The organism is Enterocloster citroniae (assembly GCF_040545455.1).
In the GTDB taxonomy this organism is placed as follows: Bacteria; Bacillota; Clostridia; order Lachnospirales; family Lachnospiraceae; genus Enterocloster; species Enterocloster citroniae.
This window is the reverse complement of the sequence record NZ_JBEPLZ010000003.1, coordinates 230687-288357: the sequence shown is the minus strand read 5'-3', so window position 1 is coordinate 288357 and position 57671 is coordinate 230687. Positions and strand designations below refer to the sequence as shown.

The window sequence follows — 57671 nt, the reverse complement described above, 5'->3', positions numbered from 1 at the left end:
CGGGGAAAGGATCCAGTGTTTTACGCTGTCCCACACATGGCGCCCCTGATCCAGGATGCGGATCATCAGTTCGCCTCCCATACCGGCTATGATCACCGTATCCGCATCTTCCGGCGTGAGTTCTTTAAGACCATCGCTGAGACGGGCCTCAATGGGGCATCCCGTTCCAGGGGACCGCGTTTCATATTCCTCAATGTGCTCCCTTGCCCGTTCCAGGGGACCTTTTCCCACATCCATGGCAATAGCGGACCGGATTCTGCCGGTCTGTGCCAGATAAACCGGCACATATCCGTGGTCTGTTCCCACATCCGCAATGCGGCTGCCCTGCCTTACAAAGCCGGCAACGGTCTGAAGGCGCAGGGACAGCTTTACTGTGCCTTTTGGTATGGTCCTGTCATTTGTTTCCAAGTTCATCTTTTCCTCCGGTTGAGATTCCTGCCTTTTCAGGCAGGGAGTAATAACTAATTTAAGATCATTCATCCAAATAATCCTTTAATTTTTTACTTCTGCTGGGATGGCGCAGCTTGCGCAGGGCCTTTGCCTCAATCTGGCGGATCCGCTCCCTTGTCACACTAAACTGCCTGCCCACCTCTTCCAGGGTCCTGGGACGGCCATCGTCCAGGCCGAAGCGCAGCCGCAGCACCTTCTGCTCCCGTTCCGTAAGAGTCAGGAGCACCTCCATCAGCTGTTCGTGCAAAAGAGTGAATGCGGCGGCATCCTGTGGGACCAGCACATTGTCGTCCTGGATAAAATCCACCAAATGGCTGTCCTCCTCCTCGCCGATGGGGGTTTCCAGGGACACCGGTTCCTGGGACATCTTAAGGATTTCAGACACCCGCTCCACTGGAAGGTCCACCCTGGCCGCAATCTCCTCCGTGGTGGGCTCGCGGCCCAGTTCCTGAAGCAGCTGGCGGGATGTCCGCACCAGACGGTTGATGGTTTCCACCATATGGACCGGAATCCGGATGGTCCTGGCCTGGTCTGCGATGGACCTGGTAATGGCCTGGCGGATCCACCAGGTGGCATAGGTGCTGAACTTATATCCCTTGGTGTAGTCAAACTTTTCCACTGCCTTGATCAGTCCCAGGTTGCCCTCCTGGATCAGGTCCAGAAACTGCATTCCACGGCCCACATAACGCTTTGCAATGCTGACCACCAGCCGCAGGTTGGACTCGGCCAGACGTTTCCTGGCCTCCCCGTTGCCCAGCTCCATGCTCTTGGCCAGTTCAATCTCTTCTTCCATGGAAAGGAGGGGAATCTTGCCGATCTCCTTCAGGTACATGCGCACCGGGTCCTCCAGGCTGACGCCCTCGGGTACGGAGAGGTCCAGATGTTCCATGTCGATCTCTTCCTCTTCCTCCAGGTCCATCTCCTCTTCAATAAACAGGTCCGGGTCCAGATCCCCATCCGAGTTCATCCGTATCACATCCACCTTGTTCTGATCCAGAAACTCAAAGAGCTGGTCCATCTGGTCACTGGCCGGCTGTTCCGAACCAAAGTAGTTCATAATCTCCTGGTACTCCAGAACATTTTTCTTCTTCTTTGCTTCCTCCAGCAATCCTGCCAGTTTTTCCTCAAACACGTTCGTCCCTTCCATAACCGGTCCATCCTTCCTAAGAAATGCGTTAATCCAGTGAGATATGCAGCTGCTTTAAGGCTGCCTGCTGCTTTATGATTTCCTGTAACTGGGTTATATCCTTTGCATTGCGGCTGGCCGCATCCAGGCTGTTCTTCCGGACCTTTACAACCGTCTCCGAGAATGCCTTCTTTTGTTCTTCGTTGCTGAGGGACTCTTTTAAGCTGGCATTAAAAAGCGCAGCCACTTCCTTATACTGATCCTCGTCATTGATAAAGCGGCTGAGTATGGCGGCCGGGTTTAAATTGCCGGACGCCTGTCCTTCAAATACCATCTGTGCCACCTGATGATACAAATCCTCCACAAAATCATCTGCTGTAATAATTCCCCTGATCTTGTCAAACAGTTCAGGGGTCTCTATAAGCCATGTGAGCAGCAGCCTCTGGGACCGGCGGATCCCATCCTCCTTGTCCGGCCTTTTAGGGCGCTTTGCCTGGCCTGCTCCCCTTTCCCCGTAGGGACTGTTTCTCCCATCCTGTGCGCTGTCTTCACCTTGGTAGGGATCATTTTCAAAGTAAGCTTCCTCCTGGGCCGGGGCGCTGTGGCGGATCTGGCCGGAGTGGTTCATATGGTCCCCGGCTTTCATGCCAAAGCTCATGCCCATGCGGTTTACCAGGCCGCGCAGCTCATCCGCGGGTATCATCTGCTCCCTGGCGACTGCCTGAAGATAGTTCTCCCGCTCCAGGGCCTCCCCAAACTGAAGGAGCTTCCTTGCAGTCTCCTGGTAAAACTTCGTCTTCTGCTCCGGATCGTCCATCTGGTAACTCTGCCTCAGCACGTCCACCTCAAACAGGAAACTGTTCTTGGCTTCCTTGATCCTCTGCCTGAATGCTTCCGGCCCCAGGTTCTTGATGAACTCATCCGGGTCCTTATGGGGCTTCATGTTCAGGACCTTGATGGATATCCCCACCTCCTTGAGGATGGGAATGGCCCTGAGAGCCGCCTTGATGCCCGCACCATCGCTGTCATATGTCAGTATGACCTGATCCGTGTAACGCTTCAGCACATTGGCATGCTGGCTGGTAAATGCGGTTCCCAGGGAGGCCACCGCATTGGTAAAGCCTGCCTGGTGCAGGGATATGACATCCAGGTAGCCTTCGCATATTAATAGATATCCTTCCCTGGAAGTCCTGGCATAATTCAGGCCGTAAAGATTGCGGCTCTTGTCAAAGAGCTTGGTCTCCGGGGAATTGAGATATTTGGGTTCTCCGTCCCCCATCACGCGTCCTCCAAAACCAATGACGCGGTTATTCACATCCATGATAGGGAACATGACGCGGTTCCAGAACTTGTCCCTTCCCCCGCGCTCTTCCAGTGTCACCAGGCCGGTGTCCTTTAAAAAGCTGTCCTCATATCCCTTACCCTTTAGGAAACGGTAGAGGTCATCGCTGGTCTTGTTGGAATATCCCAGCCCGAAACGCACAATGGTGTCGTCCGACAGATCCCTTTTATCATGGAAATATTCATACCCCATCCTGCCCTGGGGCGCTTTAAGCTGGTAATAAAAATAGTTGGCGGCCAGCTTGTTCACTTCCAAAAGCCTGGCCCTGTGTTCCGCCTGCTCCCTGGCCTCCTTGCTGTATTCCATCTTGGGAAGGTTGACTCCCGCCCGGTCCGCCAGGTGCGACAACGCTTCCTGAAAGGTATAGTTCTCATATTCCATCACAAAAGTGAGCACGTTCCCCCCTGCGCCGCAGCCAAAGCAATAGTACATCTGTTTGCCTGGCGACACGGAAAAGGAGGGGGATTTCTCGTTGTGGAAGGGGCAGAGCCCAAAATAGTTGGCGCCCTTTTTCTGCAGCTTCACATATCCTGAAATCACATCTACGATGTCGTTCTTCATTCTCACTTCTTCTATGACTTCATCGGGATAGTACATGAAATGATCTCCCTTCTATATTTATAAACTCAATACACGTTCCACCGCTTTGGAACAAATAATTCCTCAAACTGGTCAATGGCATAGATGTCGCTCATGCCCGCAATGTAATCGCAGACCACCCTCGACTTCTTTTCCCCTCCATTGACGATCAAAAGCACATATTCCATAGGCAGTTTGTCAACATGGCCCATGTAATATTCATAGAGCTGGCGGATCATGTTCTGGGCCTTGCCCTCTTCCGCCTTGGGGATCTCATTCTTATACACATTCTCAAACATCCATCTGCGCAGCCCCTGCATGGCCTCCTCCATGCCCTCGGACATGATGATGGCAGGCTTATCCATACTGTTTAATATGATATCATGTATCATATTGTTCAGGCGCTCCCGGACGCTGTGTCCCAGTATGTCCGTGTACTCTCCGGGAAGCTCGTCTTCCACAAACATCCTGGCCCGGATGGCATCGTCAATATCGTGATTGATATAGGCGATCTTGTCGGAAAGACGGACAATGGCCCCTTCCAGGGTAGAAGGATGGCCCGAGGTCCTGTGGTTTAAGATCCCGTCCCTCACCTCCCAGGTAAGGTTTAATCCCCTTCCATCCTTTTCCAGGATCTCCACAATGCGTACACTCTGCTGGTAGTGGGCAAAACCATCCTCGCATATCTTGTTTAATATGTATTCACCGGAGTGGCCGAATGGGGTGTGCCCCAGGTCATGGCCCAGGGCAATGGCCTCTGTGAGGCTTTCATTCAGCCTCAGGGTCTTGGCAATGGTGCGGGCGATCTGGGACACCTCCAGGGTATGGGTCAGCCTGGTCCTGTAATGGTCTCCCTCAGGAGCCAGGAATACCTGGGTCTTATGCTTCAGACGCCGGAATGCCTTGGAATGCAGGATGCGGTCCCTGTCCCTCTGGTATTCCGGCCGCATGTCGCAAAGAGGCTCCGGCTTGTCCCGTCCCCGCGTCCTGCTGCTAAAGGACGCATAGGGACTCATATATGATTCCTCCAATGCTTCCAATGACTCCCTGATATTCATCCGTCCACTCCCTATCTCTACTATTATATTGCCCGGTTCCTCTTTTTACTACAAAAAATTCTATTATCACGGTTACAAAAGAGCATTAAGCCTGTAAAACAATGCCTAATGCTCACATTATATCATAAATTCCAACAATTTCATAGAGCATGTGCTGATAGTCTGACTTCATTGTTTCATTCGTGTAACTGTTCAGGGCGGCTTTTCTTCTTGACCGGAAAAACCGGTCAAGAAGCATCAGATGGGCAGGCTGTCCCTGACACACAGGGCGCCGTATCCCAGCTGCGGGTTGGGCCAAACCTCATATCCCGGCAAATGCCTGGCCCCCCGGGCCAGAAACGCCTTTACCTTTTCACCGTACAGGAAGGGGTCATTTCCCTCCACGATCCCCCATTGCATGAGAAGGGCCGCGCTTCCCGTGACAAAGGGCGCCGCAAAGGAAGTTCCGGTCACCGCCTCATACCCTCCCCCGCTTCTGGCCGTTATAATATCCACGCCCGGCGCCACCAGGTCCGGTTTCACCTGCCTGGTCTGTCTTGTAAAACCTCGCCCGGAAAAGTCGGCATATGCCTGGTAGGAATCATCATAAGCCCCCACGGATATCACCTTGGCCGCAGTGGAGGGAATGGTCAGGGTGGTCTCCGGCACTGCCCTGAGAAACCGGGTGGAGGGATTTAAGATGCCCCTGGAGGGAAGCCACATATTGTACTGCCCTGTGACGATCCGTTCCGGGGTCAAGCGAAAGGTCCATATGCCGCTGTCCAGGTAATCCCTGATGGGTATGAAATCAAAATAGATCTCCTGGGCCGGGCTGTAGGGGCTGGGCTTGCCGTAATAGAGCAAGATCCTGGTCCCCCCGTAATTCAGCGTCTGAGGCCCCAGCCGGCTGTCAATAGGGCCTATGATGTCGCCGGAGGGAGTGATCAGGCGGATGGCAAACTGGTCCACATAGGAGGACCAAAGCTGCACTCCCATCCCTGTCTCAAAGGGTGCGATGGAAAGCTCCACATTGGTATCATTTCCCATGACCAGCTGTCCCGATGTATGGCCTGCACCCGCCCCCTCATTCCCTGTGCCTGCAACCAGAACGCTCCTGCCGTAATTGGATATGTCGTTCATAAATGTCTCCAGCAGGCTGGTGCCGTCATGGGAACCGTAGGTGTTTCCAAAGCTCAGGTTGACAGCCACGGGCCGCCCCAGTTCCTGGGCCTGGCGGATGACAAAATCCAGCCCTCTCATCAGCTGGGTGGTCCTGGGAAAACTGTCCGCCATAGGCGCCCCCAGTTTCACCACCAGAAGGTCGCTTTCATAGGCAACTCCCCGGTAGATCCCCCTGTCTCCCCTGCCGTTTCCCGCCGCAATGGCCGCCACCGCTGTCCCGTGCCCGCTTAGATCCACGGACGGGACAATTGCCAGGGAGGCCGCACGGTTCGGGGCGTTGAGGGCCTGGTTGATCTCCTCCCTTGTGTAGATCCGGTCCCGGTCCTGGTCCATGAGCATGAGGATCCTGGTGCTTCCGTCCGCATTTTTAAAATCTTCATGAAAATAGTCGATTCCGGAATCAATGACAGCCACCAGGACTCCCTTTCCCGTAAGGCCGGAGGCCAGTCCGCTGATCACGCCGCCTCCCCCTCCTCCAATGGAGGATTGTACCACGGACAGGCAAGAGGCCGCCCTTGCCATATTGCTGGCAAAAAACAGCCTCTTTGGTTTCTCAATATATTCAATCTGGTTCAGGTCGCTTACCTGGTCCATGAGATGTTCCGGGACCACCAGGACCGCGTAGCCGTTCAGCAGTTCGTTTACCTGGATGCCCTCCTGTGTAAGGCCTGCCAGGCTTCCGGAATGCCTGACGATCAGTTCCCAGGTGCGCTCCAAAGGATCGTAGCCCACATCCAGGTTCTCGGACCGCTCACGTTCTTCAGGGGTGGCGTCCAGGGCCAGGTTCAGGAGATTTTCGCGTTTTTGGTTTTGCATGGTGTCACCTCTGTGTGAATCGATCATGTACCGTTATCATATGATTCAGTGTATTCATGCAAAACTTATATTATGTCAGCCGGTTCTCATCCCCTGACCGTCATATAAATGTTGTAAAAGCCGGTGATGGTGACTGCCAGCACCATGATCGGGGTCAGGAAGCGGATACAGAGGATCCAGAGCTTTTTCAGTTTAAAGGGGATCCCGTCCTTCTCAATCTCCTCCACCAGGTACTGGGGGTCCCATTTCCATCCTATATAGTAACACATGGTCACGCCTCCCAGGGGCAGAAGTATATTGTCGGTTATCATTCCAATGAAATCAAATACACTGTAATTCAGTATGGTCACATGGCTCAGGGTCCCGAAGGAAAGCGCGCTGGGAATGCCCACCAGGAAACAGGCAGTTCCCAGAAGGATGGTACCGGTGCGGCGGCTCAGGCGCAGGGTATCCAGGGCAAAGGATACGGTGACCTCCAACAGGGCAATGGCGCTGGTGACCGCTGCGAAGAACACCAGTGTGAAGAAAACAAGCGCAAAAAACGGGCCGCCCTTGATTGCGGAAAACACCTTGGGCAGGGTTCCGAAAATAAGGCCCGGGCCCTGTCCCGGTTCCAGGCCAAAGGAGAACACGGCCGGGAAAATAGCGATCCCTGCCATCAGGGCGATGACGGTGTCCAGCCCCGCTACACTGAGGCAGCTCCTGGGAATATTCTCCTGGTCGCTGAGGTAGCTGCCATAGGTAATGGTGATTCCCATGCACAGGCTGAGGGAGTAGAACACCTGCCCAAGGGCAGCGCTGACCGCCGTCATGTTAAAGGCCGAACGGTTGGGAATAAAGACGAATTTAAACCCTTCCCCAGCGCCGGGAAGGGTGATTCCCCTTCCGATAATGACCAGAAGAAGCACAAACAGCAGGGGCATCATGATCTTACTCACCTTCTCGATCCCGCCGATTCCAAAGCAGCAGATGGTGGTGGTCACAAGCAGAAACAGGAAATGCCAGACCACAGGCTCAAAGGGAGCGCTTATAAATGCCTCAAAATCCACAGGCGCCTGGAAGGTGCTTGCATAGCTGACAATATACTTGATGATCCAGCCGCCGATCACACTGTAATAGGACAGGATGAGAAATGCCGCCGCCACCCCGAACACACCCACGATCCGCGCGTTGGAGGTGATATCCCCGTATGCCTGGATGGGGTCGTGGCGCGTCCTTCTGCCCAGGGACATCTCTATCATCATAACAGGAACGCCCAGTATGCAGATAAAGAACAGGTATACCGCAAGGAAGGATGCGCCTCCGTTGCGTCCCATAAGGTAGGGAAATTTCCAAAGGTTTCCCAGTCCGATGGCTGCTCCTGCCGTGGCCATGATAAATCCCAGTTTACTGGCCCATTGATTCTTTGTCTTCATATTATCTTCATCCTATTCTCTTGTTCGTTTTTTTATAAAAATAAATGCAAGGCCGCTGACTCCCATGAGAATGGGATAAAAGCAGTAAGGTATGATTTCAAAGGGTGTAAGCCCTGTAATGGTTGCAGCCGCAAGAAGCTGGGCCCCATAGGGGATCAGCCCCTGTCCCATGGAACTGAACATATCCAAAAGGGATGCGCTGCGCCTGGGAGTCACCCCAAAGTCATCGCTGATCTCCTTTGCAATGGGACCGGACATGACAATGGCCACCGTGTTGTTGGCCGTGCACATGTCCACCAGAAGGGCCAGGGCCGCGATGCCCAGCTCACCGCCCCGTTCGCCGCTGATCCTTTTCCTGATAAATGCCAGGATAAAATCAATGCCGCCGTACTCCCTGACCAGGGCCACAATACAGGCCACGACCACGGAGATGACCGTAATGTCGTACATGCCCGTGATCCCCGCTCCCACATGGTTAAACATCTCCCCCAGGGGAAATGCGCCTGTGGCCACGCCTGTGATCAGGGACAGCACCGTGCCTGCGATAAGTACCGCAAACACGTTCACCCCGGCCAGGGCACCTGCCAGGACCACCACATAGGGAAGCACCCGGAACAGGTTGTAGGACAGATTCCCGGTCAGCCTAAAGGCGGCGTCCCTTCCTAACACCAGGAACAGGATAATGGTTGCAATGGCTGCCGGAAGCACAATAAGGAAATTTTCCTTAAACTTGTCCTTCATCTCACATCCCTGGGTCTTGACAGCGGCAATGGTGGTATCGCTTATCATGGACAGGTTATCACCGAACATGGCGCCTCCCACCACCGCCCCTGCGCAGACAGCCATGGAAAAACCGGTTTTTTCACTGATTCCCACCGCAATGGGGGCCAGGGCCGTGATGGTTCCCACGGAAGTTCCCATGGAGATGGATATGAAACAGCCTATGAGAAACAGGCCTGCCACCGCCACATTGGAGGGCAGAATGGACAAGCCCAGGTTCACGGTGCTGTCCACGCCTCCCGCTGCTTTCACCGCTCCTGTAAATGCTCCTGCAGCTAAAAATATAAGGCACATGGTGATAATATTCTCATCACCAACGCCCTCTGCCGCCAGCCTGATCTTTTCTGAAAATGAGAGTTCTCTGTTCTGCACAAACGCTACCAGCAGTGCAATAAGAAATGCCGCAATGGCCGGCATGCTGTAAAAGTTCCCGGTGATAAAACCGGAACCTAAGAATATCAACAGAAACACCAGAATCGGGAGAAGGGCAGACGCCCTTCCCTCTTTTGTATTCCCCTTCATCTTTTCCCCCCGCGCCTGCTTTTATTTCAGGAATCCGTTAACGATCTGGGCCTCTGCTTCTTCCTCGGTCAGTCCCAGGGTCATCAGCTTCACGATCTGTTCTCCTGCGATCTTGCCAATGGCAGCCTCATGGATCAGGGCCGCGTCAATGTTATTGGCAATAAGACCCGGTATGGCGAAAATCTTGGCATCGTCCATGATAATGGCATCACACTCCGTGTGGCCGCTGCACTTTGCATTGCCCACGATCTTAGAGTTAAAGGTCTGCTTGGAGTTGTCCTTTGCAACGGAGCGGGAAACCACGTCCGCGCTGGAATCATCCCCGTTCAGGTTTACGATATAGGTGCTCTCAGCCTCCTGTGTACCATGGGTGAGAAGGCGCTCACGCACGATCAGCTTGGCCCCGGACGCCAGTTCCGCGGTGTTGGTCCTGTTGGTGGAGTCCACACCCTTGATCTGGACCATCTCCATCTCCATAAAGCTGTTCTCTTCCATATACACTTCCGTACCCGGATTCAATATGCGCTTGCCATGGCCGTCCCCTTCCCCGTAATGCTTTTCCACGTATTTGACCTTTGCATTTTTCCCTACAAAGAAGCGGTGGATGCCGTCATGCTCGGAATCCTGGTCCCCGCAGTTATGGATGCCGCAGCCGGCCACGATCACCACATCAGAGTCATCTCCGATAAAAAAGTCATTGTATACCATTTCCTTTAAACCGCTGGCGCTTACTACTACGGGAATGTGTACGCTCTCATTCCTGGTCCCGGGCTTGATCCTGATATCGATGCCTGGTTTGTCTGTCTTTGTGACAATATCAATATTAGCCGTTGTGCTGCGGCTTGCTGTCTTTCCATTGGCACGGATGTTATACGCGCCCTCGGGCACGCCGTGAAGGCCTGCCACTTCCTCTAAGATTCTCTCCTGTATTGCATCTGTCATGTCGCTCACTCCTCCTCTGGCTATGCTGTCTCATAGAACTTGCTGCACGCGTCTACCGCGGAAGCAGTTCCCATGATCTGAGGCATGATTTCATCTCTTGTACCCTGGTTTACCACCCGTCCGTCTGCAATTACCACGATCTCGTCCGCAATATTCAGGATGCGCTCCTGATGGGAAATGATCAGGATGGATCCATTGGTATTCTGGCGCATGCGCTCAAATACCTGGATCAGGTTCTGGAAGCTCCACAGATCGATCCCCGCCTCCGGCTCATCAAACACGGAAAGCCTGGATCCCCTGGCAATGACAGTGGCAATCTCGATCCTCTTAAGTTCTCCTCCTGACAGGCTGGCATTTACCTCGCGGTTGATATAATCCTTTGCGCAAAGTCCTACCTCTGCCAGATATTGACAGGCTTCAGCTACTGTCAGCGTCTTTCCCGAAGCCAGCCGGAGAAGATCCAGTACCTGCACTCCCTTAAAACGGACCGGCTGCTGAAAGGCAAAGCTGATTCCCAGATTGGCCCTGTCTGTGATGCTCATATCCGTGATATCCTGTCCGTCAAACAGGATGCGCCCTCCTGTGGGCCGCTCTATCCCCATGATCAGTTTCGCTGTTGTAGATTTTCCTCCCCCGTTGGGACCGGTGATCACAACGAACTTTCCGTCATTGACCGTAAAGCTTATGTCCTTAATGATCCCCTTTTCTCCTTTTTCATCATTCACATCAAAGGAGAGATTCTCTAATGTAAGCATCTTGTTTCCTACCTCTCTTTTATCTCTTCTTTTTATTTCAGGGCGCGCAAAATACACGACCCATACCCTTCGTCTACAAGGGAACACGCTTTTTAAGCCACAACTTACAGTATATACTATTTCCTAGTAAATTACTATCAAAACTTTACCTCTTATGGCAGAAAATGTCTGTTGCAATTGCAACATTTATAGTTTTCCCTTAAATCCTGATTTTTATTATAACATTCACTTTTGTTTTCAGGATTCACCGTCTGCGGCGGGCTGTTTCAGCGAAAACTTCCCTTCCGCCGCGGCGCGGTCTTTGCGGAGCGTTTTTCGTATCATAGGGATTTCATATGATACAAAAAAAAGGAAGCATATTCTGCTTCCTGCTCTTTAAATGACTGCAGAAGAAGGGAGTCGAACCCTCAAGGTATTACTACCACACGGACCTGAACCGTGCGCGTCTGCCAATTCCGCCACTTCTGCGTTACGCTGCTCTCGCAAGCAACGTAGGTTATTATAATGGATGAATCAGTTTTTGTCAATGGATTTTTTACAAAATCTTTCAAAAAATTCATCCATAGGCATGGGCCTTGCAAAATAGAAGCCCTGTCCAATGGAACAGCCCATCTCCGACACCATCTGCAGCTTCTCTTTTGTCTCGATTCCCTCGCACAGGGATGTAAATCCCATCTTGTTGGTCATCTGGATCAGCTGTCTTAGAAATTCCCTGCCCCGGTCCGTCTTCTGACAGGACTGCACAAACCCGCAGTCCAGCTTGATCACGTCACAGGGGATATCCGCCATCATATTCATGATGGAGTAACCGGAACCAAAATCATCAATGGACGTGGTGAACCCGCTGTCCCTCAGCACCTTCATCACATGATAGGTCCGCTCCGTATCCTCCAAAAAGGCAGTCTCTGTCAGTTCAAACTCCAGATACCTGTGGTCGATCCCGTATTTCTTTGTTCCCTCCAGGATCTCCTCCAGGATTCCCTTTACACAGATATCCACACTGGAAAGGTTCAGGGAAATGCAGACCGGACTTCCGCCCTCATCCTGCCACTCCCTCAGCTTCCTGCACACCTGTATAAAAAGGCAGTAATCCACCTGGGAGATAAAACCGTTTTTTTCAAACAGAGGGATGAATGTACCCGGCCCCATGATCCGCCCGTCTTCCCGCTGCCATCTCACAAGGGCCTCCGCCCCAACAAGAGTATAATCCACAAGGGAAAACTTGGGCTGAAGATAGACTTTAAATTCCTCATGCTTCAGGGCATACTCCATCCTGTTGATGATCTCATTTTCGCGGAAACTGCTGTCAAAGGGACCATCGTTAAACACCACCTCAGTGGATTTCATAATGTAGTCCACGGACTTTCTGGCAATGGCAGCCCGGTCAATGGCTGTCTCGATCTCCCGGCATTCATCTTCGATAAAATAAATGCCGGAGCGTATCATGATATTGATCTTGGCAAAGATCCCGTTCTGTATCCTGCAGAATTCCTCGTTAAGGTGCCGGACCATCCGCACAAACCCATCCCGTTCCATCCTGCAGATACCAAAGGTCAGGAACTGGTCCGCGCTGACCCTGGTGTAGAAATTTTCCTCCCGCCCATTCTGGATCAGCATGTCGGCAAACATACGCAGGATATTATCCCCCTGGGTATATCCCACCTCCTCATTGATGAATTTGAATCCTTTGATATCGCTGGATATGATCACATAGCTTTCTTTCCTGTCATCCAGCACCTTTTGACAGTCTTCCTTGAACCGGTCATAGTTCATAAGACCTGTGAGGATGTCCCTGTTCTTGTAGTATTCGGCCTCCCGCCTGGCCTCCTTCAGGCGCAGGGATGACTTGGCGTTGATCCCCACCACGCGGGCGATCTCAGATATGGCTCCCCGCTCCGCCACAGGCCAGTCCCGTTCCTCCTCCGTATTGACCAGCACCAGCATACCTGTGTATTGGTTGTCTATGGTTACGCTTGCAAACAGCATGGTCTTTGCCTTTGCCCTGTCCATGAGCCGCAGCAGTCCGGTATTGTAATGCTTCAGGCCGCTTCTTTTTAAAACCGCGATTCCATCGCTGTCATAGAGATTATAACTGAGATAAAACTCTTCCTTGCGGAAACTGTCCGATGGGTCAAATAACATGGCGGTCCTGTCATCCACCCATTGGTAAGCCAGCCCCTGCTCATTTTCCCCATTCATATAGAGGACAATGCGGTTCAGGCAAAACCGGTTGCCCATGAATCCCATGAGGATGTGCAGCGCCTCCTCAAAGGAGGAGGTCTTTTCAAACACCTCCAGGGCAACCGTTGTGCTGGTCTTGTCCTGCAGGCTGCTCTGCTCCCTGCGCTTCTCATCATTGGAACGCTTCAGCCGTTCATAGGTAAACTCCTCATCCCTCTTGTCCTCAACAGACTCGTAAAACCGGATGCCGCCCTTGCCCTCTTTCTTTGCCTCGTGCATGGCCTGATCCGCCTTCACCATGACATCGTAGAATCCTTTTTCGTCTCTCGCAACCATCCGTATGCCAATGCTGCAGCTGACCTTCATAAGGCCGCCCTGGCTGTCCGCCAGAATGCATCCGATATCCCCGGATATGGAGGAAGCGATCCTGATCGCCTCCTCCTTGTCCGTGTTCTTGAGAAGCACCAGGAACTCATCCCCGCCAAAACGGCCGATCAGGTCCCCCTCCCTGCATGCCCGTTTCAGACAACTGGCAACATTCATCAGCACCACATTGCCAAACAGCTTTCCCCTGGCCTTGTTAATGTCCTGGAAATGGTCCATGTCCAAAAGCAATGCCGCCGGGGTGCCTTCCCTCGGTTCTGTTTTCAGATACTCCTCCATCCTCCGCTCAAACGCCCCGGCGGTAAGCAGGTTGGTAAGGCCGTCAATGTCCTCCTCCCCCTGTTCCCTGCAGCTGATCTGTTCCGTCACGCCGTCCAGCACGTTCTGAAGACTGGAAAGTTCCTGCTTCAGCACATTCTGGGCACGGTCCTTGAGAAGAAAGGTTCCCACGATCCGGGCCACGTAGGTGAGCGCCTCCACCTGTGCACCTGTCCACTGCCGGTTCTCCTTGCACTCGTCAAAGCCGATAAATCCAACCAGCTTTCCGTTGTCATAGATACCGCACTGGAGAATGGCCTTGATATCCTGGGAGGTGAGCACCCTTTTCTGCACAGGAGGGAGCACATCCACATCCATGCACAAAAAGACGCCGTTCTCATCAAAATTGTCCCGGTAACCGGGGGCATCCGTCTCATAGGACATATTCTGCAGGTTGTCGATCTGGGGGCTGATCCCCTGATTGCACCATTCAAAAGTATTGCTCATAAGCCGCCCGTCCGGGCTGTCCTCAAATATATAAACGCGGCTTACATTAAACTGAATTCCCACGATCTTAAGTATGGAGTCGATCGCTTCCCTGGTATTCCCTGATTCATACAGGGCCTTAAATACATAGTGGATGATCCTGTCCCCGCTGTAGATCCGCTCGTCCTCGGAATCAATCCTTGGGACCCGGGCGGAAAAGGACTCCCACCTGGCAGCATCCACGGAGGGCAGTGAGGACTGATAAAAGACACATTTCCCCTTCCCGCTTTTCTTTCCCGAATAAAGCGCAATGTCCGCCTTGGCAAAGAGCTGGTCAAATTCCGTTGCATGCTCCGGATACATGGCCACACCGATGCAGCATTTGAGGCGGAAGGATTCCGCCGCCGGGGCGGAGATGCCGGCCAGGCCTTCCATGATCCTGCCGCCATAGGCCATGACCTCCTCCTGTCCGCTGACCCCGATCAAAAACACCAGGAATTCATCGCCGCCGATCCGGCTCACCACATCACTTCTCCTCGAAACACCGCTGATGCACTTGGCCACTTCCGTCAGAACACTATCCCCAAAAAGATGCCCCTTTGTATCATTGATATCTTTAAAATTATCTATGTCTATGATCATCAGGGCCGCGGTGCCCTCTGTCCCAACAGCTTCCAGATACTGGGTTATCTGTTCTTTGGACGCCTCCCTGTTCAGCAGGCCGGTAAGGGAATCCCGCCTGGACTTTTCCCTGTAGGTATGGATCTGCTTCTTGTCCTCCGTGTCATCCAGCATAATGGTGTAAACCCATCTCTGTCCCTTCTCCCCCTCAATGATACGGCCTCTGCAGTCCACCCACCGGGTGCTTTTGTCCTTTCTCACAATGCGGAACTCTGTCTTAAGGATATCCTTTCCCTGGCACAACTGATTCCGTGATTCCATGATCGCATGCTCATAATCCTTGTCAAGGATCATCCCCTCCAGCGTCCCCCCTGTAAGGTCCTCAAACTCGGCCGTGTCCCTGCATCCAAAAAGATCCAGCATCGTCCGGTTTGCCATGTCCACTTTTCTCACTGCATCCATTGAGCATCGAAAAAAACCGGCCGGCATAAAGTCCATGAGAAAATGGGCTCCATATTCCGACCGTATTCCGCTTATCATTTGCTCATATTTACTCATATCCCTGATTCCTCCGCCAATGTCCGCCCCATGCATAATTTGATTATACTGAATATTCCAAAGTTTTACAAGCACAAAGGATGTTTGCCTGAAAGCCTTCCTCCGTTCCCCGGGACATTTCCCCCAAAACCCACATATAATAATGCAAACCTTACAGTGGAGCCCCCATGCAGACCATCATCCACCATTCCCTGGAACATACGTTTTACAGCCGCGATATACCGGTCTTAAAATATACCATTGAATTCCCCACCTTTCTCTCCACCTGCAGCCAGACCGCTGCGCAGACAGCCAACGCACATTACGCATCCGTTGCAAAGGAAAAGGAGCAGTACTGCCGCACCGTGCTCTACCCCCAGGCCGCAGAAGATGCCCGGTATATCGAGGACAACATCCCTCCCTTCCACACCTACGAGTTCAACATCGCCTACACGGTCCCCCTTAACTACGGCTGTATCACCAGTCTGTACTTTGACCAGTATACATTTATGGGCGGAGCCCACGGTTCCACTGTCCGCACCTCCGATACCTGGAATTTTTCAAATGGCAGGCAGATGCAGCTGGGAGAATTTTTCCAGTCGGATCCCCATTATGCTGATAACATACAAAACTATATCGAACAACGGATCACAGAACATCTGCGCACGGAACCAGGCGCCTTTTTTGAGGATTATGCCGCCCTTATAAGGAAAACATTTAAGGAGGAAAACTATTACCTGACAACGGACGGCCTGGTCCTGTACTTCCAGGAATACGACATCGCGCCCTATGCTGCCGGACGGCCGCAGTTCCTGCTGCCCTTTGGGCCCGGCTGACCGGCAACTCCGCCTCATTTTCAATCCGCCCCGGCTTGTCCGCGCCCCATAAACGGACTGCCGCGGACAGCATGCTCCCATGCGCCGCGGCAGTCCTTGCACCGTTTACCATACAAGTTGTACAGGCTAAGCTCTCAGTTCGATTCCAAGATCTCCCAGCCCATTGAGTATTTTATTCATGATCGCAGTTACTTCCTTATCCTCCAGGGTATGGTCCTTTGCCCTGAAGGTGATGGAATATGCCACGGACTTATGCCCGGACAGCACCTGGGCACCCTCATACACATCAAACAGCTTATAGCTTTCCAGGAATTTTCCTCCCCTCTGTTCGATCACATCCTCAATCTGTCCCACAAGGATATCCTTTGGAACCACCATGCTGATGTCGCGGGTTACGGCAGGGAATCTGGCAATTCCTGAATATTTCCTGTCAAATGTGGTGAACTCCATGATGGACGGCATGTCGATCACTGCAATATACGCCCTGTCCCCGATTTTGTAGTTGTCGGCCACATCCGGGTGGACCTCGCCTAAAAAGCCCACAACCCTTCCGTCATATACAATGTCGGCCTTTCTTCCCGGATGAAGGTAAGGATGGTCTCCATTTGGGTCGTAATGGGGTTTTTTATGCATTCCTGCCTTTTCAAAAAACTCCTCCACAACGCCCTTCATGGTAAAGAAATCCCCGTCCCCGTACATACCCAGGGTAAACTGCATGCGCTCATCAGGAAGCTCCGTAAGGGGAACTGCCTTTGGACGGTATACATTAGCCAGCTCGTACAGGCGCACGTCCTTGTTCCGGCGGTTATAGTTGGTTGACAGGGAGGTGAGCATTCCGTTCAGGGAACTGGTGCGCATCACGCTGAAATCCTCTCCCAGGGGATTGGAAATGTTCACGGTCATGCGCAGACGGCTGTCTGCCGGTATCAGCATTTTGTCAAATACCCTGGGGCTTTCAAAGGAATAGGTCATTCCCTGTGAAAATCCGCAGAACTGGGCGATTTCCCTGGCTATCTCCTCAATGCGCAGCTTATAGGAAAGTTTTCCCGTGGTTGCCTCCCCTGATGGAAGGGTTGTTGGGATCTTGTCATAGCCGTAAAATCTGGCCACTTCCTCAGCCAGGTCCGCCATGCGCTCCAGGTCCTGACGCCAGGTAGGAGCGATCACCTCCCTTGTCTCAGGGTCATATTTTAATTCAATGGTTTTAAAATACCCCAGCATGGTCTCTTCCGGCAGATCGGTGCCCAGGAGCTTGTTGATCTTATCAGCGTTAAAAGGTATTCTCTTTTCCACCTTTTTAACCGGGTAAATGTCAATGATACCTCCCACAACCTCTCCTGCTCCCAGCTCCTCGATCAGCTGGCACGCGCGGTTTACAGCCTCCTCAGCCGTGTTGGGATCCAGTCCCTTTTCATACTTGCCTGATGCATCGGTGCGCAGTCCCACCTTTTTAGCGGAAAGGCGGATATTGGTGCCGTTAAAGCAGGCTGACTCAAATACCATGGTCTTTACATCATCCGTGATCTTGGAGTTCTCACCGCCCATGATACCGGCAATTCCCACTTCCTTTTCCCCGTCATTGATCATCAGGATGGTGGAGTCCAGCTTTCTCTCCTGACCGTCCAGGGTCTGGAACACATCTCCATCCTTTGCGCATTTTACAATGATCTCATGTCCTGCCAGCTGGTCGTAATCAAAGGCGTGCATGGGCTGTCCGTACTCTTCCATCACATAATTGGTTATATCCACAATGTTGTTGATGGGACGGATCCCGCTGGCTGCCAGACGGCGCTGCATCCACCTGGGAGAGGGGGCAAGCTTTATATTCTTTACCATCCTTGCGCAGTAACGCGGACAAAGCTGTGTATTCTCCACCCGCACTTTCAGATAGTCGTTGATATCCTCCCCATTGCCTGTGGCAGTGACCACCGGAGGGATGAAGGGCTTTCTGAAGGTTGCCGCCGCCTCCCGTGCGATCCCCTGCACGCTGTAGCAGTCCACACGGTTGGAGGTGATCTCATATTCAAACACCACATCCCGCATACCCAGAATCACCAGGGCGTCACTGCCCGGTTCGCTGTCCTTTGGAAGGATATAGATGCCGCTCTCCGGGGCGTCCGGGTACATCTCCCGCTCAGCTCCCAGCTCCTCCACGGAACACATCATACCCCAGGACTCCACGCCTCTTAACTTGCCCTTTTTGATCTTGATCCCTTCCTCGGGAAGGGGGCCTCCGTCATGGCCTCCCGCCACACGTCCTCCGTCCAAGACCACAGGCACCTTTTCCCCAACGGAATCCAGAGTGATATTGGGGGCTCCTGTGACGATCTGTACCGGCCCGGCCTGGCCCACATTGACCTGGCACACCACCAGCTTGTCGGCATCCGGGTGGCGCTCCACTGAGAGGATCTCTCCCACCACGATCTTCTCCAGGTTTTTATCCAGACAGGTAAAGCCCTCCACCTTTGTCCCTGTCAACGTCATGGCATCGGTGTACTCTTGAGCAGTCACATCCAGGTCCGGCACATATGCTTTAATCCATGATAATGCTGTATTCATATCGGTTCTCCTTTATTATTCACTAAACTCACGCTATACAGTCTATACAGTACTGGTCTTCTTGCCTCAACAGCCCTTATCAGAACTGCTTCAGGAAACGGATATCGTTCTCATACAGAAGGCGCATGTCGTCAATCTCATACTTAAGCAGAGCAATTCGCTCAAGGCCAACGCCAAAGGCAAAGCCGGAGTACTCATCCGGGTCGATATCACACATCTCCAGCACATGAGGGTGAACCATGCCGCAGCCCAGGATCTCGATCCAGCCGGAGCCCTTGCAGAACCGGCAGCCCTTGCCGCCGCACTTAAAGCAGGTCACATCCACCTCGGCGCTTGGCTCCGTGAACGGGAAATGATGGGGGCGGAATTTAACCTTTGTCTCAGGTCCGAACAGTTCCCTGGCAAACTCGGCCAGGGTTCCCTTTAAATCCGCAAAGGTAATATTCTTGTCAATGACCAGTCCCTCGATCTGATGAAAGGAAGGGGAATGGGTGGCATCCACCTCATCGGAGCGGAATACCCTGCCAGGCGCGATCATACGGATGGGCAGATGCCCCTTTTCCATGGTACGGACCTGTACCGGAGAAGTCTGGCTTCTCAGGAGAATGGTGTCATTTATATAAAATGTATCCTGCTCATCCCTGGCCGGGTGTCCCTTGGGGATGTTCAGTTTTTCAAAGTTATACCTGTCGTACTCCACCTCAGGTCCCTCTACCACTTCATATCCCATTCCCACAAAGATGCGCTCCACCTCTTCCAGGGCAATGGTATTGGGGTGGCTGTGCCCCACGCTGTTTTTGTTTGCAGGAAGGGTTACGTCAATGACTTCCTTTTTCAGCTGCTCCTCCCTGGCTTTTCTGGCCAGGACATTCTTTGTCTCCTCCAGCTTGCCCTCAATGACGGCTCTGGCATCGTTTACCATCTGTCCCACCTTTGGACGTTCCTCAGGTGCAACATCCTTCATGCTTTTTAAAAGGTTGGTCAGTTCTCCCTTTTTACCCAGATAAGACACACGGATGTCATTCAGTTTTTCCAGCGCATCGGAAGCTTCAATTTTTTTCAAGGCTTCTTCTTTGATTTTCTCTAACTGCTCTTTCATGGCTTCTCCTTTTTTGTTCTTTGTTCATACAACCGGCTTCTTCCCTTCCGCCGCAGTGCGGTCTTTGCGGAGCGCTTTTTGTATCACAGGGAATTCCAGTGGAATTCCCTGTGATACAAAAAAGTCCCGTCCCTTCATGAAGAAGGGACGGGACGATAAGCCCGCGGTACCACCCTGGTTCCTGCAAAGACCTGACGGTCCTGAATGCAGACACTCAAATGCACGTAACGTGTGCCAGCGTCACGGACTACGGGAATAGGATCATCCTTTCATCCATGCGGCTCCAGTGGGAATTTCAACTGTTTATCTGAACCCGGGCAGGCTTTCAGCCGGTGGCCGTCCCTCTCTGATGGAAGATAAATGTCTACTATACACTTTCACTGCCTTTTCATAACTTCTAAATCTAATGTACATTCTAGCCAGGTTGTCCGGAAATGTCAAGTGTTTTTTCATCCTTTGTGAGATGGCAGGAAATCTCATTTGACGAAATGCCTCTTTGCGTTTACACTATACCATATGGAAAAACTTGATTAGAAAGCGGGATGGATTATGACCAGTTGTGTGATACCCTGCCTTGACCTAAGGCAGATTGCTGAATCCGGACAGTGTTTCCGGATGACTCCCCTGGCGGCCGGGACCCTGACCGGACATGGGGACTGCGGTTACAGGATCATCAGCCGGGGAAGGGTTCTGAGGATCTGGCAAAGGGGATTGGAACTCTCCTTTGACTGCGGTGAGGAGGACATGGGGTTTTGGCTGACTTATTTTGATGTGGACACGGATTATCAGGCCGTCATTGACTCGGTGGCGCCGGAGGACTCCTATCTTGCGGCCGCGGCCGCGGCGGGAAGGGGGATACGGATCCTGCGCCAGGATCCCTGGGAAATGATCATCACCTTTGTTATCTCCCAGCAAAAGACGATCCCTAAGATCAGGGAGCTGGTGGAAGCGCTGAGCGCCGCCTACGGAAAGGCCCTTGAAGGGGATCCGGGCTGCGGGGACATGGAAACAGTACATGCCTTTCCTACGCCCCGGGAATTATCCAGGGCCACCCTGGAGGAGCTTCAGGCATTAAAGCTGGGATACCGTGCAAAATACATACACAGGCTGTGCCAGGACGCGGTTTCAGGCGCCTTAGACCTAAAAGGGCTGGCGCAGATGGGATATGAGGAGGCCATGGAGTACCTGACCGGATTTTACGGGATCGGGAAAAAGGTGGCCAACTGCGTCTGTCTGTTTGGACTCCACCATATCAGCGCATTTCCCGTGGATACCTGGATTGAAAAAATTCTCATGAGCCAGTATTATGACCAACGGAAATACCGCCGCACTCCCAAAGGCAGACTGTTGGATTGCATTGTAACGGATTGCTTTGGACAATACCAGGGGTGTGCCGGTGTAATGCAGCAGTATATCTTCTATTATGAACGCTTAAGGAGCAGCAAGCTTTCCTGACATCCAACTCTCCAGCCGGTGTCGGGAGAGCGTGCTGCTCCTCCTTTTTGCTTTAACACATATTACATCATTCCCAGTTCAAATATCTTCCATTTGCTCTTAAGTCCTGTCTCTTTTCCCACTGCAAAATCCCTGGTAAACTCACCGTCCCCCCACTGGGGCGCTCTTTCAAGAGCCTTGTCAGACCATTTCTGTGAAAAATGCACGCGCACCACCTGGTATTCCTTGTATCCGCAGCTCCGGGCTTTCTCATCATAGTACGTCTTCCGGTCCCCGTATTCCACGGTTGGCAGGGTCTCAAAGCTGTGTACGATATATTCCCTGATATAGCGGCCTTCCTCATAATCCTGACGGTTCTGTTCAAAATTAAGGCTGTCCGGCTGGTCCTGGGGAAACAGCCTTGGGCACATGTCAAACTGGGCCAGACCCATATATTTGAAATACCAGGCCGCCGCCAGCTGGGCTTCATCCGAGGGCATGTTTTCATACTTCACATGCCTTGGGAGGCCCTGGGTAACTGTATATTCCCGGACCAGGCGCTCTCCTCCCCTGGCCTTGTTGACAGCTGACACGCCCAACATAATGGCCATGCACACAATGGTGACCGCCAGTATCTTTACTGCCTGGGGGGAGAATTTCTGTTTGCTCATTGGTTTCCCGTCCTTTCATCTTGTGTCATTGCCGGTGTATAAAGATCCATGCCCAAGCGTCATCTGCCCCTATAATCGGACAGACAGGTCCTGATCCCGGCTGCCGTGTCCTCAAACCCGATCCCATGGCTGTTGACCCGGCTGATGTCAATGGTAAGATTGCGCGGCGAGGCAGCAAAGCGTTCCCTGTCCGGCTCTGCCCAGGCAGACACATCCTCCCTGCCTGTGAGGGCCTGTAAAAACAAAACTGCCGTGTCATAGGTATTCATGGTGTTTTCACTGCCGAAATTATAGATCCCACCCGGGAGCATCAGGGCCCGGGTCATGCTGCGCACCGCATTCCATACATAAGTAATGCCCCTGTAATCGTAAACCGGCAGCTTCATCCTGCGGTTCTCCTCAAGGGCGCTTACAAGATTTCCCAAAAGTCCGGTGCCGCCTGTCCGCTCCCTGACCGGATAATCATACATCCATGTAAGGCGCAGGGCCACTGCGTCACTCAGACAGGCAAACATGGCTTCCTCAGCCCGCTTTTTATCCCGTCCATACACGGTGCAGGGCCTCTGCACCCGCTCTTCCCTGTTGGGTTCCATGGAACAGGAGGCATTATAGATCTGGTCCGAACTCATAAATATCATCTTTGTATTGGACTGCCTGCAGGCCTTGGCCATGTTGGCGGTTCCCCTTACATTGATCTGCTCGGAAAGCTCCGGCTCCGCCTCACATATCCCTGTATCAGAGACACCTGCACAGTGGAGGACGTAATCCGGACGGATGGCATTTATAAAGGCGGTCACTGCCAGGGAATCACTGACTTCCAGTTCCCTGTGGGTTACCCCCAGTACGTCATACCCCTCCTGTTCTTTAAAATATTCAAAAAGCCGGGAGCCTAAAAAGCCGTTGACTCCGGTGATCAAAATTCGTTTTTCCATTATACTGCTCATACCTTTCTTCAGATATGTTAACATTATAGCCCAGGAAGCCCTTATATACTTTGCGATTCTCTTAATATTTTCCAGGACACTTTTTTAAAAAGGAAAAAGAATCAGCCCGCTAAAATAGCGCCGCAAAACATCAAACCAGCCGGAAACAAAGCATATGCCGCCGGTTAACCGCGGCATATAACTTTGTTTCCGGCTGATCCAAAACCCAAATTTACTTAAATATACCTTTTTTCTTGGGCTTTTCTTCCTCCGAAGGAGTGATTCCATTCATTGCATCATCAAACCGCCTTAAGGCTTCCTTCTGCGCCTGGTTCATACGCTCCGGCACCTGCACCACCAGGGTCACATAGTGATCTCCGCGGACATTGCGGCTGCGCAGGGAGGGAACGCCTTTTCCCTTAAGGCGCACCTTGGTATCGGTCTGTGTCCCCGGCCTCACCTCATATTCCACCTCTCCGTCCACGGTCTTGATGCGGATCGGGCCTCCCAGGGCCGCGCGGGCAAAGGAAATGGGTACAGTGGAATAAATGCTGGTGTCCTGACGCTTAAAGATCGGATGCTGGGAGACAACCGCCTCCACCAGAAGATCGCCGCGCTCTCCGCCATTGATGCCGGGTTCGCCTCGGCCTGCCTGGCGCACGCACTGGCCGTTGTCAATACCGGCCGGAATGGGCACTGCAAATTTCTTGCGCACGGTCTTATAGCCTGTGCCGTAGCAGTCCGGACATTTTTCCTTGATGATTTGGCCGGTCCCGTTACAGTCCGGGCAGGTCTGCACATTCTGCACCTGGCCGAAGAAGGACTGCTGGGTGTACATGATCTTACCTTTTCCGTTACACTTGGAACATGTCTGGGGAGAGGTGCCCGCCTTTGCCCCGGTTCCGTGGCAGCTGGCACATGTCTCCTTGAAATTGATCTCTATCTCTTTTTCGCAGCCAAAAACAGCTTCCTCAAAGGATATCCTGATGGAAGTCTTTATGTTAGCGCCCCGCATGGGCCCGCTTCTTGCCCTGGAAGAACGGCCTCCGCCAAAGATATCCCCGAAAATATCCCCAAAGATATCTCCCATATCCCCGTTAAAATCAAAGCCGCCGAAACCGCCAAAGCCGCCGGCGCCTCCGCCGCCCTGGTCAAACGCAGCATGGCCGAACTGGTCGTACTGCTGACGTTTCTGGGGGTCACTGAGAACGCTGTACGCCTCAGAAGCCTCCTTAAACTTAGCCTCTGCCTCCTTGTCGCCTGGATTGGCATCCGGATGGTATTTCTTGGCAAGTTTCCTGTATGCTTTTTTCAGTGCATCATCGTCCGCATCCTTGGGAACGCCCAGAACTTCATAGTAATCTCTCTTGCTCTCTGCCATGTTGTTTACCTCTTAATCTATTAAAACGCCCTGAAACCGCCTTGTTGCAAACCGCTTTCAACGCACTCTTTATCAGCCACAAAGGGGTTAGGAACCGTATGTCCGGCTCCTAATCCCCATTATAATTATCTTACATTATACTTCCTTAAAATCTGCATCCACTACATCATCGTTTGGTGCGGAGGACGCGCCTGCGCCGCCCATGTCAGGACCTGCACCGGCTGCTCCGGCTGCCTGGGCCTGCTCATAAACCTTTGCAAACAGCTTCTGTGCGCTGTTCATCAGCTTCTCTTTGCCTGACTTGATGTCCTCAACCTGGGCATCCGTCATCTCTTCCACGGGTGCGCGGTTGATGGCTTCCTTCAGGGAATTAAGGTCTGCTTCCACCTCTGCCTTGTCATTGGGAGAAATCTTGTCGCCAACTTCCTCCAGGGCCTTCTCGGTCTGGAACACCATGGAATCAGCATCATTTCTGGCGTCAATTGCCTCTTTGCGCTTCTTATCCTGTGCCTCGTACTCGGCAGCTTCCTTCACTGCCTTATCGATATCGTCATCGGACATGTTGGAGCCTGAGGTGATGGTTATGTGCTGCTCTTTTCCTGTTCCAAGGTCCTTAGCAGATACATTTACAATACCGTTGGCATCAATATCAAAGGTAACCTCGATCTGGGGGATTCCTCTTCTTGCAGGCGGGATCCCGTCCAGACGGAACTGTCCCAGCGTCTTATTATCCCTTGCAAACTGACGCTCACCCTGTACCACGTGGATATCCACAGCAGTCTGGTTGTCTGCAGCGGTTGAGAAGATCTGGCTCTTCTTTGTTGGGATGGTGGTATTGCGCTCGATTAGCCTGGTGGCAACGCCGCCCATGGTCTCGATGGACAGGGAAAGAGGTGTAACATCCAGAAGAAGGATATCTCCTGCACCGGCATCGCCTGCCAGCTTGCCGCCCTGGATCGCTGCACCAATGGCAACACACTCATCCGGGTTCAATGATTTGCTGGGTTCCTTGCCTGTAAGCTGTTTTACCTTTTCCTGAGCAGCGATCATACGGGTGGAGCCGCCTACCAGCAGCACCTTGCCAAGTTCGGAAGCCGTAATGCCCGCATCCTTTAAAGCATTCTGTACCGGGATGGCTGTGCGCTCAATAAGGTCATGTGTCAGTTCGTCAAATTTAGCTCTGGTCAGGTTCATATCCAGATGCTTTGGTCCCTCTGAGGTAGCTGTGATAAACGGAAGGTTGATGTTGGTGGTGGTAGCTGTTGACACTTCCTTCTTTGCCTTCTCAGCAGCTTCCTTCAGTCTCTGAAGGGCCATCTTATCCCCTGAAAGGTCAACGCCCTCCGCCTTCTTAAACTCAGCGATCATCCAGTTGGTGATCGCATTATCAAAGTCATCGCCGCCCAGACGGGTATCGCCGTTGGTGGAGAGAACCTCGATCACGCCATCGCCGATCTCGATGATGGAAACATCAAATGTACCGCCGCCCAGGTCGTATACCATGATCTTCTGCTCTTTTTCATTATCAAGGCCGTAAGCCAGCGCCGCGGCTGTGGGCTCGTTGATGATACGCTTTACATCCAGGCCGGCAATCTTGCCCGCATCCTTGGTGGCCTGGCGCTGTGCGTCATTAAAGTAAGCAGGAACAGTGATAACCGCCTCCGTCACGGTCTCACCCAGATAAGCTTCCGCGTCTGCTTTCAGCTTCTGCAGGATCATAGCGGAGATTTCCTGTGGCGTGTACTTCTTGCCGTCAATATCCACCCTGTAATCTGTTCCCATGTGGCGCTTAATGGAGGAGATGGTCTTATCCGCATTGGTAACTGCCTGACGCTTTGCCGGCTCACCGATCAGCCTCTCTCCTGTCTTAGTAAATGCAACCACTGACGGTGTGGTCCTTACTCCCTCTGCATTGGCAATAACAGTTGGTTTTCCGCCTTCCATAACAGCAACGCAGCTATTTGTTGTACCTAAGTCAATACCAATAATCTTGCTCATAGTTTTTTCCTCCTGATATTTTTATATGAATTTAGTTAATGGCCAATATTAGTTGGCTACCTTTACCATACTGTGCCTTACCACACTGTCCCTGTACAGATAACCCTTCTGCAATTCCTCAACCACCACATTCTCCCCAAGGTTTTCGTCATCCACATGCATGACCGCGTTGTGGAAATTGGGGTCAAACTCCTGGCCCGCGGCTTCGATCGCCTTAACGCCGGCTTCTTCCAATGTCTTCCGGAACTGCTTATATATCTTCTCCATACCCTCGGCAAGGGGGCTTCCCTTTTCTTCCTCCGGTATGGTAGCTAAACCTCGCTCAAAATTGTCGATCACGGGAAGCATCCGCTCAATGATGTCCCTGGCGCCCATCTCATACATGGTGGACTTTTCTTTCTCAGTTCTCTTACGGAAATTCTCAAACTCAGCCATCTGGCGCTTCACCCGGTCCGTAAGTTCTTCTATCTTCTCATCTCTGGGATCTTTTTTCTTTTTAAAGAATCCCTTCTTTTCTTCCTTGCCCGCGCCTTCCTCGGGTGCTTCCGGGGATTCCTGGGTGTCCTCCGCCCCGCCCTGTGCTTCCTTGGCCTGGCATTCCTCACCTGCAGCCTGTTGGTCTTCCCCGTTCACTTCTGCCTGCGCCGCTGTTTCCGCTTCTTTTTTTAACTCTTCATCCTTCATATCTTCACTCACAGCCTATCACCTTTCATCTTTTTTAAATGCCGCATCCAGCTGGTTCATTAGATTCCGCAGGGTTCCCAGCACCTTCTCATAATCCATCCGCTTGGGACCAATGATACCAATGGTTCCCCTAAGTCCTCCTCCCAGATCATAATTGGCAGTCACCACACTGCAGTCCTTCATGGACTGCACCGGGCTCTCATCCCCAATATAGACCTGGATGTCTGAATTGTTCTCTGACTCCGCATTGACCCCTGATACGAATTCCTGGAGCACTTCCTTGTGCTCCAGAGTACCGATCAGACGGCTGGCCTTGTCGCCTTCCGAAAGCTCCGGATACTTAAAAATGTTGGTCGCTCCACTGGTATATATCTGCAGATCCTCTTCCCCTGCCCGGATGGCTTCCGCCACCTCGTTCAGCACCAGGTCCACTACCTGGCTGTGGATGCCTGCATCATCTTTCAGCTTGCTGATGATGTCCAGATTAATCTCTTCAATTGTCAGTCCGTTGAGACTGCTGTTCAACAGGATGTTCAGGTTCAGGATTTCATCATCACTCAGATCCTCGGTGATATCCACCATAGTGTTCTTAATGATGTTTCCCTCCACCACCACAACCACCAGCAGCTTGTTTTTCTCCATCTTTGAAAGCTGGATGAACTTAAGCTTTGTCTTGTGATAGCTGGGACCGCTGATCATGGCCGCATAGTTGGTATTGGAGGCAAGGACCTGAGCCATCTTCTTAAGGACCAGTTCCAGCTTATCAACCTTCTGGACCATCATGTCCTTGAACTCAGTTACCTCATTCTCCTTATCCTGCATGATCTGATCCACATAGAACCGGTATCCCTTATCAGAAGGGATACGGCCCGCGGATGTATGGGGCTGTACAATGTATCCCATATCCTCCAGGTCTGACATCTCATTGCGGATAGTGGCAGAGCTTAATTTCAGGTCCGAATACTTGGAGATGGTTCTGGAACCAACGGGTTCCCCTGTCTCCAGGTAGGTCTTGATAATCGCCTTTAATATGGTTATCTTCCTGTCGTCCAGGAATGCATCAACCGGCATCTGCTCACCTTCCTTTCCGAATTATTAGCACTCAGTCTCAAAGAGTGCTAACATCTACATTCCATAATATATTCCTTCTGAGAGGATTTGTCAAGAGATAATTCTAAATTCTTTCATTATAATTTATTTGTTCCCCCGCCCCACCACATATATCCTGTATGCGTCCCCCACCGGAACCCATATATATTTGATTTCACCTCCCACTTTTGCCAAAAATATTCCAAATTTATGCGTTTTATTCCCCACTTTTCACGATTATGTAACACTTGTTTCATCATTTCAACTTGACAATTAACAATTTTGTAATATAATAGATATACATATTTAAGATGTCATATAAGACCATAACAACGGATAAAGACTGCGAGGTAATTGTATGCACCATATAAGAAAGGTCCTGCTGGCTGCCGCCATGGCTTTCCTGTGTCTGGGTTCTGCTTTTCCTGCGTTTGCAGATGAACCCGTGGGAACAGACGTCACTGTTATAGAAGAAACAGAGGATGACACTCCGGAGAACACGGAGAATACCCAGGCCGCGGACACGAAAAAGGATCATGTTTCGCATAAGGCCAAGGTTAGCCAGTCCTCAGAGGATGAATATGTGGATGCGGGCCCCGGAGCCGGGAAAAAGGAGGATCCCCCTAAGCAGGAGGAGATTTCCATGGGCCGTTTTTCCATCACCGGATACTGTAACTGTGAAAAGTGCTCCGGCGGACACGGACTGACCTATTCAGGCACTACTCCCACACCGAACCATACTGTAAGCGCTGATCTGGATGTATTTCCTCTGGGTACCAAATTAAAGATCGATGGGATCATCTACACGGTTGAGGATAAGGGATCCTCTGTAAACGGCAACATCCTTGATATCTTTTACGGCTCTCATGCCGAAGCCCTTGCCAAGGGTACATACACCGCAGAAGTATTTCTGATCGAAGAATAATTTTACAAATGAGCCGTCCTGAACAATAACACACATATTATAAAAGCACTACAAGCCTCCTGGATCCGGTCCGGAGGCTTTACTTTTTGTATTTTTGAAGAAACTTTGATATAATTCCTGCGAAAAACCACGTATTTCCATTTATTTCCTTGACATAAGGTGGAAATTATGGTAAAACCTTGTTTATTGCTCATATATTACAAAAGTATTACATATTATTTATTAATATGTTAAAAAAATGTTTTGAATATTAAGCGGGCAATAGGAGGTAACAAATACATGAAATTCAGACACTTATTAACCGGGACCATTCTTACCATCAGCATACTTGCAGCCACGGCAGTCACAGCATTTGCAGCTGTATCCAAGGGACGTTTTGAGACAGTTGACAGCAATGTCATCAGCGGATGGGCCTACAACAGTGATTCCCCTGACCATGCGCTGAACGTTTTAATAACCATTACAAACAAAAATACAGGAGAGGAAGTATTTTCCCGCAGAATGTCTGCCGGCGAATACAGGGAAGATCTCTACAAGGATAATAAAGGAAACGGATGCCATGGCTTTACCATTGACATTGACTGGGACGCATATCCGGAAGGCGTGTACCTGGTAGAGGGCGCCGTGGGTGACCGGAGCTTTTCCAATCCCAGGACCTACGCCAACGGAAACAGCCAGACGGGCACATCTGCCCCAGGAAGCCAGGCTTTGATCCCCCTGGGCGTCTTTAAGACCACCGCCTACTGCCCCTGCAGGGCCTGCTCCGAGGGCTGGGGACGCCACACATGCACCGGGGCCATTGCCACGGCCGGACACACCATTGCAGTGGATCCCAGGGTGATCCCTTATGGCTCCAAGGTCATGATCAACGGCGTGGTGTACACGGCCGAGGACCGCGGCGGAGCTGTGAAGGGCAACCACATTGATATATTTTTTAACACCCATGCTGAAACCAGACAGCACGGCACTCAGAACGCCGAGGTGTATCTGGTACAGTCATAAGAACGGAGCAGCATAAAAACAGGACCCCAGGCATGATAGGATCTTCCTTCATTGCCTGGGGTCCTGTTTTTTAGTTTCCGATCTCCCTTAATTCTGTCCCGTTATAAAAGAATGACAGGATCGCGGTATAATCCTTTCCTTCCTTTGCCATACCCTGGGCCCCGTTCTGGCTCATGCCCACGCCGTGTCCAAAACCGCCGCCGTACACATGGAAGGATATGCTGCCGTCCTCGCCGCTTCTCTTTTCAATGGAAATGAATGCGCTGGGGAGGGTCTGGCTGCCCTCCATGGTCTTGCCGTCCTGTTTGGTGATTACAAGGCTGCTGCTGCCCAGTGCCGAGCGGATGGCGCTCTGTCCCTTCACTGTGACCGTACCGTCACTTCCTGTCACCTGAAGCTCACTGGCGATCCCTCCCGGGCCTCTTGAAACAACGGTCATATCCGTCACCTTGCCTGCCCCGCTGACCTGGGCGGAAATAATGTCGCTGCTGATATCCGTCTCCCACCGGAACATGGCAAAGGACGAATCATAGGCAGATGCGTCACTGTTTCTGATATAGGAATCAAACTTGTCATTATCCCCCTGGCCCAGTGTTCTGCGCCCTGACTTTACCTCCACTGCCTGAAGGTAGGGCAGCTTATCCGCATCCGTTCCCCAGACGCTGACATCCGCCGTATGGCCGCAGGAAGTGGAAAAATAGAATGCGTCAATGGGATTATCCTCATAGAACAGCATCTTGCCATATGTTTCCTTGACCGCCTGCGTGGTCCTCTCATCCGGGTTGGTATTATTGTACACCTGGAAGTTGGTGCTGTCATCCACGTGGGCACCGTACTGGCTGTATGAGTTTCCCTGGATCTGGCGGTAAGCGTAGGTTCTGGCACACACTGCCTGGGCCTTCAGAGCTTCCTTTTCATAGGAGGGCGGCATCTCGCTGGGAACTACCCTGGTAAGATAATCCTCCAGAAACAGGTCATTGACCAGGACCAGCCCCTCCTCACAAGCTTTGATCTCCATTTTTCCGCTGTACACAGGGGTGCCCTGGCTGCGCTCAATGGTTGGCACCGCGATCCCCTCGTCACCCTCCGGCGTTATGATGATCCGGCCATATTTTAAACGTTCATCATCCGGGGCGACCGTAAGCTGCGTCCCTGCTTCCAGGCGCTCTTTCTCCGTCTTGCCCTTGGAGTTCTCATATTCCATCTGGGCTGCGCCGCCCAGGACAAGGGTGGCCGATGGGTGGTACAGGCTCTTAAAGCCTGTGTCCATCAGCAGTACGCGGATGGTCTTTGCATCAAATTCCCGCTCCAGCAATGCTGCGCACAATTTCCCCTCCGCCGCCACAAACTCCTGCAGGTCATATCCCACCAGGATATCCTTTGCTCCCAGCACTTTAAAATCCCCATATACTTTGTATACATGGAAATTCTCAGATAAGGGGATCTCGCCGTACCCTTCGATCTCAATGGCATTATCAGTGACCGAGAGCACCTTGCCGCTGATACGTTCCCGCTTCATGGTGATCTTTCTCAGCTTTCCGCCTTCCATATGGAGATCAGCCAGGTTGCCGGCCATATCCGTCACATCCCCCATCTTATCACTCACCGGGAACTCCCTGTAAGCAGTGCCCAGATAGGCCTTGAAATGCCTGCCGTCAGACTCAGCCAGCCATATGTTTTCATAGACCACATCCTCTGAGATCAGCTGTCTCATGGCGATCATCTCACCGTCCCTGGCAAGAAACTGTATCTCGCAGTCCAGATACGCATCCAGTGCAAGGCCCTGGAAACCAAAATTACCTTCCGTGGTGTACGCGGTCCAGCTTTCAGCCTGGGGCAGGTTGGAGGGTGTTCCGTAAAGCACGGCATCCACTGTCTTTACCGCACCATCCGGATCCGTCTGGGAAAGGATCCCTTCATAAAGGCGCCACCACTCCTCCTCAGGAAAGGCCCTGTCCCTGTTATGTTTGGTCGCACCTGCCTGAAGCTTCAATTTATTGGAAACCTGCCCTGCCATAAAGGCGGCTTCCTGATATGTAAGATACCCCTGCGCCGTGGAAAGGGAAGGAGTGGTCATCTCCTCATCCAGGTATCCCTCATCGTACAGGTAATCCATATATTTCACAAACCAGTTGTCCTTTTCCTTGGCAGAAAAACGGGAGCTTCCCCGCTCCTTTTCCCGCCTGGAACATTCATCCTTGGTGGTAACAGCCAGCGCCATGGCTTTGAATGCCTGTGCCCTTGTAATACCATCCTTGGGAGGTTCCATGGTAACTATGATCACCATTAAGATAACGACTATGGACACAACGCCGGCCACCCATGCTATCATTTTATTTCTCATATAGATCCGCTCCTGTATCATGGGGTAAATAAATGAAAGCAGCGGCGAACCGCTGCTTTTATCATCTGTAACCCCAAAATGCCGTCTCTTACTTATTGACGCCTAGCAATGCTAGGTGGGCAACCTCACTTAAGCATCTGCCTTCCACTCGAAGGAGGCTTGACATCCGCTTAAAAATATTGGAATCCCTTGAGTCTAATGTAGGTTCAAAATTGGTAAGAGTGTCGAACATTCCAGGTAGTTACAGATCAACATCATTTATCTTGGTGTTATTATACCCCAAACATCTGCGTTTTTCAAGCTGATTTTTCTGAACATTTATGGAAGTTTTTCCATTAACTAAATCTTTCCACTCCATAGTCAGAAACTCTGGCATATATGAGGGGTTCTTTGGCCGGTGCCAAATCTCCTATGGCGCAGGATGAAAGGAATTTATCCGCTCCTGCCCTGATCCGGTCCTGATCAGATCCATGGAGCACGGCCAGCACATCCCCGGCCTCCACTCTCTGCCCGTATTTCTTTTTTAATTGTATACCGGCGGAATAGTCGATGCAGTCATCCTTGGTATTGCGCCCTGCTCCCAGAAGGACGGAAGCAATGCCGATCCCCTCCGTGTCCATATGGGTAATGTATCCTGATACAGGCGCCTTTACCTCATAGAGCATTTTTGCCTCCTCAAACCGCTCTGGCTCCCAGATATAGTTCTCATCGCCTCCCTGGGCCTTTACCATGGCCGCCAGGCATTGCAAGGCACTGCCGTCCTCTATGGCCTTCCCGGCCTGCTCCCGGCATTCCTGCACACTTCCCTTGTCTGCCATATGGAGCATGTTGGCTGCCAGTTCCAGGCACACCTGCGTCAGGTCCTCAGGTCCGTTCCCTCTCAGCGTGCGGATGGCCTCTGTCATCTCCAGGGAGTTGCCCACCGCATATCCCAGAGGGATATCCATATTGGTGATCAGAGCGCAGCATCTGCGGCCTGCCAGGATGCCGATGGAGACCATCTTTTCAGCCAGGCTGATGGAATCGTCCAGGGACTTCATAAACGCGCCGCTTCCTGTCTTTACATCCAGCACAATGCTGTCGCTTCCCGCAGCCAGCTTCTTGCTCATAATGGAGGAGGCGATCAGCGGAATGCTGTCAACCGTGGCTGTCACATCCCTGAGGGCATACAGCTTTTTATCTGCCGGCACCATGTTCCCGGACTGCCCGATTACAGCGATCCCCTGTTCACGCACAATATCAAAGAATTCATCCCTGGGAATGGCGGTCCGAAATCCGGGTATACTCTCCAGTTTATCCACGGTCCCGCCGGTGTGGCCCAGACCGCGGCCGCTCATCTTGGCCACCTTGACGCCCAGGGAAGCCACCACCGGTCCCACCACCAGCGTGGTCTTATCTCCCACGCCTCCGGTGCTGTGCTTATCCACCTTGATCCCCTCAATGGGCGACAAGTCCACTGTGTCGCCTGAATGCGCCATCTCTAATGTAAGATATGTGATCTCCTGGTCATTCATTCCCTGAAAATAAATTGCCATCAGCATGGCGGACATCTGGTAATCAGGGATTTCTCCGTTTACAAACCCCTTTACCATATAGGAAATCTCTTCCTTTGTGAGTGCCATCCCCTTTTTCTTGTTCTCGATCAGATCATACATCCTCACAACCATCCACCACCTTTCATCTTTCCCCTGACCCTGTCAGGTGATCCGGCCCAAAGCCGTCCGGCAAAAGCTGTTCCAGGGTATATTCCCTGTAGTCCTCCGCTGTCTTAGCCACCAGGACACGAAAAGACGAGGGATCGCAGAACTCCCGCATCACCTGCCTGCAGACACCGCAGGGAGGACAGTAGTCCTCAATCACTCCATCCGGTCCCCCGCACACCGCAATGGCTTCAAACTCCCTCCTGCCGTCTCCCACTGCCTTGAATATGGCGCACCGCTCCGCACACACGCTGGGCGTGTAGGCCGCGTTCTCAATATTATTCCCCGTATACACGGTCCCGTCCGCACACAAAAGCGCTGCTGAGACATGGAAATGGGAATAGGGGGCATAGGATCTGCCAAGGCCGTCAACCGCCATCTGTATCAGTTTCTGTTTATCCATGTTCGTTATCTCCTTTTCCATCTGCTGCCCATGCTTTGACCGGCTTCTGATCTTATTATAATACAAGGAAGCTGCCTATACAAGGGAAACAAAGGTCCCCTCCACATAGTCCCTCAGGTCCTGGGGTGACAGGGTGACCTGGACTCCCCTCTGTCCCGCGCTGACCATGATGGTGTCAAAAGCCTGGGCCATCTCTTCTATATAAGTTGGGAAATGCTTCTTCATTCCAATGGGGGAGCAGCCGCCTCTGATATATCCTGTAATCCCCAGCATGTCCTTTACATGGATCATCTCCACCTTTTTCTCCCCAGCCGCCCGGGCCGCCTTTTTCAGGTCCAGCTCCTCGTCCACCGGGATGCAGCACACCATATATCCCTTTTTTTCCCCTTTTAACACCAGGGTTTTATACATCCTGTCATGGTCCGCACCCATCAGGTCCGCCGCATGGCTGCCTGAAAGGTCATGTTCATCCACCTCATAAGTGCCTGTCTCGTATGTGATCCCGGCTGCATCTAAAAGTCTCATTACATTCGTCTTAACCATACACTCTGCTCCTGTACTTCATTTCTTTTCCAACACATCATACCCCTATTTGGGCATATCCGTCAATGGCAGTCTTAAATCCTATTCACAAAATCCGGATTTGCATTTATAATAGGGAATGATATGGATTTACCACATCCGGAGGAAAGGGGTACTTTTAGAATGGAAAAAAATGATATCATCATCATTCATGGAACAGATTACAAGAATATGGCAAAACGGGTGCTGGAGCAGGCAGATGTAGCCTCAGACATCGGGGACAGGGACAAGCTGGTGGCCTTAAAGCCAAACCTGGTAACGGCCAGGGATCCATCCAGCGGAGCTACCACCCACGCAGAGCTGCTGGCGGGAGTGATCGAATATTTGCAGGAGCACGGCTTTACCCATGTCACGGTCATGGAAGGGTCATGGGTGGGTGACCACACCGGGGAAGCGTTTCGCGCCGCTGGATATGACCGGGTATGCAGCCGCTACCACGTTCCCTTTGAGGACCTTCAAAAAGACACATGGAAGGAATATGATGCTGCCGGCATGAAGATCAAACTCTGTGACAAGGCTGCCGCCGTGGACTACATGATCAACATGCCCGTACTGAAGGGGCATTGCCAGACCACGGTCACATGCGCCTTAAAGAACAATAAAGGCGTTATCCCCAATTCGGAAAAACGCCGGTTCCACACCCTGGGCCTGCACACCCCCATTGCCCACCTGAACACCATTGCCCGCAATGACTTTATCCTGGTGGACAATATATGCGGGGACCTGGATTTTGAGGAAGGCGGCAATCCCGTGGTCATGAACCGGGTGCTGGGATTTAAGGATCCGGTGCTCTGTGATTCATTTGTATGTGACTGCATGGGGTATTCGCCTGAGGATGTGCCCTATATTACCATAGCCGAACGCCTGGGCGTAGGGAGTACGGACACCGCCCATGCCAATATGATCTACCTGAACCAGGCATCCGAGGCCAACAGCCGTTTTAAGATGACCAGAAGGGTACAGAACCTGGCCGCCTACACCTCCCCTGAGGACGCCTGCAGCGCCTGTTACGGCTCCCTGATCTACGCTCTGGACCGTTTAAACGACAGCGGCTTCCTTCACAAAAAGCTGCCCCACATCTGTATCGGACAGGGCTATAAAGGAAAGGAAGGGGAAATCGGCGTGGGCCAGTGCACCTCCTGTTTTGCAAAGACCTTAAAGGGCTGTCCGCCCAAGGCTGCCGATATTGTGGAGTTCCTGTCTGAGAACTGGAAATAAAGAAAGGGAACCGTATTACAGCCCCTTTTCCCTTAACCACGCAACAATGTGGCTGGCATATGCCTTTTCCTTTTTCAGAAGGGTAAAGTGATCCGCCCCCTTTACAAACACCACCTTTGCGTCCATGATCTGCTCCCCCATCCACAGGGAATGGCGGGGGCGTATCAGGTCGTGGCGTCCTGTAAGGATCAGTACCGGCGCCTGGATCCGGGACAGCTGGGTTTTAGTAAGCCTTGGCCAGTGGGCCATCAGGCCGTTTAACTGGCGGCCTGCCACTGCCCGTTCCTTCATGGGGCCGGTCAGGGGTATCTTCTCCATCACATGCCAGAGCGCGTATTTTGCCCTGACCTGAACATAGAAAAAGGCATTCATTCCCCTGGGCAGGGCATTGCCGCTGACAGCCACCACTGCCAGCACCTTGTCCGGATACTGGCTGGCCGTCTCCAGGGCCACGTTAGCCCCATCGCTGAAGCCCAGGATCACGGCCTGGGGCACATGGAGCACTTCCATGACCTGCACCACATCCTCGGCCATTCCTGATGTGGTCAGTTCCTGGGCACGGGCTTCTTCCTTTAGATGGGATGCGCCATGGCCCCGGCTGTCCATCAGGATCACGCGGTAATAACGGCTCATCAGGCCGGCCAGACGGCTGAAGATCTCATGGCTTTCACCATTGCCGTGAAGCATGATCAATGGAATGCCCTGTCCCAGTTCTTTATAATATAATGAAGCAAAACGATTGTCCACATATCCTTCGCTCATAAACATCTGCCTCCCGTCTTCCATTTAAACGATTTCTATTGCAGTTCTTTTAAACATGCCGTCAGGCCAGCCGCTAAAAGACGGCGGCCGGAGCGTATGCGTCCTTGTACACTGATGGTAACATACCCTGAGTATATTGTAAATATTCAAAGGCCCGGCAGTTTATCTTCTGCCGGGCCGCTACTTTATCTTCTGAATTAATTTTCTTATCTTCTGTTGTTGGCTTTTTCCACGTGGACATTCTTTCCTTTGATCTTGGCGTGGGACATTGCCTTCAGCACTTCATCCGCATACTGTCCCGGCACATCCACAAACGTATAGCCATCGTACATGTCAATGCTTCCCACCATACGGCCGGGAATCCCTGACTCGCCTGCCACAGCTCCCAGGATATCTCCCGGTGTGACCCTCTGGGCTTTTCCTATATTGATGAAAAGCCTTGCCATCTTCTCATCCCCGTCACCCAACACATAATCCACAGCCGCCCTGTCCGTAGCGCCTCTGCGTCCCCTTCCAAAGGAGGCGCCTCTCTCACGGCCGCGTCCCCGGCCTGCGTTGCGTCCAAAGCTGTCCAGTTCATCCAGGGAACGGGCCGGCATGGTACAGTCTATAACATCTTCATTGTCATCACCCATGTTCATCTTAAGAAGGGCTGCCGCCAGATCCAGGGACGTATAATCCTCCTCCATCAGCTTCTTCTCAATGATGTTTACCATCTTGGTCAGGTCACTGTCATTTAGGATATCCATAACCTGATCCAGCACCTTCTCCACCTTGATCTCCGTAATATCATTCAGGGACGGGATGGCCTGGGGAATGATCTTGGTCTTACAATAGCGCTGGATGTCACGCAGCTTATACACTTCCTTGCCCACAACCAGGCTGAACGCCTTGCCCTCGCGTCCTGCTCTTCCTGTACGGCCGATCCTGTGTACATAGTACTCGTCATCCTGAGGCACGTCATAGTTGAAAACAGCTTCCACATCCCCTACATCTATGCCCCGGGCCGCCACGTCCGTGGCCACCAGGATCTCTGTACGGCCGTTACGGAAACTGTCCATAACACGGTCACGCTGTATCTGCTTTAAATCTCCGTGAAGGCCTTCCGCAAAATATCCTCTGCCCTGAAGCGCCTGCACCAGATCGTCCACCTGTCTCTTGGTATTGCAGAATACGATGGAAAGTTTTGGCGCGTACATGTCCAGCAGTCTGCACATTACCTCCACCTTGTTCTTTGGTTTCACCTCATAGTAATACTGGGTAACCTTGGGAACGGTCAGTTCCTTTTTGATAACCCGGACTGTCACAGGGTTATCCTGGAACTTCTTTGCAATATCGGCAATCGCCTGAGGCATGGTTGCTGAGAACATCAGTGTCTGCCTCTCTTCCGGAAGCTGGCTTAAGATGGTCTCCATATCCTCTAAAAATCCCATATTCAGCATCTCGTCCGCTTCATCCAGCACAACGGTGTGTACATGGTCCATCTTTACGGTCTTGCGGCGCATATGGTCCATCACACGTCCCGGGGTACCCACCACGACCTGTGTGCCGTCCTTTAAGGAACGTATCTGCTTTACAATATCCTGCCCTCCGTAAATGGGAAGCACCTTTGTGCCGTGCATAAACTTGGCCAGACGGCGCATCTCCTCGGCCACCTGAATCGCCAGCTCCCTTGTAGGAAGCAGTATAACGGCCTGAAGCTTTTTCACCTTTGGGTCCACCTTCTGAAGAAGGGGGATTCCGAACGCCGCTGTCTTGCCCGTACCTGTCTGGGCCTGGCCGATCATGTCCCTGCCTTCCATGGCAACCGGAATTGCCTGGGCCTGGATCGGTGATGCCTCCTCAAATCCCATTTCCGTAATAGCACGGATAATTCTTTCATCTAACTGTAACTCGTCAAACTTAACTGTCTCCATATAACTGATTATGTCCTTTCTTCCTCTGCCGTTCCCTGATCTGAGGGCCGGCAGGCCGCCTTGTGCATTTCCCCTACATTACCGCAATGCGTGTCTGAAACCCATTTTCAGGCACACGTCTATTCATCTTGCACCGCAAATTTAACGTTTTTCACAAAAACGAATATCCTTTTCACACAAAAAGCGAGAGGCTTTACAGGCACGTCTCGGGCCTTTCATCCTCTCGCTTCCCACGGTAATTAACTATAGCAGATATTGGGGCGGCTGTCAATACGGCAATCTATATTTTTGGTAACAGATCAGACGGCGGGAAAATTGTCGGGGATATGGACGTTAAGCTCGCTTATAAAGCGCCCTCTTTTGTACAGAGCCGGTATATATCTATCATCTGTGATTTTCCTATCTTGACAAAGTTGCCCACCGGTATGGTGTCGCCGTATGTGGCTTTGTCCGCCATCTCCTCAAAAGCGTCCGCCGGAAGTCCCGCGTCCTCAAAGGTAATGGGCATGTCCAGCTGCTTGAAAAACTCCCTCATCCTCCGGATTCCCTCCAGGCAGATGGCGTCCTCCTCCCCGTATGCCAGGTCCACATCCCAGACCCGGACCGCAAACTGCATAAAACGTTTTTTGTCATGACTGTATACATACTCCATCCATGCCGGATATACGATGGACAGGCTGGCCCCATGGGCAATATCATACTTGCCGCTCATTTCCAGGGCGATCCTGTGGGACGCCCAGTCCTGGACCCGTCCCGTGTTCAGCAGTCCATTGTGGGCCAGAGTACCTGCCCATACGATCTCTGCCCTTGTATCGTAATTATACGGTTCCTTCAAAGTCCTGACCCCATTGGCGATAATGCTTCTCAGCGCAGCTTCACAGAGCCTGTCCGTAAGGTCCACATGGGTGGTATTGGTAAAATACCGCTCCATGATATGGGTCATCATGTCCACCACACCGCATCCAACCTGATATGCCGGAAGGGTAAAGGTCAGTTCCGGGTTGATGATTGAAAATACGGGCCGGATCAGATCCAGGTTAATGCTCTTTTTATACCATCCGTCCTCATTGGTTAAAACGGAGCTGAGACTGGCCTCGCTTCCGGCCGCCGGTATGGTGCAGACAGCAGCTGTCTTAAGGGTTTTTTCCGGCACCTTTTTTCCCAGATAAAAGTCCCACACATCCCCCTCATAGGGCACTCCCACTCCTATTGCCTTTGCGGTGTCAATGGCGCTGCCTCCGCCCACGGCCAGAATGAAGGAAATGTTTTCCTTTCTGCAAATGTCGATCCCCTGACGTACAAGCCCCAGCCTTGGGTTGGGTTTCACGCCTCCCAGTTCCAGGACACCGATTCCCTGCTCCTCCAGTGATCCGCGCACCGCGTCAAACAAGCCGTCCCTTTTGATCCGGTCAGAACCGTATACCAGCAGCACTTTGGTACAGTCGCTGTATTTCCTTATCTTTTCTCCCACCTGTTTTTGTGTATCCCTGCCAAAGATGATCTCAGTCGTATTTGAAAATTCAAAATTGATCATTTCCCTTTTCCTCCCTGTATAATCCGCCCTTTCCCAGAGAGCCGAACAGCTCCATTTTTTCCCGGATGACCTTCCTGGCTTCACAGATTCCAGGGGTCAGCACTTTGGCCGGGATAAATCCTCCTGTCTCCTCAATTACCTGGTTTACCTTTTTAAAAAACGCATATTTAAAGTCACTGGAAATGTTCACCTTGCGGATCCCGATCCGGCACGCCCTTCTGATCTCCTCATCCGGGTTGTTGCTGCCGCCATGGAGCACCAGCGGAACTGAGGAAACCTTTTTGATCTCCTCCAGCAGCTCCAGCTGCAGCTTTGGTACAAATCCCTTGGGATAAATGCCGTGGGCCGTGCCGATGGCAATGGCAAGACAGTCCACTCCGGTCCTATTCACAAAATCTACCACGTCACCGGGATCCGTATAGGTTACGTGCTCCACTCCCCCCTCCTCAGAATTGCTCATAACCCCGATGGTTCCCACTTCCCCTTCCACGGAAACTCCCACCATGTGAGCCAGGTCTGCAACTTCCCTGGTGACCCGGACATTTTCCTCATAGGGCAGCTCCGACCCATCCAGCATCACAGAGGTAAAACCGGCCTGAATGGCCTTCATGCACTGCTCCATATTTTTTCCGTGATCCAGGTGGAGCACAAATGGCACCCTGCTGCCTGCCAGGCGTTCCCGCACATAGGTATAAAACTCCCTGGTGGCAAAGTCAAATTCTCCGGGCGCCACCTGCACAATGGTCGGAGCATCCTGCGCTTCCGCTTCCTCCACCACTGAGCGGAACAGTGAGCTTTCCGTGGCATTAAATGCTCCCACGGCAAAATGGTTTTGTTCCGCAACCTCAAGCATTTCCTTCATATTGATCAGCATAAGCTTCTTCCTCCCTTTTTTAATAGTACTCTAAGAATCTCCTGGTACTCAGATTTACAAAATCCCAATGATTAAAATGTCTCAATCTTAATATCACCGCCATCACCGTTCCCGGCTGTGTCCATAACATTGCCCAAATCCTCAAAGCTCTCATCATCTTCTGTCACCGGCTTTTTGATCAGAGACAGGATGACGCCTGTTATCACACTTCCGATGGCAAGGGCAAGGCAGAATTTTACCGGGTTTGTGAACAGGGGAACAGAAAGCATGCCTCCGTGGGGTACAGGCGAACCGCAGCCCCAGATCATGGACAGTCCGCCGGCCACCGCGGAACCGCACACGCAGGAGAATACCACACGGATCAGGTCCCTGGCCGCTATGGGGATCACGCCTTCCGTGATCATACAAAATCCCATGGGAACAGCTGCCTTTAACGCCTCCTTCTCCGCCCTGGTGTATTTATTCCTGGTGAGCAGGCAGGAGATGGCAATGCCGAAGGGCGGGATCATGGAACCCACAAACTTCACTGCCTCCGGTTCTATGACCCCATCGATCATAAGTCCGTTGACAAATGTTGACATGGTCTTGTTCACAGGGCCTCCGAAATCAAAGCACGCCATTCCCCCAAGTACGGCCCCAAACACAAACTTTGACCCGCTCTGCAGGCTGGAGATCGCCTCTGTCAGGGTTACCTGAAGCCATGCAAAGGGCTGCCCCACCACTGTAAACATGAGGACGGATGCAGCTGCCGTTACCAGCACGGGAATTACCATGACCGGCATAAGTCCCTGCATTGCTTTGGGAAGCTTTACATATTTCTTTACTGCCAGAACCAGATACCCTACCAGGAAGCCTGCGACAATGCCGCCGATAAAGCCTGCCTTGATCTCGGTGCAGATAAATCCAAGGATCAGGCCAGGTGCAATTCCCGGACGGTCCGCTATGGAGTAGGCAACGCCTGCTGTGATCACAGGCACCACTGCCGACATTCCAAAGCCGCCTGCTTTGTAAAGGTAATATCCGATCCCTGATACAGAGTTTCTCACATCCCCGTCTATGAACTGTCCTAAGGCCATGCAAAGCCCGGCCGCTACCACCAGCGGAATCATATAGCCAATTGCCGTAAGCACATGTTTTTTGATCAATGCAATAACACCGCGTTCTTTCATATCGTTCCCTCTCCTTTATCCTTTGTTTTCCATTGCCTTTTCTACCTTTTCAATAAACCCGATGGCGTTTTTGATAACAGCCGCCGTGCCAACGCGTATCACCGGCTTCCCCTTAAACCGCTCCTCGCCGGATATCTTTACATCCACTGCCAGGATCACCACGTCCGCCTCTGCAATCTCCTGTTCCGTCAGTTTGTACTCCGTGCCAATGGTCCCCTGAGTCTCTACCCTGCACTCATGGCCTCTGGCCTTTGCCCCCTTGATCAGCTTTTCCCTGGCCATGTAAGTGTGGGCAATCCCTGCGGTACAGGCTGCAATGCCGACAATCTTCATTTACGTTTCCCCCTTTCTGTTAAACAGAGTGAATATCTCCTCCTCACTCTCAGTTGTTAATAGTGTTTCTATTACATCATCGTCACAAAGCGCAACTGCAACCTGAGACAACAGTGAAACCAGTTCTGATTTATCCCCGCTATTGACGGCAAACATAACAAATGCCCTTGTATCCCCTTCTCCCAGGGTCTCCCACTCCACTCCCTGGTCCACTCTGCCAACAGCCATTGCTGTTTTCAGCACCGCATCCGATTTGCCGTGGGGAATGGCCACCTGGTTCCCGATCCCTGTCGGCCCCTCCCCCTCCCTCTCATACACGGCCCGTATAAACAGGTTCCTGGAAGCCAGAACGCCGGCCCGGTCAAACATGTCGGCCATCTCCTCAATGATCTCTTTTTTATTCCTGCCTTTCATATGCAGGTTGATGCATGACCGTTTGATCACATTTTCTATGGTCATAGATGTCACCATTTTCCCATCCTCCCCTTTTCATCCAAATTATGTCATGATCTGTCCTCACAATTTACCGCCTCCCTGATCCTCTGATTCATAAGTTCAGCCAGATCCCTCCCATGCTCCATCTTCCTGATTGCTTCCACTTCCTCCTGACAATCCAGCAGGTCCAGGAACACACTGTAAAACTTAATGGTTTCCTCCTTCATCCCGGCAGCCTCATCCAGATTAAATGCCAATAGGAAGATCACATCCGCATCCACATCCTCCTGCCACCTGACCGGCTGCTTTAAAACAGCCACTGCCACGGTGGGGCGGATCACATATTTGGCGTATCCATGGGGAATGGCCACTCCCTCCCCCAGTGCTGTAGGCGCTGTGACTTCGTGCTCCAGCACGGACCTCTCAAACCCATCCGTTACATATCCGGCATCTGTAAGCTGTTTACAGAGAACCTTTATCAGCTGTCCTTTGTCTTCTGCTTCCATCTGCAGGTGTATAAACTCTTCATAAAACAGGTTTTTCTGTATGCAAAGCTGGTTACAGGGCTGTTTTGTCTTCAGTTTTCTCCGCCTGACCTGCTTCATCTTATTTTCTACATTCCTGACGTCATACTGAGTCATGAGATGGTCCACCACCACTACCTCTCTCCCAAAGTAAGGGCTTTTGATCTGTACGGTTGTAATGATCAGGTCGCAGGGAATACTGCCGACTTTTTTCAGATCCCTGACAGAGAGCACGTCCGCAATCCTGATATCACTGACGGTCCGTTCCAGCTGCTCCCGCAAAAGCTGGGATATGCCGATCCCGTAATCGCAGACCACACAAGCTGTCACAGCAGACAGGCTCCGCTCAATGGCTCCCCCAAGAAGCAGGGCCAGGCTGCACATTTCATGTTCATTCAGCTCCAGGTTTAATTCTTTTTCAAAATAAACCCCCACCGCGTAGATGGCTGCAAATATATTGGGGTATTTCTGCTTTACCTGTTTTAAAAGGGGATTTACAGTCTTTACATTGTATCTGAGCCTGGCGATCATGGAGCGCAGCTGAAGGAACAGGCCTTCGGAAAAGAACAGATCAGGCCTGAGATCCACATTCACAATATCGCTTACCAGGGAGATCAGCCGTATACTGAAATAACACAATTCCATATGATCCGCCTGGCACTCCAGCATCCGGTCCATGTCCTGAAAATTCTGTATATCCGAGATATCGATGATAAATTCAATAAACTCCTGTTCGCAGGGCGGAAGCTTGATCCTGTATCCGCGCTCCAGGGCCTCAATCAGCCTTCCCTTGATCCGGGCGGAAAACCTGCCCTCCACCTTGCACCGTTGCGGCTTTGGCATGGTCACAAACTGCTTTTTCCTGGACCTGACAATACACAGTGACAGCAAAAAGAACATTTGGATATGTGCCTCATATGCAAAGGAGAAGCCGTAATACTCTTCCAGGGAATAAATTTCCTTATTGATCCCGCTGGTGTCAAAGCCCTTGAGGAAATCTTCAATTAATATGTATTCCCCCGATTGTCCGGCTCCCTGCCCCCTGTTAAACAGTTCTTTCCTGCTCTTTCGCTTCATCATCAGGAACAGGTTCCACATGGCCATACGCCACTGGTATTCCCCGTATTCGATCTGAAACCCCTTTCCCCGCTTTTTTTCAAACAGGATTCCAAATCCCCCAAACCAGTTCTGCAGTTCGGGTATCAGCCTCTCCACCGATGAGCGGCCCGTATACAATTCCTTTTGTATTTCTCCCAGTCCCAGGCTTCCTCTGGTTAAAAGAAAATATATGATCTGGCTTTTGACATCCAGCTGGTCCGTAACAGGGCTCCTGTCCTCCAGCAGCCGCTTCAGCTTTTCCCAGTCCCTGTCCTCCACCAAAAGCCGGACCCCCTCATGGGGCTTTTTTTCTAACCGTCCAAGATTCTCCTGCTCTATCGCCTCCTGTATCACGATCAACTCATTGCGTATTGTTTTTACAGACACCTGAATCACACCGGAGATATCCGAGACAGTCACAAATCCGTCCTGCTCGTGAAGATAATATAAGATATCCATCTGTCTGCTGGTCACATATATCTTCTCCTTTCTCCCATGAATTCTCTGTTTCATATCCACATTATAGCAGTCTGCCATTTTTCCTCCGTTCATCTTTTTGACACATTCCTTTTAAATATTTCTGTTTTTTTGACACATTTCCTAATCCTGATTCACAGGGAGAGCACCACTCCTTATATATCAGGGACAGATGTGAGTATCATACAGGAATCAAGAAATCCGTGCAATGCGGGGGGTCTTGCCAGGAATGGTATATACTGGTAATAGGAAAAAAAGAAGCAGATGTGTGCTGATCCAATCACTGGATCAACCTACATCTGCCTCTTTCGGTTATTGTATTATATCAATGTCTCCCGCTTCAGGGTACGGGGCACTGAACTGCCTAGAATTGTACTACATCCTTTATCTCGTCCGCCGGTTCCACACTCTCAGCATACAAGACCGGTCCCTCGCCGCGGTAATCTTTCTGGTATTCCACACCGATCCTGGCCCGGACCCGGACCCACTGTTTTGTCTTGAAATTTTCGGCATCCTTCCACTTGCACATAAATCCCAGAAAGGTCATATCCGCCTCACAGCACGTCATGGCCATACGCCCGGGCACAAACTGCTCCTTGGGGAACTTGGGTGACTTTAGCACCATGGCTGTGAATTCCACCACCTTGTCCTTATACCGCTCCGGCTGGTCCATACAGTCAATGTACCAGATACCATAATCCTCGGGTTTGATCCGGATCACACTGCTGTTGATATCATAGGGAAGGTCTTCCTCCAGCGTGGCCTGCTCGATCTCGCCTTCCTTGTCCTCCAGCACGATCTCACTTTCACGGCTCATGGCGCGGATGGTTCTTCGGTATGCGGTGAGTTTCTCGTCAGGGATATCATCGCACCGGTTCATGATGACCAGCTCGGAACCGCGGAGCATGGCGCCCAACAGCGGCTTCATGTTCTGCACATACAGTTCAAAGGTGGAACCGTCAATGATAGTGATCTGCTGATAAATAGTCCAGTCGGCAGGGAGTTTAAGCTCGTCCTGGTTCCACATGCCGTTCCACTCCATCAGCACCCGCTCCGGCTGGTAGATCACCTCCAGTTCATTCAGGTACTGAGGGGTCAGCTGCTCCAGGGAATCCACGTATACCAATGCTGTCTTATTCTTTTTCAGCTTTTTCTCATCATATTCCGTATCCCCTTCCTCGCACACGATAAGAAGGGTCTTTCCCTCTGCCTTAAAATAGTCCTGCTGCATGGTAAAATCCAAAAACTGGGTTTTACCTGCCTCCAGAAATCCGTTGATCAGAAACAACGGCATGATATCGTCTTCAATCTCATATGCCATAATCTTATCCTCAGCCTCTTCCAAACACGATGTTTAGTGCTTCTTCCTCCAGGCTTGCTCCGATCACGCAGACCTTGCCTGTGTAATCCGGCCTTCCTTCCCGGATCTCATACTGCTCCGGAACCAGGTCAAAGTATAGCCATTCCCCGGGATTCTCAGTGGGCAGCATACCTTTGGCCCTGAGCACATCACCAAACTCCTTGGTTGTGGACAGTCTCTTTAATACATCCTCCAGCTGGTCGTATGTCACCGGTACAATGGTCTCCATTCCCCAGCTTGTAAACACCTCGTCTGCATGGTGGTGATGATCGTGGCCGTGATGATCATGGTGATCGTGGTCATGGTGGTGATGGCCTTCGCATTCCTCATGGTCATGATGGTGGTGATGGCCCTCGCACTCCTCATCATCATGATGGCGTTCCGCTCTCACTTCAGCCAAAAGGTCATCCAACATGGTGTCGTGCTTTCCAATGATCTCCAGCAGCTGGTCCCCGCTCAGATCAGACAGAGGTGTGGTAATGATCACAGCTGCGCCATTCTTCTCCCTAAGCATGTCCACATCCTTCTGGACCTTTGCGGCATCTGTGATATCCGTACGGCTGAGCACAATGGTGCCTGCATTTTCTATCTGGTTATTAAAGAACTCGCCGAAATTCTTCATATACATCTTGCACTTGGCAGCATCCACAATGGTCACTGCGCTGTTCAGCTCTACATCCATGTCAGCGGACACATCCACCACAGCCTTCATCACATCGGACAGCTTGCCTACTCCGGAAGGCTCGATGATGATGCGTTCCGGCTTATATTTAGTAAGCACCTCTGCCAGGGAGGTGCCGAAATCCCCTACCAGGGAACAGCAGATACAGCCGGAGTTCATTTCCCTGATCTCAATGCCAGAGTCCTTGAGAAATCCTCCGTCAATTCCAATCTCCCCGAATTCATTTTCAATGAGCACAACCTTTTCTCCGGCAATCGCCTCCTCAAGAAGCTTCTTAATAAACGTGGTCTTTCCCGCTCCCAGGAAACCGGAAATAATATCAATCTTTGTCATTTTCTCTTCCTTCTTTCTAAATATCCGGACCCCTGTTCCGACCGGCGGAAACAGGGCATGATTAAAACCTATCAATTGACTATTGTGGCACAATAGCCGCCTAAAGTCAAGACATCTTGTGATGAATCATTCTCACAAACAGGGCCTGCGCACAACAAAAGAAGACAGGCGGGGTGCGTTCCCCGCCTGTCCAGACAGACTGATCCGTTCAATATCTTAAGGAGGATTCCTTTGATCAGAAATCCAGATACATGTGCATCGGGTAGGACAGATACTCCACGTCCTCCAGCTTTTCAACGGTGATATATCCGGCCGGCGCATTGAGAATGGTAGGAATACGGTTTACAACCGTGGCGCAGGTGTGCTCCACAGTGGCCGGTTTCTTCACAAAGAATGTGGTCTCCGGCTCCCCTATGATCTTCCAGTCGCACAGGTCGCCGTCATCCGGCCCATATACCTTTCCGATGCACTGTGTCTCAATCACAGGTCCCTGGAAGGTCTCGGTGGTTACCACTGCGCTCATACCAATACAGTTGCCCTTTGGAATGGTGTATCCCATGGTCTCGGAATAAAGATCCGTGGGGTAAAAATAGGGTACACATTTCTGGGTCTGGGATTTAATGGTCCATCCCATCTTGTTGCACAGGGCTTCATTGGAGTTCCACACATAGCAGGGCTCCAGCGTCTCCGGATGGGCAATCTTTGCCTCAAACTCCTCCGGTGTCAGACCCACTCCATGGGCCTCTGCCAATGCCAGTCCGTAATCCTCCACATTGTAGCTGGTAGCGCCCTCAATCCGGTCAATGCGGTGCACGCCCCCGGCCACACAACCGATCATGTTGATCCAATATATATCCTGCATACCTGCGCCCACGATGGTGCAGTTATTTTCTTTTGCCAGCTTATCCAGTTTGTTTGTGATGGAGGATGCCGTGGTCCATGGATAGATCGCCTCCTCACAGGTGGTTACCACATTGATGCCCCTGGATACACATTTTTCAAAATGGGGATATACATCCTCCATGAAGCTGAACAGGGTTACCACTGCAATGTCGGCATCACACTCATCCAGGACCGCATCCGCATCATCACGGATGGTCACTCCCAGCTTGCATCCAATGCCCGCAAAATCCCCCACGTCCATTCCCACCACAGCGGGATTCACGTCAATTGCCCCTACGATCTCAGCCCCTTTTTCATACAGATAGCGCAGGATATATTTTGCCATCTTTCCACAGCCATACTGTACCACACGGATTTTTTCGCAATTCATCATGATATTTGACCCCTTTCCTGTATCTTAGCTCTCATTGCCCTCAAAGTCCAAGGGCATCAATAGTTTCTGCCATTATTATAAGGCTTATACAAGGTATGGAGTCAATAGTGGTTTTTATACGTCTTTTGCCCTCAGGGATACAGGCACCTGAAGCCGCAGGAACATCCCCCGCTCCTGCATATCCATGGGCACCTCCGCCACCACCTCGCAGATATAGTCCCCTGTGATCCGGTATTCCCTGGTTCGTATTTCCTCAAGAAGCCGCTCTATATAATCCTTCTCCTTGTCAAAACTGTTGCAGTAAATGCACAGATACGTGCTGGCCGGTATCTGGGTTATGAGACTTTCCTTTACAAATCCCTTATCCACCAGAACAAAGATTTCCGTGGAGCAGAACCGGCCGGCTAACAGGGCTTCTTTTTTCATCACAGTTCCTGCATTATAAAAGTAAATGGGGGACAGCTGGTTGGCGATCAGGTTCTTTTTCAGCTCCCTGAGTATTTTCTCATACACGTCAATCCCATAATCATAGAAGTTTACTCCGGAATCTGTCATGTAGGTCAGCCGGCGGGGAATATATTCCAGCACAATGGTGCCGTCCGGAGGGGCATTTTCATACCACTCATAGCTCTCCAGGGTGCGCTCGATGGCCCTTCTCCGGTACATCAGTTCCTGAGCCTTCTGGTCAATGGCATCCAGGTTCCGGTACAGGATATTCCTCAGCATATCCGGGTCAAAATGCTTCATCTGCTCCCTGATATCCTTAAGGGACATGCCCAGGGCTTTCATGTGCTGGATCATGTCCAGCTGGGCGCTCTGGCGGATATCGTAATAGCGGTATCCATTCTCCCTGTCCCGGTACATGGGTGAAAACAGCCCCACCTTGTCGTAAAGCCGCAATGCCTGTTCCGACACCCCGTTCAGCCTGGCCATCTGTCCTATTGACAGTTCTTTCACACTGATCACCTCTCCATAATTATGTATTATATATAACTTATCCAGACAATACCGCAAATTTATGGAATAATTATACCAAAAAAACCTTATACCAGCAATAAGGTTCTTCCCCTTTTCCAGATCATGATTGTATATATTTTAACAATTATAGCGTTAAAAAACCTGCGGCATCTATTCATCAGCCTTAACCGTCCCGGATCAATACCGGCTGAAAACAGATACCGCAGGTTTCACACCGCAGCATGTTTTATGATCGTTGACCGTTTATGATCATTGATGTTTTATGATCGTTGACCGTTTCTAACAGCTGGCCTTAACCTTAACTCAGCTTTTTGACAATCCGCTCCGCATCCTCCTGGTTACCGATCACCATAAGATGAATGCCGTCCTCGATCACATAGTCGGCGCCCGGCATAAATTTCATGTGGCCGCTGCTCTGTTTTAAGGCGATGATGGAAATACCGTAGACCCGCCGTATATTCAGATCCTTGATGGATTTCCCGACCCAGGAATCCAGGGGACGGATCTCAAAGATGGATATGCCGTCAGCCAGCTCCGTATAGTCAAACACATTGTTGCCGCTGTAGCGCACAGCCGTCTTCTCAGCCACATCCCGGTCCGGATAGACCACCTGGTCGGCCCCGTTTTTAAGCAGAAGCCTTGCATGGATATTGCGGTTGGCCTTGCTCACAACGTATTTTGCTCCCATTTCCTTGATCATGCTGGTCACCTCCAGACTGTTCTGGAAATTATTCCCAATGCAGATAAAGCAGATGTCGAAATTCCCAACCCCCAGGCTCTTTAACACCGCCTCATTGGTACAGTCTCCGATCTTGGCGCTGACCACATAGGGCAGGATGGGCTCCAGCTTTTCCTCTGATATATCCACTGCCATGATCTGGTTATCATGCTTTGCCAGATTCTCACACAGATGCTGTCCAAATCTTCCGATTCCAATAATAAGAATTGATTTCATAGATAGATACCTCTCTCTTTTTCTGATGCTCCGTCCCGCCTTTACGGGACCTGTTATCCGATGGTGATCCGCTCGGCAGGCAGCTGCACATGGGGCTTACGGCTGGACCTGGTAAATGCCAGCGCAAAGGACAAACTTCCGATCCGACCGCAGTACATCAGCAGTATAATGACGATCCTTGAAAATGTATTCAGGCTTCTGGTCACTCCCGTGCTCATGCCGGAAGTGCCGATGGCCGAACATGTCTCAAAAAACACATCGGACATGGGCAGGTTCTGGAACACCATGATCAAAATAGTGGCTGTCAGCATCAGGCTTAAATTAATGGTAAGGATGCAGGCCGACTGCCGGATGGACTCGTCCTGAAGCCTGCGGCCAAATATCTCCACACCGTAGGTCTGGCGGATATTGGAGTGTACATATAAAAGCAGGACTGCCAGCGTACTGGTCTTGATTCCGCCTGCCGTGGACCCCGGGCTTCCTCCGATAAACATCAAAATAGCTGTCATAAACTTGCTGCCGTCTGTGAGCACAGCCGTGTCCACATTGTTAAAACCCGCTGTCCTGGGCGTTACCGCGCTGAAAAAACAGGCCCAGAACTTCTCAGACCCGCTCATGCCCACAAGGATATTATCCCGCTCCATGAGATAAAACAGCACGGTGCTCACTGCCAGAAGCGTGGCTGTTGTCACCAGAACGATCTTGGTGTGCAGCATGTAGTGGCGGAAATCCCATTTCTTCCTATACAGATCATCCCACACGATAAATCCGATACCGCCAATGATGATCAGGGCCGAGATGGTGCCTATGACCACCCAGTCCCCCGTGTAACCGCACAGGGAGCTGTACTGCTCAGCATGTCCCATCAGGTCAAAACCAGCATTACAGAAGGCTGAGATGGAGTGGAAGATCCCATACCAGATCCCGCGGAACAAGCCGTATTGCGGGATGAACCGCAGTGACAGTATAACAGCACCCGCCCCCTCAAAGATGGCCGTACCCATAATGATCCTTCTGGCCAGCTTGACCATACCGCCGATCTGCAGCGTGTTCACGCTCTCCTCCATCAGCCCCCGCTCCTTCAGGCCGATCTTACGCCTGAGCACAATGGAGAGAAAGATGCCGATACTGATGAATCCAAGTCCTCCCAGCTGGATCATGATCAGCAGCAGTACCTGTCCAAACATGCTCCACTGGGTCCACGTATCCGCCACCACCAGGCCGGTAACGCAGGACGCGCTGGTGGCGGTAAACAGACAGTTAAGAAAAGGCTCGCTCTGTCCATCCCTGCTGGATATGGGCAGCATCAGAAGAAAGGTGCCTGTCATGATGATCAGGAAAAACCCATAGGCGATAAACTGCGTCTGGGATATGTGTTTTTTTAGTCGGTAATGCTTTGGTTTTGATTCAAATAACTTCTCTTTCATGTTCCCCTCATTCAGTCTCCCATGTGCGCGTTTACAGAACATGGCAGAGGCATTTTCATGGAAATCCTTCCCACTGAACAGCATTGTATCACTTGTTCCATGGTATGTCTACCGCCAACTGTCCGCACATATTATTTTCTCAGGCCCGCAGCCTGCTCAGGGACTGCCATGCCATAAACAGCATAAACACCAGAAGATTGGCCACCACCACACTGGCGCCCGCAGGTGTTGAGAACTGGTAGGATGCAGTCATCCCTATTAAAAAGCACAGTACGGAAAGGATGCCCGATGACACCACCACGCCCCCGAAGCTTTTAAACACCCGCATGGATGAGAGGCATGGGAATATGATCAGGCTGGAGATCAGCATGGCCCCCATCATACGCATCCCCAGTACAATGGTAACCGCTGTGAGCACGGCAATGACCACATTATAAAAGCCCACATTTACACCAGTGGCTTTTGCAAAATTCTCATCAAACGTCACTGCGAATATCTTGTTATAGCACACCGCAAACAGGATCAGCACCACCAGGGACAGCACTGCGCTGAGCACCACATCCTCCCGGCTCATGGCCAGGATGCTTCCGAACATATAGCTGCTCACATCCGTGGTAAGCCCTGTGGTAAGGGATGTGACGATGATACCGATGGCCAGCGCGCTGGCTGAGATCAGAGCAATGGCCGCGTCACTTTTGATCCTGCTGTTCTCCGTGATCCGAAGGAGGAAGAATGCGGCCAGCACCACCACGGGAATGGACACCTTAAGCGGTGACCAGCCCATGGCCAGGGCAATGGATAAGGCTCCAAAGGACACATGGGAAAGCCCGTCCCCGATCATGGAATACCGCTTCAGCACCAGGCTCACTCCCAAAAGGGAGGCGCACAGGGACACCAGCATTCCGCCCACAAGGGCCCGCACCAGGAAGGGGTAAGATAACATCTCGCTGATCACACTCATGACTCTTCCTCCCTGTGTACGTGAACGTTTAGAACATGGCAGCCCGCCGTGGGCTTGCATTTTCCCTGCTCCTTCTCATGGAAGAAGTGGCCTGCCGCCTTACTGTTCATATAATCATGGGCAGGTCCGTAGAACATGACCCGCTTTTGAAGGTGGAGGATCTTATTGGCCTCCTCCACCGCATTTCTCAAATCATGGGAAACCATGAGAATGGCCACCCCGTCCTCGCGGTTCAGCCTGCGCAGCATTGTATAAAACTCCTGGATCGCCATGGGATCCAGCCCGGTGATGGGTTCATCCAGGATCAGCAGTTCTGTGGTGGCGCAAAGCGCCCTGGCGATCAGCACCCTCTGCTGCTGCCCTCCCGACAATTCCCGGTAACACTGGTCCCTAAGAGGGGTAATACCCAGCTTTTCCAGGTTCCGGTCCGCTATATTCTTTTCAGCTCTGGAGTAAAAGGGCAGCCGCCCCCTTTTGCTGAGGCAGCCGCTGAGCACCACCTCATATACCGTGGCCGGAAAATCCTTCTGGGCAGCGGTCTGCTGGGGCAGATAGCCGATCCCCGTGCGTTTTAAGTCATCCGCCACCTCAAGCCTTCCTGCCGTGGGCTTTAAAAGCCCCAGGAGTCCCTTCATCAGGGTACTCTTGCCTGAACCATTTTCCCCCACAATACACAGGTAATCGCCGGGGTTGACTTCCATATTCACGTCCACCACCGCATCCTGGTTATCATATCCAAAATCTACATGTTCACATTTTATCAAAGGTGTCATCTCATACCTCTTTTTTATTTCTTCCGTTGTACTGCCGGGCAGGCAGTCTGCATTCCCATGGCGCAGCTACTCCAGCCCTATGCGGAGATTCTCCACGTTCCGGTTCATCAGCTGGAGATAGGTTATCCCTTCATCAAACTGTCTTCTGGCCACATTGTGGCAGGAATGTAGAAGGAGGGGCGCTGCCCCGGTCTCCTCACTGATGATCTCCGCCGTGCGGTGGCTTGACAGTTCCAGATAGTACACTGCCCCGATCCCCTCTTCCCTCACCTTGTCTATGAGATAGGCAATGGTCTTGGCGCTGGGCTCCGTATCCGTGCTGCAGCCTGAAAATGCAGCCCTGTAGGTGAGTCCGTACTCATCTGCAAAATACCGGAAAGGGAATTTGTCCGCCACCACAATCATATGGTTTCTTGCCTGGGAAACCACCTGCCTGAACCTTCCATCCAGATCCTTCAGATCCTTGACATATGCATCTGTATTTTCCTGGTAATAGCTGCTCCCCTGCGGATCCGCCTCCTGAAGGGTCTGGCTTATGATCTTTACAATGGCCTGGGCATTCACCGGGGAGGTCCAGATATGCTCATCATACTCTATCTCCATCTCATGGCCATCGGCTTCAAACCGGTGGGCATCCTCCATATGGATGTCTGCCTCATCCCCGTGTTCATGGTCCTCTGCTCCGTGGTCATGGGCGTCCTCCATTCCCTCCACATGCTCCTCTTCCACTGTATCCACATAATCCATCATGGTGAGCAATACCATATTGCTGGTATCCAGGGAGTCCAGGACCTGGTCCACCCAGTGCTCCATCTCCCCGCCGTTAAATACTATAACGTCCGCTTCCTGCATGGCGATCATATCGGCCGGGGTGGGTTCAAAGGAGTGGCTGTCCATGCCGGCCGGGACGATCAGCTTCAGATCCACCCTGTCCCCTGCGATCTGGCGCACAAAATCATAGTAGGGGAAAATGGTGGTGACCACACACAGCCTGTCATCCCTTTTTTCCGCCGCCTGCTCCATCCCTCTCCTGCCCCTTGCCCCCCATATCCCAAGAACTATCTCGGCGATTGTCAAAACTGCCATGATCCAGACCAGCACTTTTAGCCTGCCCGATTTATTCCTGTCCAATCCCGTTCACATCCTTTATAATCTGTATCACCTGGGATGGATGGTCCACAACAAACCTGGGAGCAAACTCCTCCAGTTCCTTCCTGTCCCTGAATCCCCAGGTAACGCCCACTGTGTCCACACCGGCATGTTTCCCGGTACGCATGTCCGTATTGGTATCTCCCAGATACAGCACCTCTTCCCCGGTCACCCCCAGCTCCTTCATAATGGCCCAGACTCCATCCGGGGCCGGTTTTTTCCTGATTCCCTTATCCTCCCTCTCCCCATACACCAGGTCAAAGCAGCCTTTTCCAAACACGCCCTCCACATTGTCCAGCGTCCTGGGGTGGGGTTTGTTGGAAAGCACTGCGGATAGGATGTTATGTTCATTTAAAAATGCCAGCATTTCCCTGATCCCGTCATAGGCGTCCACACGGTACATGCAGCACCCTTTAAAAATATCCGGATATTGTTCCAGGGCCTCCTGGTAATGATCCAGCCCTTCATCCCCGCACGCCTTCAGCGCCCGCTCCAAAAGCTTCTTATATCCATCCCCCACAAAAACCTTGCACTCCTCCACGGATACCGGCCTCATCCCCCACTGTTCCAGGGTGAGATCCACGGATTTTTGTATGGCATATATGGAATTTACCAATGTTCCATCCAGATCAAATATACAGCATTTATACATTATGATTGCCATTCCTTTCCATTCGTATACTCCAGGGTGTCACAACACAAATACGCCCTGTATCACAGCACAAAGTACATCATAGCACAATTTTCCTCGTTTTACCAGTACAAGCCCTGTCCTCTTACACATATCCTGTTTATCCGTCCGCAGCCAGCAGCCAGCTGTATTTATTTGACACTATCCCCTGCACCATGCTATACTTTGTCCATAAAACACGTCAACCATTGACTTATTAAAAGGAGCACATTATGACAACTTCATATGTAATAACCTGCTGTTCCACTGCTGACATGCCTGAGCAATACCTGGCAGAACGGGATATCCCCTATGCCTGCTTCCATTTCCGGATGGAAGATAAAGAGTACGATGATGATCTGGGAAAGTCCATTGCCATTGAGGATTTTTATCAAAGGATCCGGGATGGCGCCATGCCCACCACCTCCCAGGTAAATCCCGAACAGTATGAGGCCATGTTTGATCCCATCCTTAGGGAGGGGAAGGATATCATCCATCTGACCCTGTCCACCGGAATCTCAGGAACCTATAATTCGGCTGTCATAGCCAGGGATGAGATGCAGGAGCGCTATCCTGACCGGCGGATCGAGGTTATTGATTCACTGCAGGCATCTGTTGGCTATGGCCTCCTCCTGGACACTGCCTGGGGAAAAATGCAGGCAGGGACCGGCTATGAGGAACTGGTCACCTGGATCAAGGAACATAAATTAAGGCTGCAGGGCTGGTTCTTCACCATGGACCTGACCCATTTAAGGAGAGGCGGAAGAATCTCAGTCTCTGCAGCCTTTTTCGGCAACATGTTGAATATCTGCCCCCTGATGAACATAGATCACGAGGGCAAGCTGATCCCCCGGGACAAGTGCCGGGGCAAGAAAAAAGTCATAAAGGAATTGGTGGAACGCATGAAGACCCATGCCCAGGACAAGACAGGTTATTCAGGGAAATGTTTCATCTGCCACTCCTCCTGCCCTGACGATGCCCAGGCCGTGGCTTCCCTGATCAAAGAGACCTTTCCCCATCTGAACGGAGCGCCGCCCATTATGGACATAGGAACCGTGATCGGCTCCCACACCGGTCCCGGAACCGTAGGCGCGTTTTTCTGGGGTGATGAGCGCGTGGACTGATGTTTAGACACGCTTTGGGAACGCGCGGACATTCCTAGGCTTCCTTCCCCGCCATCTTATACAGGGCAGCGAAGCCCAGGGCTGCACACAGGATGCTGTACGCCATATCCGAGCCTGAAGGAATGCCCGGAAACAGTTCGGGCAGGGACCCGAACATAAAACCTAAGATGATCAGATAGGTGGGCTGGGGATGGCGCTCCATCAGCTGTTCCAGCACCTTGGTGGTCAGGAAGATCCCTCCCACCACGCCTGCTCCCAGGGGAATCAGGGGCAATATGTTCAGGGTGCTTATATTTTTAATGATCCCCTCATAGATCCCCAGCATGTAGAGCATCTGGGAAACACTGATCCCGGGCAGCACCAGGCCCACCGCTATGATGATCCCCCCGGCCAGCTGAATGAGCGCTGCGCCTATGCCAAAGCTGCCGTTTGGTTCAAACAGACCGGTAGGAAGCAGGGCCAGTATCACAACGGCCAGGATCCCTATGACAGGATAGGCCACTGCTCCCAAACTGATCCTTTTAATTCCCGCTTCCTTATATATCATGGGCACTCCCCCAGCCACAGCTCCCAGAAAGAAGAACCGAAGAGGCACATCCG

At 51.7% G+C, this 57671-nt stretch carries 47 protein-coding genes, 1 tRNA gene, 1 other RNA gene and 1 other annotated feature (2 of these 50 running past the window's edge); of the genes, 6 read left to right on the top strand and 43 right to left on the bottom strand.

Annotation, left to right across the window (positions count from 1 at the left end):
* From ABID13_RS05320 to ABID13_RS05270, 11 genes are all read right to left on the bottom strand, one after another.
* On the bottom strand, positions 1-414 hold the 5' portion of the coding sequence (locus ABID13_RS05320; RefSeq protein ID WP_045092658.1) for a tRNA (adenine(22)-N(1))-methyltransferase. It extends 348 nt beyond the left edge of the window; the window shows 414 of its 762 coding nt (coding positions 1-414); its start codon is at positions 412-414; its stop codon lies off the left edge, out of view.
* A gap of 58 nt (positions 415-472) precedes the next feature.
* Positions 473-1597 (bottom strand): RNA polymerase sigma factor RpoD, encoded by a 1125-nt coding sequence (gene rpoD / locus ABID13_RS05315; RefSeq protein WP_007858686.1) that lies wholly within the window; start codon positions 1595-1597, stop codon positions 473-475.
* A gap of 28 nt (positions 1598-1625) precedes the next feature.
* The gene (dnaG, locus tag ABID13_RS05310) at positions 1626-3515 is read right to left on the bottom strand and encodes a DNA primase (protein WP_007858687.1); all 1890 of its coding nucleotides are present in this window, start codon (positions 3513-3515) and stop codon (positions 1626-1628) included.
* 29 nt (positions 3516-3544) lie between these two features.
* Positions 3545-4555, bottom strand: a complete 1011-nt coding sequence (locus ABID13_RS05305) for a deoxyguanosinetriphosphate triphosphohydrolase (protein ID WP_007858688.1) — start codon at positions 4553-4555, stop codon at positions 3545-3547.
* Positions 4556-4792: 237 nt separating this feature from the next.
* On the bottom strand, positions 4793-6532 hold the full coding sequence (locus ABID13_RS05300; protein ID WP_007858690.1) for a S8 family peptidase: 1740 nt from the start codon (positions 6530-6532) through the stop codon (positions 4793-4795).
* Between the two features lie 86 nt (positions 6533-6618).
* The gene (locus ABID13_RS05295; RefSeq protein ID WP_048930170.1) at positions 6619-7947 is read right to left on the bottom strand and encodes a sodium-dependent transporter; all 1329 of its coding nucleotides are present in this window, start codon (positions 7945-7947) and stop codon (positions 6619-6621) included.
* A 12-nt stretch (positions 7948-7959) separates the two neighbouring features.
* Positions 7960-9249: a Na+/H+ antiporter NhaC family protein gene (locus ABID13_RS05290; RefSeq protein WP_007858692.1), complete on the bottom strand. Its 1290-nt coding sequence runs from the start codon at positions 9247-9249 to the stop codon at positions 7960-7962.
* Between the two features lie 21 nt (positions 9250-9270).
* Positions 9271-10191 carry a SufB/SufD family protein gene (locus ABID13_RS05285; RefSeq protein WP_007858693.1) on the bottom strand — a complete coding sequence of 307 codons (921 nt, stop codon included), beginning with the start codon at positions 10189-10191 and terminating at the stop codon, positions 9271-9273.
* Positions 10192-10211: 20 nt separating this feature from the next.
* Positions 10212-10946: an ABC transporter ATP-binding protein gene (locus tag ABID13_RS05280; protein WP_007858694.1), complete on the bottom strand. Its 735-nt coding sequence runs from the start codon at positions 10944-10946 to the stop codon at positions 10212-10214.
* 384 nt (positions 10947-11330) lie between these two features.
* Positions 11331-11414, bottom strand: a tRNA-Leu gene (locus tag ABID13_RS05275).
* A 45-nt stretch (positions 11415-11459) separates the two neighbouring features.
* Positions 11460-15434, bottom strand: a complete 3975-nt coding sequence (locus ABID13_RS05270; RefSeq protein ID WP_048930171.1) for a diguanylate cyclase domain-containing protein — start codon at positions 15432-15434, stop codon at positions 11460-11462.
* A gap of 167 nt (positions 15435-15601) precedes the next feature.
* Here ABID13_RS05270 and ABID13_RS05265 point away from each other — a divergent pair, with 167 nt between their 5' ends.
* Entirely contained in the window at positions 15602-16249 is a 648-nt protein-coding gene (locus ABID13_RS05265) for a DUF3298 and DUF4163 domain-containing protein (RefSeq protein WP_007858696.1), read from the top strand.
* A 126-nt stretch (positions 16250-16375) separates the two neighbouring features.
* On the opposite strand, the gene pheT is transcribed toward ABID13_RS05265, so the two are convergent.
* Both pheT and pheS read right to left on the bottom strand, forming a co-directional pair.
* Positions 16376-18808 (bottom strand): phenylalanine--tRNA ligase subunit beta, encoded by a 2433-nt coding sequence (pheT, locus tag ABID13_RS05260; RefSeq protein WP_007858697.1) that lies wholly within the window; start codon positions 18806-18808, stop codon positions 16376-16378.
* 79 nt (positions 18809-18887) lie between these two features.
* Positions 18888-19907 (bottom strand): phenylalanine--tRNA ligase subunit alpha, encoded by a 1020-nt coding sequence (pheS, locus tag ABID13_RS05255; RefSeq protein WP_007858698.1) that lies wholly within the window; start codon positions 19905-19907, stop codon positions 18888-18890.
* Between the two features lie 140 nt (positions 19908-20047).
* Positions 20048-20297: a binding site (T-box leader), on the bottom strand.
* Positions 20298-20456: 159 nt separating this feature from the next.
* On the opposite strand from pheS, the gene ABID13_RS05250 reads away from it, so the two are divergent.
* Complete coding sequence (locus tag ABID13_RS05250; RefSeq protein ID WP_007858700.1) at positions 20457-21362, top strand: DNA-3-methyladenine glycosylase family protein; 906 nt, start codon at positions 20457-20459, stop codon at positions 21360-21362.
* A 62-nt stretch (positions 21363-21424) separates the two neighbouring features.
* On the opposite strand, the gene ABID13_RS05245 is transcribed toward ABID13_RS05250, so the two are convergent.
* From ABID13_RS05245 to hrcA, 6 genes are all read right to left on the bottom strand, one after another.
* Positions 21425-22012 (bottom strand): hypothetical protein, encoded by a 588-nt coding sequence (locus ABID13_RS05245; RefSeq protein ID WP_048930172.1) that lies wholly within the window; start codon positions 22010-22012, stop codon positions 21425-21427.
* Between the two features lie 59 nt (positions 22013-22071).
* Positions 22072-22944 (bottom strand): SDR family oxidoreductase, encoded by an 873-nt coding sequence (locus ABID13_RS05240; protein WP_045092470.1) that lies wholly within the window; start codon positions 22942-22944, stop codon positions 22072-22074.
* Between the two features lie 223 nt (positions 22945-23167).
* Positions 23168-24316 (bottom strand): molecular chaperone DnaJ, encoded by a 1149-nt coding sequence (gene dnaJ / locus ABID13_RS05235; RefSeq protein WP_007858703.1) that lies wholly within the window; start codon positions 24314-24316, stop codon positions 23168-23170.
* Positions 24317-24451: 135 nt separating this feature from the next.
* Positions 24452-26314: a molecular chaperone DnaK gene (gene dnaK / locus ABID13_RS05230; protein WP_007858704.1), complete on the bottom strand. Its 1863-nt coding sequence runs from the start codon at positions 26312-26314 to the stop codon at positions 24452-24454.
* 48 nt (positions 26315-26362) lie between these two features.
* Complete coding sequence (grpE, locus tag ABID13_RS05225; protein WP_048930314.1) at positions 26363-26998, bottom strand: nucleotide exchange factor GrpE; 636 nt, start codon at positions 26996-26998, stop codon at positions 26363-26365.
* An 18-nt stretch (positions 26999-27016) separates the two neighbouring features.
* Positions 27017-28069: a heat-inducible transcriptional repressor HrcA gene (hrcA, locus tag ABID13_RS05220; RefSeq protein WP_007858713.1), complete on the bottom strand. Its 1053-nt coding sequence runs from the start codon at positions 28067-28069 to the stop codon at positions 27017-27019.
* Positions 28070-28445: 376 nt separating this feature from the next.
* On the opposite strand from hrcA, the gene ABID13_RS05215 reads away from it, so the two are divergent.
* Together ABID13_RS05215 and ABID13_RS05210 are read left to right on the top strand one after the other, a co-directional pair.
* Positions 28446-29012: a 3D domain-containing protein gene (locus ABID13_RS05215; protein ID WP_007858722.1), complete on the top strand. Its 567-nt coding sequence runs from the start codon at positions 28446-28448 to the stop codon at positions 29010-29012.
* Between the two features lie 279 nt (positions 29013-29291).
* Positions 29292-30014: a 3D domain-containing protein gene (locus ABID13_RS05210; RefSeq protein WP_007858724.1), complete on the top strand. Its 723-nt coding sequence runs from the start codon at positions 29292-29294 to the stop codon at positions 30012-30014.
* Positions 30015-30084: 70 nt separating this feature from the next.
* Here ABID13_RS05210 and ABID13_RS05205 read toward each other — a convergent pair whose 3' ends face one another.
* The 5 genes from ABID13_RS05205 to ybaK form a co-directional block, all read right to left on the bottom strand.
* Positions 30085-32358, bottom strand: coding sequence for a SpoIID/LytB domain-containing protein (locus ABID13_RS05205; protein ID WP_007858726.1), 2274 nt, complete (start codon positions 32356-32358; stop codon positions 30085-30087).
* A 66-nt stretch (positions 32359-32424) separates the two neighbouring features.
* Positions 32425-32601: non-coding RNA, 6S RNA (gene ssrS / locus ABID13_RS05200), on the bottom strand.
* 92 nt (positions 32602-32693) lie between these two features.
* Complete coding sequence (locus tag ABID13_RS05195; RefSeq protein WP_048930315.1) at positions 32694-34019, bottom strand: pyrimidine-nucleoside phosphorylase; 1326 nt, start codon at positions 34017-34019, stop codon at positions 32694-32696.
* Between the two features lie 16 nt (positions 34020-34035).
* The gene (cdd, locus tag ABID13_RS05190) at positions 34036-34482 is read right to left on the bottom strand and encodes a cytidine deaminase (protein WP_082082592.1); all 447 of its coding nucleotides are present in this window, start codon (positions 34480-34482) and stop codon (positions 34036-34038) included.
* A 54-nt stretch (positions 34483-34536) separates the two neighbouring features.
* Positions 34537-35004 (bottom strand): Cys-tRNA(Pro) deacylase, encoded by a 468-nt coding sequence (ybaK, locus tag ABID13_RS05185; RefSeq protein ID WP_045092469.1) that lies wholly within the window; start codon positions 35002-35004, stop codon positions 34537-34539.
* Between the two features lie 162 nt (positions 35005-35166).
* Here ybaK and ABID13_RS05180 point away from each other — a divergent pair, with 162 nt between their 5' ends.
* A complete protein-coding gene (locus ABID13_RS05180) occupies positions 35167-36261 on the top strand; it encodes a DUF362 domain-containing protein (RefSeq protein ID WP_048930173.1) in 1095 nt (364 codons plus the stop codon).
* 15 nt (positions 36262-36276) lie between these two features.
* Here ABID13_RS05180 and ABID13_RS05175 read toward each other — a convergent pair whose 3' ends face one another.
* The 18 genes from ABID13_RS05175 to ABID13_RS05090 form a co-directional block, all read right to left on the bottom strand.
* Positions 36277-37023, bottom strand: coding sequence for an alpha/beta fold hydrolase (locus ABID13_RS05175; RefSeq protein WP_007858741.1), 747 nt, complete (start codon positions 37021-37023; stop codon positions 36277-36279).
* A gap of 206 nt (positions 37024-37229) precedes the next feature.
* Positions 37230-38939 (bottom strand): DEAD/DEAH box helicase, encoded by a 1710-nt coding sequence (locus tag ABID13_RS05170; RefSeq protein WP_007858744.1) that lies wholly within the window; start codon positions 38937-38939, stop codon positions 37230-37232.
* Between the two features lie 343 nt (positions 38940-39282).
* A complete protein-coding gene (locus tag ABID13_RS05165) occupies positions 39283-40473 on the bottom strand; it encodes an iron-containing alcohol dehydrogenase (protein ID WP_045092467.1) in 1191 nt (396 codons plus the stop codon).
* Complete coding sequence (locus tag ABID13_RS05160; RefSeq protein WP_048930174.1) at positions 40460-41347, bottom strand: ketose-bisphosphate aldolase; 888 nt, start codon at positions 41345-41347, stop codon at positions 40460-40462. Before ABID13_RS05160 ends, ABID13_RS05165 begins: the two co-directional genes overlap by 14 nt.
* A gap of 71 nt (positions 41348-41418) precedes the next feature.
* Positions 41419-42516: a PTS fructose transporter subunit IIC gene (locus tag ABID13_RS05155; protein WP_007858750.1), complete on the bottom strand. Its 1098-nt coding sequence runs from the start codon at positions 42514-42516 to the stop codon at positions 41419-41421.
* 15 nt (positions 42517-42531) lie between these two features.
* The gene (locus ABID13_RS05150; protein WP_007858752.1) at positions 42532-42849 is read right to left on the bottom strand and encodes a PTS fructose transporter subunit IIB; all 318 of its coding nucleotides are present in this window, start codon (positions 42847-42849) and stop codon (positions 42532-42534) included.
* Complete coding sequence (locus ABID13_RS05145; RefSeq protein ID WP_082173903.1) at positions 42850-43320, bottom strand: PTS sugar transporter subunit IIA; 471 nt, start codon at positions 43318-43320, stop codon at positions 42850-42852. It lies immediately after the preceding gene.
* A gap of 32 nt (positions 43321-43352) precedes the next feature.
* On the bottom strand, positions 43353-45443 hold the full coding sequence (locus ABID13_RS05140; protein ID WP_007858756.1) for a BglG family transcription antiterminator: 2091 nt from the start codon (positions 45441-45443) through the stop codon (positions 43353-43355).
* A 304-nt stretch (positions 45444-45747) separates the two neighbouring features.
* Positions 45748-46704 (bottom strand): TIGR03943 family putative permease subunit, encoded by a 957-nt coding sequence (locus tag ABID13_RS05135; RefSeq protein WP_048930317.1) that lies wholly within the window; start codon positions 46702-46704, stop codon positions 45748-45750.
* 10 nt (positions 46705-46714) lie between these two features.
* Positions 46715-47758, bottom strand: a complete 1044-nt coding sequence (locus tag ABID13_RS05130) for a CobW family GTP-binding protein (protein ID WP_048930175.1) — start codon at positions 47756-47758, stop codon at positions 46715-46717.
* Positions 47759-47993: 235 nt separating this feature from the next.
* Positions 47994-49034: an NAD(P)H-dependent amine dehydrogenase family protein gene (locus ABID13_RS05125; RefSeq protein ID WP_007858772.1), complete on the bottom strand. Its 1041-nt coding sequence runs from the start codon at positions 49032-49034 to the stop codon at positions 47994-47996.
* 114 nt (positions 49035-49148) lie between these two features.
* On the bottom strand, positions 49149-49991 hold the full coding sequence (locus ABID13_RS05120; protein ID WP_007858773.1) for a MerR family transcriptional regulator: 843 nt from the start codon (positions 49989-49991) through the stop codon (positions 49149-49151).
* A 319-nt stretch (positions 49992-50310) separates the two neighbouring features.
* Positions 50311-50967, bottom strand: coding sequence for a potassium channel family protein (locus tag ABID13_RS05115; protein ID WP_007858776.1), 657 nt, complete (start codon positions 50965-50967; stop codon positions 50311-50313).
* A 53-nt stretch (positions 50968-51020) separates the two neighbouring features.
* Complete coding sequence (locus ABID13_RS05110; protein WP_048930318.1) at positions 51021-52394, bottom strand: TrkH family potassium uptake protein; 1374 nt, start codon at positions 52392-52394, stop codon at positions 51021-51023.
* Between the two features lie 139 nt (positions 52395-52533).
* Positions 52534-53355 carry a metal ABC transporter permease gene (locus ABID13_RS05105; RefSeq protein ID WP_045092463.1) on the bottom strand — a complete coding sequence of 274 codons (822 nt, stop codon included), beginning with the start codon at positions 53353-53355 and terminating at the stop codon, positions 52534-52536.
* On the bottom strand, positions 53352-54128 hold the full coding sequence (locus ABID13_RS05100; RefSeq protein WP_048930176.1) for a metal ABC transporter ATP-binding protein: 777 nt from the start codon (positions 54126-54128) through the stop codon (positions 53352-53354). The genes ABID13_RS05105 and ABID13_RS05100 overlap by 4 nt, the downstream gene beginning before the upstream one ends.
* 66 nt (positions 54129-54194) lie before the next feature.
* Positions 54195-55214: a metal ABC transporter substrate-binding protein gene (locus ABID13_RS05095; protein ID WP_048930319.1), complete on the bottom strand. Its 1020-nt coding sequence runs from the start codon at positions 55212-55214 to the stop codon at positions 54195-54197.
* A 31-nt stretch (positions 55215-55245) separates the two neighbouring features.
* Positions 55246-55929 carry an HAD family hydrolase gene (locus ABID13_RS05090; RefSeq protein ID WP_007858785.1) on the bottom strand — a complete coding sequence of 228 codons (684 nt, stop codon included), beginning with the start codon at positions 55927-55929 and terminating at the stop codon, positions 55246-55248.
* Between the two features lie 251 nt (positions 55930-56180).
* On the opposite strand from ABID13_RS05090, the gene ABID13_RS05085 reads away from it, so the two are divergent.
* A complete protein-coding gene (locus ABID13_RS05085) occupies positions 56181-57071 on the top strand; it encodes a DegV family protein (protein ID WP_048930177.1) in 891 nt (296 codons plus the stop codon).
* A 34-nt stretch (positions 57072-57105) separates the two neighbouring features.
* Here the strand turns inward: ABID13_RS05085 and ABID13_RS05080 are convergent, their stop codons facing one another.
* Positions 57106-57671, bottom strand: partial view of a DUF368 domain-containing protein gene (locus tag ABID13_RS05080; protein ID WP_048930178.1) — the 3' portion only. The gene runs 247 nt beyond the window's last position; 566 of the gene's 813 nt are visible here — the last part of the coding sequence; the start codon falls outside the window, past its right edge — the gene reads right to left on this strand; its stop codon occupies positions 57106-57108.

Bases quoted from the DNA above. Each gene is read 5' to 3' on its own strand.
- ABID13_RS05205 (WP_007858726.1), bottom strand. From the start codon at position 32,358: ATGAGAAATAAAATGATAGCATGGGTGGCCGGCGTTGTGTCCATAGTC.
- ABID13_RS05110 (WP_048930318.1), bottom strand. From the start codon at position 52,394: ATGAAAGAGAAGTTATTTGAATCAAAACCAAAGCATTACCGACTAAAA.
- ABID13_RS05135 (WP_048930317.1), bottom strand. From the start codon at position 46,704: ATGGCATATGAGATTGAAGACGATATCATGCCGTTGTTTCTGATCAAC.
- ABID13_RS05175 (WP_007858741.1), bottom strand. From the start codon at position 37,023: ATGAGCGAAGGATATGTGGACAATCGTTTTGCTTCATTATATTATAAA.
- ABID13_RS05145 (WP_082173903.1), bottom strand. From the start codon at position 43,320: ATGGTGACATCTATGACCATAGAAAATGTGATCAAACGGTCATGCATC.
- ABID13_RS05155 (WP_007858750.1), bottom strand. From the start codon at position 42,516: ATGAAAGAACGCGGTGTTATTGCATTGATCAAAAAACATGTGCTTACG.
- ABID13_RS05125 (WP_007858772.1), bottom strand. From the start codon at position 49,034: ATGATGAATTGCGAAAAAATCCGTGTGGTACAGTATGGCTGTGGAAAG.
- hrcA (WP_007858713.1), bottom strand. From the start codon at position 28,069: ATGCCGGTTGATGCATTCCTGGACGACAGGAAGATAACCATATTAAAG.
- ABID13_RS05170 (WP_007858744.1), bottom strand. From the start codon at position 38,939: ATGGAGACAGTTAAGTTTGACGAGTTACAGTTAGATGAAAGAATTATC.
- ABID13_RS05115 (WP_007858776.1), bottom strand. From the start codon at position 50,967: ATGAAATCAATTCTTATTATTGGAATCGGAAGATTTGGACAGCATCTG.
- ABID13_RS05245 (WP_048930172.1), bottom strand. From the start codon at position 22,012: ATGAGCAAACAGAAATTCTCCCCCCAGGCAGTAAAGATACTGGCGGTC.
- ABID13_RS05305 (WP_007858688.1), bottom strand. From the start codon at position 4,555: ATGAATATCAGGGAGTCATTGGAAGCATTGGAGGAATCATATATGAGT.
- ABID13_RS05095 (WP_048930319.1), bottom strand. From the start codon at position 55,214: ATGGCAGTTTTGACAATCGCCGAGATAGTTCTTGGGATATGGGGGGCA.
- ABID13_RS05100 (WP_048930176.1), bottom strand. From the start codon at position 54,128: ATGACACCTTTGATAAAATGTGAACATGTAGATTTTGGATATGATAAC.
- dnaG (WP_007858687.1), bottom strand. From the start codon at position 3,515: ATGTACTATCCCGATGAAGTCATAGAAGAAGTGAGAATGAAGAACGAC.
- ABID13_RS05300 (WP_007858690.1), bottom strand. From the start codon at position 6,532: ATGCAAAACCAAAAACGCGAAAATCTCCTGAACCTGGCCCTGGACGCC.
- ABID13_RS05085 (WP_048930177.1), top strand. From the start codon at position 56,181: ATGACAACTTCATATGTAATAACCTGCTGTTCCACTGCTGACATGCCT.
- ABID13_RS05130 (WP_048930175.1), bottom strand. From the start codon at position 47,758: ATGACAAAGATTGATATTATTTCCGGTTTCCTGGGAGCGGGAAAGACC.
- ABID13_RS05105 (WP_045092463.1), bottom strand. From the start codon at position 53,355: ATGAGTGTGATCAGCGAGATGTTATCTTACCCCTTCCTGGTGCGGGCC.
- ABID13_RS05140 (WP_007858756.1), bottom strand. From the start codon at position 45,443: ATGGCAGACTGCTATAATGTGGATATGAAACAGAGAATTCATGGGAGA.
- ABID13_RS05285 (WP_007858693.1), bottom strand. From the start codon at position 10,191: ATGACAGATGCAATACAGGAGAGAATCTTAGAGGAAGTGGCAGGCCTT.
- ABID13_RS05270 (WP_048930171.1), bottom strand. From the start codon at position 15,434: ATGAGTAAATATGAGCAAATGATAAGCGGAATACGGTCGGAATATGGA.
- cdd (WP_082082592.1), bottom strand. From the start codon at position 34,482: ATGGAAAAGGAGATAACGAACATGGATAAACAGAAACTGATACAGATG.
- ABID13_RS05180 (WP_048930173.1), top strand. From the start codon at position 35,167: ATGGAAAAAAATGATATCATCATCATTCATGGAACAGATTACAAGAAT.
- ABID13_RS05150 (WP_007858752.1), bottom strand. From the start codon at position 42,849: ATGAAGATTGTCGGCATTGCAGCCTGTACCGCAGGGATTGCCCACACT.
- ABID13_RS05090 (WP_007858785.1), bottom strand. From the start codon at position 55,929: ATGTATAAATGCTGTATATTTGATCTGGATGGAACATTGGTAAATTCC.
- dnaK (WP_007858704.1), bottom strand. From the start codon at position 26,314: ATGAGCAAGATTATTGGTATTGACTTAGGTACAACAAATAGCTGCGTT.
- dnaJ (WP_007858703.1), bottom strand. From the start codon at position 24,316: ATGGCAGAGAGCAAGAGAGATTACTATGAAGTTCTGGGCGTTCCCAAG.
- grpE (WP_048930314.1), bottom strand. From the start codon at position 26,998: ATGAAGGATGAAGAGTTAAAAAAAGAAGCGGAAACAGCGGCGCAGGCA.
- ABID13_RS05250 (WP_007858700.1), top strand. From the start codon at position 20,457: ATGACCAGTTGTGTGATACCCTGCCTTGACCTAAGGCAGATTGCTGAA.
- pheT (WP_007858697.1), bottom strand. From the start codon at position 18,808: ATGAATACAGCATTATCATGGATTAAAGCATATGTGCCGGACCTGGAT.
- ABID13_RS05280 (WP_007858694.1), bottom strand. From the start codon at position 10,946: ATGCTTACATTAGAGAATCTCTCCTTTGATGTGAATGATGAAAAAGGA.
- ABID13_RS05160 (WP_048930174.1), bottom strand. From the start codon at position 41,347: ATGCTGATCAATATGAAGGAAATGCTTGAGGTTGCGGAACAAAACCAT.
- pheS (WP_007858698.1), bottom strand. From the start codon at position 19,907: ATGAAAGAGCAGTTAGAGAAAATCAAAGAAGAAGCCTTGAAAAAAATT.
- rpoD (WP_007858686.1), bottom strand. From the start codon at position 1,597: ATGGAAGGGACGAACGTGTTTGAGGAAAAACTGGCAGGATTGCTGGAG.
- ABID13_RS05210 (WP_007858724.1), top strand. From the start codon at position 29,292: ATGAAATTCAGACACTTATTAACCGGGACCATTCTTACCATCAGCATA.
- ABID13_RS05295 (WP_048930170.1), bottom strand. From the start codon at position 7,947: ATGAAGACAAAGAATCAATGGGCCAGTAAACTGGGATTTATCATGGCC.
- ABID13_RS05240 (WP_045092470.1), bottom strand. From the start codon at position 22,944: ATGGAAAAACGAATTTTGATCACCGGAGTCAACGGCTTTTTAGGCTCC.
- ABID13_RS05265 (WP_007858696.1), top strand. From the start codon at position 15,602: ATGCAGACCATCATCCACCATTCCCTGGAACATACGTTTTACAGCCGC.
- ABID13_RS05290 (WP_007858692.1), bottom strand. From the start codon at position 9,249: ATGAAGGGGAATACAAAAGAGGGAAGGGCGTCTGCCCTTCTCCCGATT.
- ABID13_RS05215 (WP_007858722.1), top strand. From the start codon at position 28,446: ATGCACCATATAAGAAAGGTCCTGCTGGCTGCCGCCATGGCTTTCCTG.
- ABID13_RS05165 (WP_045092467.1), bottom strand. From the start codon at position 40,473: ATGATCAATTTTGAATTTTCAAATACGACTGAGATCATCTTTGGCAGG.
- ybaK (WP_045092469.1), bottom strand. From the start codon at position 35,004: ATGGTTAAGACGAATGTAATGAGACTTTTAGATGCAGCCGGGATCACA.